This is a genomic window from Microbacterium sp. K35, from assembly GCF_004794375.1.
In the GTDB taxonomy this organism is placed as follows: domain Bacteria; phylum Actinomycetota; class Actinomycetes; order Actinomycetales; family Microbacteriaceae; genus Microbacterium; species Microbacterium sufflavum.
The window spans coordinates 1-42,731 of sequence record NZ_SSDM01000241.1 but is presented as its reverse complement, the minus strand read 5'-3'; the positions used below and the strand labels follow the sequence as shown (position 1 = coordinate 42,731).

Sequence of the window (42,731 nt, the reverse complement as noted above, 5' to 3'; positions counted from 1 at the left end):
GACGCTCTTCCGATCTCTGCTCCTGCGCTGCCCTTGACCGCCGCGCAGGAGCAGCGCCGCGCCGAGCTCGCGGCCGAGGACTACGACCGGGGATCGGTGCGGGCGGTGGCGCAGAGCGACGACGCGCTCGCGTGGTTCGCGACGCAGGACGACGCCCGGCGACTGTGCCTGGTGCTCGATGTGGGCGACCGCTCGCAGTCGACCTGCCTGCCCGCGGACGACGCCGCGGACGGCATGAACGTCACGGTCCCTGTCCCGATCGACCCGCCGGGCGACGAGGGCGGGGCCGCGGTCGAGAACGTCGTGGCGACGCTGCTGCTGTCGGTCGACGACGAGCCGATGGTGAGCATCCAGCGCTGGAGCATGAACTCGTCGGTGCTGTCGCAGTTCGAGGGCGAGCAGCGCACCAGGGCCGAGGAGCTCCTGGCGGACGGCTACGAGCTCGGGCTGTCGCTGGTGGGGTTCTTCCACGGGGAGCCGGTGTGGCTGGCCGACCGTCCGTCGGACACCGGTGTGTCCCTGCGGTGTCTGATCGTGGATGCCGACGCCTCGCGCCAGTGCGCCCCGATCAGCGAGGCCCTGGAGTCCGGGCTGGGGGTGCAGGTGGTCGACGTCGATCAGGAGTCGGGAGACGTGATCGCGGTCTCGGTGGTCCAGGTGGAGTTCACGCGCTGGCAGGCCCCGTACCTGTCGGTCACGACCGGGGCGGTGTTCTCCGAGGCGCCGTCCGGAGACTCGTATCTGGTGACGACGGGTCCGCCCGGCGATCCGATCCGGGTGGAGATCCCCGATCGCGACCCGGACGGCTGAGCGATCAGTCGGCCGCGGACACCCGGTCGGCGAGGATCGCGCGGCGCCGGTCGCCGATCCGCACGAGGATCAGGGTCGCCTCGGCGTCGCCCTTCAGCGTGAGCGTGCGCCGGAACGCCGCGGGATCCACGTCCACCCCGCGCTTCTTGATCTCCAGCCGCCCGATGCCGTTCGCCTTCAACGCCGCGTTGATGCCCTTGGTGTTCATCGGCAGCACGTCCCACACGCGGAAGCTCTGCACGAACGGGCTCGTCAGGGCGGTGTCCGACGTGAGGTAGGCGATGCGGGGGTCGAGCATGCCCGCGTCGAGGCTGCGCGCGACATCCCCGATCAGGCGGGCGCGGATCACGGCGCCGTCCGGCTCGTGGAGGAACGCGCCGAGGTCGCGCACCGGGGCGTCCTCCGCATCCGCCGCGGCGGTGAGCTCGTGGGACCGGTCGCCGCGGATGAGCAGCGCCGAGCGGCGCACACCGTCTCGCGCGAGCTCGCGCGTCCACACCACGAGCTCGACCACGCTCCCGTCGGCACTGATCCACTGCGTCTCGGCGTCGTCGGGCAGGGCGTCGCGGTCGTGCGCGGGGCCGAGCTTGATCCCTGTGGGCTGCCGCGCGGCGACCCCGAAGGCCCAGTCGAGCGAGGGGGAGTAGTCGTCCGCGGCGACGCGGCGGGTCTCGCTGTGCCCAGAGGTGCGACGGGCGGGGTCCATCCATACGGCGCGGCCGGGTCGTGGCTCCCCGAGTGCGTCCTCCGCGGTGTCGTGCCGCACGGTGACGCTGTCGCCGAAGGGCGCGAGGTTGTAGGCGGCGATCGCGGCGGTGACCTCGTCGGCGTCGACCGCCAGCACGTCGAGTCCGGCGCCCGCGAACGCGAGCGCATCACCGCCGATGCCGCAGCCGAGGTCGGCCACGGCCGTCATCCCCGCGCTGCGCAGGCGCTGCGCGTGCCGGGCTGCGACACCCAGGCGCGTGGCCTGTTCGAGGCCGGCCCTGGTGAACAGCATGCGGGCCGCGAAGGGGCCGAACTTCGCGGCGGCCTTCGCCCGCAGGTGCGCCTGGCCGACCACGGCGGAGACGAGGTCGGGGGAGTGCCCGGCCGCGCGCAGACGCGAGACCGCGGCGGCGGCCTCTGCGGTCGAGCCCACCTCGCCGGTGCCGTCGAGCAGTTCGAGGCCGGCGGGGGTCAGCAGGGCACGCAGCTCGGACATCTCCACGCCTTCAGCCTAGGCGCGCGGGGGCGGACGTTCCCGGGCTGGCACTCGCATTGCATGAGTGCCAGCCGACCGCCTACACTGGCATTAGCACTCTCGGGTTGAGAGTGCGAACGAGTCTTTCGTGTCAGCGTCAAGAAAGAAGAGGTAGACCGTGTCGGTTTCCATCAAGCCGCTCGAGGACCGCATCGTCATCAAGCAGGTCGAGGCCGAGCAGACCACCGCGAGTGGCCTGGTCATCCCCGACACCGCCAAGGAGAAGCCCCAGGAGGGCGAGGTCGTGGCGGTCGGCCCCGGCCGCATCGACGACAACGGCAACCGCGTTCCGCTCGACGTCGCCGTCGGCGACCGCGTGCTCTACAGCAAGTACGGCGGCACCGAGGTGAAGTTCGGCGCCGACGAGTTCCTCGTCCTGTCGGCTCGCGACGTCCTCGCAGTCGTCGTCCGCTGATCAGCTGAATCCCGTCCCGCCTCGCGCGGGGTCACGGATCCGAAGGGGTCCGGATGCCACGGCATCCGGACCCCTTCTGCATTTCCGCCAATCGTCGGTCTCTTCCCGCCGATCTTCCCGAGCGGCCCGGTGACCGGCGCGGTGGGGTCGCGCCGCGGGCATAGGGTTGTGCGGTGACCCCCGAGACCGCCCGCGCCACCCCGACCGCGGGCGTCGTCTACGCCGCGTCCGCCTACGTCTTGTGGGGGGTCCTGCCGCTGTACTTCCTGCTCCTGGCGCCGACGGGCCCGTGGGAGGTCGTCGCGTGGCGCGTGGTGCTGTCCTTCGTGTTCTGCCTGCTGCTGCTCACGGTCACGCGCGGGTGGGCGGCCATTCGCGTGATCCTCCGCACGCCCCGGCTGCTCGGGTGGACGGCACTGGCCGGTCTGCTCATCTACATCAACTGGCAGGTGTTCCTGCTGGGCACGCTCAGCGGCAACGTGGTCGAGACGGCGCTGGGCTACTTCATCAACCCGATCACGACCGTGCTGCTCGGGGTGTTCGTGCTCAAGGAGCGCATCCGCCGCCTGCAGTGGGTCTCGGTGGGCATCGCCGCGATCGCGGTGGTCGTGATCATCGTGGCGTACCGCTCCTTCCCGTGGATCGCGCTGTCGCTCACCGCCTCGTTCGGTGTGTACGGGCTCATCAAGAAGAAGATCGGTCCGGCGGTCGACGCGGTCAGCGGGCTCACGCTGGAGTCGTTCTGGCTGCTGCCGATCGCGGTGGTGCAGCTGGTGGTGGTGGCGCAGACCTCCGGCCTCACGATGGGCGCGAACGGTGTGGTGCACGCGCTGCTGCTGGGTTTCGCGGGCGTCGCGACGGCGGTGCCGCTGCTGTTGTTCGCGGCGGGGACGCGCCGCGTGAACCTGGCCGTGATCGGCATGATCCAGTTCCTCACGCCGATCATGCAGTTCCTGATCGGCGTGGTGGTGCTGCACGAGCCGATGCCGCCGGAGCGATGGATCGGGTTCGTGCTCGTGTGGATCGCGATCGCGGTGTTCGTCGCCGACCTGCTGCTGGCCGGGCGGCGGGGACGCCGGATCGCGCGCGCCGCCCTGCTCTGATCCCCGGGCTCGACCGCGGCGACACCGGGTGTCGGATCGTTAACGCACCGAGATACTTGCACCCCCTGCGCGCTGACCTCACGCCCTAGTGTTAGAGCACCCGCCTGTGGTCACAATCCACGTTCAGTCACGCAAGGGAGCATCCATGAACGCACTGAAGGGCTCGCGCACCGCGAAGGTCTTCGCCGGGATCGCGCTGGTCAGCGCATCCGCCATCGTCATCGCCGGCTGCAGCAGCACGCCGAACGCCGAGCCGTCGGAGGGTGGCGGCGACAAGCCGGCCGCCGACCTGACGCTCAAGCTCGGCTCGCTGCTGCCCGCCACCGGATCGCTCGCCTTCCTCGGCGCTCCCATGGAAGCCGGCGTGCAGCTCGCCGTGCAGCAGATCAACGAGGCCGACGCCGGTGTCACGATCGACCTGACCACCGCCGACGAGGGCGACCTCGACAACAAGGCCTACGAGACGTCGATCACCAACCTGCAGAACGCGGGCATCACCGCGATGATCGGTGCCGCGTCGTCGAGCGTCACCAAGCTGATCCTCGACAGCAACGCCGGTGCGGGCATCCTCACCGTCTCGCCGTCGAACACGTCGCCCGACTTCACGGGCATCAACCCGCTGTACTTCCGCACGGCGCCGAGCGACAACCTGCAGGGCGAGGTGCTGGGCAACCAGATCGCCGAGGACGGCCACAAGACGCTGGGCATCATCTACCAGAACGACCCGTACGGCACGGGCCTGTTCGAGGCCATCAAGGCCACGTTCGAGGGCACCGGCGGCGAGGTCGTCGCCGACGCGTCGTACAACCAGGGTGACGGCCAGTTCAACGCCCAGGTGTCGGAGATCGCGGCCGCCAAGCCCGACGCGGTCGCCGTGGTCTCGTACGACCAGTTCGCGACCATCGCGCCGCTGCTCGCCAACGCGGGCATCGACACCGGCTCGCTCTACCTGGTCGACGGAAACCTGAAGGACTGGGGCTCCGACATCCCGGTGAGCCTCGAGGGTTCGAAGGGCACGCGCGCGGGCGCCGAGCTGCCGCAGGACTTCCTCGACCAGCTCAACGAGGTCTGGACGGCCGACGGCAACGACCCGATCGACGCCGTGACCTACTCGGCCGAGGCCTACGACGCCGTGATCCTGATCGCCCTGGCGGCCCTGAAGGCCGGCTCGGTCGAGGGTGCCGACATCGCCGAGCAGATGATCACCGTCTCGGGTGGCGAGGGCGACGGCGAGAAGTGCAAGGACTTCGCCGAGTGCGCCGCGATCATCAACGACGGAGGCACGCCGGATTACGACGGCCTCTCCGGTGAGATCACGTTCGACGAGAACAACGACCCGAAGGGCGCCGCGATCGGCGTCTACGAGTTCGGCGCAGACAACACCACCACGCGGATCAAGTAAGCCGCATCGCGAAGGCCCCGGGCTCCGGCTCGGGGCCTTCGTCGTGTCCCACGGCGGGCACGGCGCGACGCGTTCCGCACGCAGAAGGGCCCGGCATCCAGCGGATGCCGGGCCCTTCGCGGCGCGTGTCAGGCGGCGTCGGTGCCGAGCGTGCCCAGGTAGAGGCCGATGACCTTCGGGTCGTTCAGCAGCTCGCGGCCGGTGCCCTCGTAGGCGTCGCGGCCCTGATCGAGCACGTAGCCGCGGTCGCAGATCTGCAGGCAGCGGCGCGCGTTCTGCTCGACCATGATCGTGGTCACGCCCGCCTTGTTGATGTCGGAGACGCGGATGAACGCGTCGTCCTGCCGCACGGGGGAGAGGCCGGCCGACGGCTCGTCGAGCAGCAGCACCGACGGGTCCATCATGAGCGCGCGCGACATGGCCACCATCTGGCGCTCGCCGCCGGACAGCGATCCGGCACGCTGCTTGAGGCGCTTGCCGAGTTCGCCGAAGATGCTGGAGACGAACTCCAGCCGCTCCGCGAAGATCTTCGGGTTCTGGTAGAGCCCCATCTCGAGGTTCTCCTGGATCGTGAGCGACGGGAACACGTTGTTCGTCTGCGGGACGAACGCGACACCGCGCGCCACGAGCTTGTCCGCCTTGAGGCCGACGATGCTCTCGCCCTTGACCGTGATGTCGCCGTCGCGCACGTTCACCATGCCGAAGATGGCCTTCAGCAGCGTCGACTTGCCGGCGCCGTTGGGGCCGATGATGCCGATCAGCTCGCCCTTGTGGGCCACGAGGTTCGCGCCGTTGAGGATGTTCACCCCGGGGAGGTACCCGGCGTGCACGTTGGTGAGCTCGACGACCACGTCGTCGTTCTTGATCTCGTTCCGCTCGACGGGCGCGTCGGTCATGGCTTCTCCTCCTCGGCCTCGTCGGCCTCGACCTCGGCTTCGACCTCGGTCTCGATCTGCTCGCGGATGCGCTCCGCGTCGGCGTCCGAGATCACGGGCAGACGTCCGGTCACGGCACCCAGGTCCACGTCCTGATGCGCGCCCAGGTAGGCGTCGACGACCGCGGGGTCCTCCATCACGGTGTCCGGCGGCCCCTCGGCCACGACCCGTCCCTCGGCCATCACGACCACCCAGTCGGCGATGTGACGCACCATGTGCATGTCGTGCTCCACGAACAGCACCGTCATGCCCAGGTCCTTGAGGTCGAGGATGTGGTCGAGCAGCGACTGCGTCAGCGCCGGGTTCACGCCGGCCATGGGCTCGTCGAGCATCACCAGTGTCGGGTTGCTCATCAGTGCGCGCGCCATCTCCAGCAGCTTGCGCTGGCCTCCGGAGAGCGACGCCGCGAAGTCCTGCTCCTTGGCGTCGAGCTTGAACCGCGTCAGCAGCTCGTGGGCGCGCTGTTCGATCTCCTGGTCCTGCTTGCGCCAGAGGAAGGGGAAGAGCCCGGCCCAGAAGCCCTCGCCGCGCTGGTCCTTCGCGCCGAGCTTCATGTTCTCCAGCACGGTCAGCAGCGACAGCGACTTGGTGAGCTGGAACGTGCGCACCTGCCCCATGCGGGCGACTTTGAAGGAGGGGATGCCGGAGAGGTTGGTGCCGTCGAACGACCAGGTGCCGCTGTTGGGCTTGTCGAAGCCGCACAGCAGGTTGAACAGCGTCGTCTTGCCGGCGCCGTTCGGGCCGATCAGGGCCGTGATGGCGCCGCGCGGGATCTCCAGGTGGTCGACGTCGACGGCCGTGAGGCCGCCGAAGCGCCGCTGCACGGCGTCCACGACGAGGATCGGGTCGACCTTCTTGACGCCGGGCACCGCGGGGCCGGCGGTGAGGCCGGTCGTCTTGGCGCGCGGGGTGCTCTTCGCGGGCGTGACCGCCGCGTCGTTCTCACTTGACAAAGGTCATCTCCCTCTTGTTTCCGAGGATGCCCTGCGGGCGGAAGATCACGATCAGCATCAGCACGATGCCGATGAGGATGTACCGCACGACATCGGCCTGCGCGCCCGACATGGGCAGGTAACCGGCGTTCGCCATGGCGGGCAGCAGCGCGCCGAGGAACGCGAACACGATCCAGAACAGCACGGCGCCCAGCGTGGGCCCGAGCACCGTCGCGGCGCCGCCGAGCAGCAGGATCGTCCACAGGAAGAACGTCAGCGACGTGGAGTAGCTGCCGGGGATCACGGCCGACGGCAGGATGAACACGATACCGCCGAGCGCGCCGATGATGCCACCGACCACGAGCGCCTGCATCTTGTACGCGAAGACGTTCTTACCGAGCGAGCGCACCGCGTCCTCGTCCTCGCGGATGCCCTTGAGCACGCGACCCCACGGGCTGCGCATGAGCGCCCACACCACCAGCACCGCGAGGGCCAGGGCGATCAGGCCGACCACGCGCACCCACAGGTCGGTCGCGTTGTAGGTCCAGGGACCGAAGCCGTACGTGCCGGTGGGGAAGGGGTTCGCGTCGCGGAAGCTCTGGTGGTAGCCGGAGAGTCCGCCCGCGGAGTTGGTCCAGTCCTTGAACAGCTCCGTCACGAACATGAGCCGCACGACCTCCGCGGCCGCGATGGTCGCGATGGCGAGGTAGTCGGCGCGCAGCCGCAGCGTGGGGATGCCGAGCAGCAGGGCGAACAGGGCCCCGCCCAGCACGCCGACCAGCACGCCGGCCCACCACGGGAAGCCGAAGGTGAGGATCGAGATCGCGTAGCCGTAGCCGCCGATCGCCATGAACGCGGCCATGCCGAAGTTGAGCAGTCCGGTGTAGCCGAAGTGCACCGCGAGGCCGGTCGCCGCGAGCGCGTACGCGATCGTCGTCGGGCTGAACAGATAGGAGGCGGTGTTGCCGAAGATGCTTCCGAAGTCCATGTGTCAGCCCAACCTTTCCTTGCGTCCGAGGATGCCCTGCGGTCGCACGAGCAGGATGATGATCAGCGCGACCAGGGCGCTGGCGTACTTGAGGTCGGAGGGGACGCCCAGCAGCGTGGACACCTCCACCGCGAGCCCGACGATGATCGAGCCGATCAGGGCGCCGATCGCCGAACCCAGGCCGCCGAGGGTGATGGCGCAGAACATCAGCAGCAGCATCTGCATGCCCATGTCCCACTTCACTCCCGGGCGGAAGTACGCCCAGAGGATGCCCGAGATGGCGGCGAGCGTGCCGGCCAGGATCCACACGATGCGGATGACCTTGTCGACGTCGATGCCGGAGGCGGCCGCGAGCTGCGGGTTGTCCGAGATCGCCCTCGTCGCCTTGCCCGTCCGGGTGCGGGTGAGGAAGAACGCGACGCCGAGGATGACGATGATGCTGGTGGCCATGCCGATCATGTCGATGTACGACAGCGAGATCGGCCCGAGGCGGATCGGCTCGGGGCTCGCGCCGGGGAGCTGGTAGGTGTTGCCGCCGATGATGTACTGCAGCGTGTACCGCAGCGCGAGCGAGAGGCCGATGCTCACGATCATGAGCTGCACGACCCCGAGGCCCTTGCGGCGCAGCGGCTTCCAGATGCCGGCGTCGAGCGCCCAGCCCAGGGCCGCGCCGCCGATCACCGCCGCGATGATGCCCGCCCACAGCGGCAGCTGCCAGAAGGTCGTGAACACGAGGGTGATCACGGCGCCCCAGGTCACCATCTCGCCGTGCGCGAAGTTCGACAGCCGTGTGGTGCCGTAGATGAGTGCCGCCCCCATGGAGGCGAGGCCGAGCAGGAGCCCGAAGTTCAGGCCGCCGACGATGCGCGACAGCAGCTGATCGAGGAACGACACCGTGACCCGCTCGCCCGCGCCGAGGAAGAGGTTGACGATCTTGGTGCCGGTGAGCCCGAACTCCAGTTCGAACGAGGCCGTCGTGCCCGACACGGGCTGGATGCCCTCGGGCAGCTGCGACGCGTCGACGATCACACCGTCGGGGAGCGTGGACTCGTCCACCGTCAGGGTGTACGTCTCCTTCTCCGGCACGTACAGGCGCCACTTGCCCTCGGCGTCGGTCTCGGTCTCGGCCTCGAAGCCGTTGCCCTCGATCGACATGACCACGCCCTCGACGGGCTCATCAGCGTTGGTGACCACACCCGCGAAGTAGAAGTCGGTGACCTCTTGCCCGTCGTCGGTGGTGTCGGCGGAGGCCGCTGAGGGAGGGAGCAGCAGTGAGGCCGCGAGCGCCATGAGGATTCCCAAGAAGACGAAAGCCCAGGGGCGCTTCCGCGGTCCGGCGAGTGCTGTGGGTCCCACGCAACCTCCACTGTGAGTGCTGTCTCCGCGGACTCGGGTCGAACCGCGGGGATGGACGACGCACTTGAGCGTAATGGGCGATCCGCGAATCACCTACCTCTCGGGCCAACGGTCCGGTAACGACGGGGGACTGGGAATGTTCTCGGGCGTGTCTCGCTTAGAATCTGCATACGGGCACAGCCCCGCCCCGGCCGATGTCGACCACCCACTCGCACCCGGACCCGCGCCACGCGCGCAGGAGGAGATTCCATGGACCAGCACGATCCCTTCGGCTTCGTCGGACTGACCTACGATGACGTTCTGCTCCTGCCGGGGCATACCGACGTCATCCCCAGTGAGGCTGACACGTCGTCGCGGATCACGCGTCGCATCTCCGTCGCGACGCCCCTGCTGTCCAGCGCCATGGACACCGTCACCGAGTCGCGCATGGCCATCGCGATGGCGCGCGAGGGCGGCATCGGCATCCTGCACCGCAACCTGTCGATCGCCGACCAGGCCGCTCACGTCGACCGCGTCAAGCGCAGCGAGTCGGGCATGATCACCGACCCCATCACCACGACCGCCGACGCGACGGTGGAGGAGGTCGACGCGCTGTGCGCCAAGTACCGCATCTCCGGCCTTCCCGTGGTCGACGCCGAGGGCCGCCTGGTGGGCATCATCACGAACCGCGACATGCGGTTCGTCTCGGGTTTCGAGCGTCAGACCACGTTCGTGAAAGACGTCATGACGAGCGAGAACCTCGTCACCGCACCGGTGGGCGTCGCGGCGGGCGAGGTCATCGCCCTGTTCGCGAAGCACCGCGTGGAGAAGCTGCCGCTGATCGACGAGGACGGCAAGCTCGCCGGGCTCATCACCATCAAGGACTTCGACAAGAGCGAGAAGTACCCGCTCGCGACCAAGGACGACCAGGGCCGCCTGCGCGTCGGTGCGGCGATCGGCTTCTTCGGCGACGCGTGGGAGCGGGCCGAGGCGCTGCGTGACGCGGGCGTCGACGTGCTCGTGGTCGACACGGCCAACGGCCAGTCGCAGGGCGTGATCGACCTGGTCAAGCGCCTCAAGGCCGACGAGTCCTTCGCCCACATCGACGTGATCGGCGGCAACGTCGCGACGCGTGAGGGCGCACAGGCGCTGGTCGACGCGGGCGTCGACGCGGTCAAGGTCGGCGTCGGCCCCGGCTCCATCTGCACCACGCGCGTGGTCGCGGGCGTCGGAGTGCCGCAGGTGACCGCCGTGTACGAGGCGTCGCTCGCCGCCCGTCCGGCCGGCATCCCCGTGATCGCCGACGGTGGCCTGCAGTACTCGGGCGACATCGCAAAGGCCCTCGTCGCGGGCGCCGACGCGGTCATGCTCGGTTCGCTGCTCGCCGGTACCGACGAGTCGCCGGGCGAGATCGTGTTCCAGTCGGGCAAGCAGTTCAAGCAGTACCGCGGCATGGGCTCGCTCGGGGCGATGCAGACCCGCGGCAAGCAGACCTCCTACTCCAAGGACCGCTACTTCCAGGCCGATGTGCCCAGCGACGACAAGCTGATCCCCGAGGGCATCGAGGGGCAGGTGCCGTACCGCGGCCCGCTCTCCGCCGTCGCCTACCAGCTCGTCGGCGGGCTGCGGCAGTCGATGTTCTACGTCGGCGCCCGCACGATCGAGGAGCTCAAGGCCCGCGGCAAGTTCGTGCGCATCACCTCGGCCGGGCTCAAGGAGTCGCACCCGCACGACGTGCAGATCGTGGTCGAGGCGCCCAACTACAAGAAGTGAACAGCGCCCCGCACCGGGGCGACGACGAGGGGCCGGATGCGCGCAGCATCCGGCCCCTCGTGTGTGTTGCGGGTTCAGCCGCAGCGGTAGGTGACGCCGCCGACCTCCCACACGCCGGGGCCGAGCTCGGCGCACATCCCGAAGATGCCCGCGAACACGGTCACCAGCAGGATGATGCCGATGATCTCCAGGATGGTCAGCACCGCGCCGACGATGATGCCGGCGATCGCGAGGCCCTTCGGCGCGTGCGCCTTCCCCAGCTGCACCGCGGCGATGATGCTGAGGATGAGGCCGATCGGCGGCAGCAGGAACGCCAGCACGAGTCCGACGATCGACAGCACGCGTCCGGGAGGCGAGGCCGGCGCGGTCTGGCCGTAGGCGCCGGGAGCCGCGGGACCGGGCGGCGGCGGGTACGCGGCGGCCGGGTCGTTCGCGGGGGTGCTGTTCCAGGCGGGGGAAGGGGTGTCGGGCTGCGACGCCTCGGGGGGCGGGGGGTTCGTCATGGTCTCTCCTCGGTTGAGCGTGCGTAGCCCAGAGCGTAGCGACGGCGCCGTCGGCGTGCCATCCCCTGGGCGTCAGCGCGGTCGTGCGAGGTTCGCCGCGTTCACGAGGTACGAGCACCGGATGGCGACGACATACTTCTCGTCACTCGACAGCGGGCGGTCACCGGCGAGCACGGTCTGGACGACGTCCGTGGAGAGACCGGTCAATCGCGCGATGTTCCCCGGGGTGAGGTGCAGTGCTCCGGTGAGGGACTCGAGGGTCGCGCGGAGCCGATCGTCGTCGCCGATCCCGCTGGCCTCCGTGAGTTGGGCCACGAGCGCGGAGAGACGAGCCGCTTCGTGCCCGGTGAGCACAGCCGGTGACGAGTCCATTCCGACGGCCGCCGGTGCTACGACGAGGACCTTCCGCAGCCTCACGTGATCGATACCCGTCATCGCCTCGAGCGCCCTCATCGTGATGGCACCTTCTTCGAGGAGGCGAGCCAGTTCACGGGAAACGTCGAAGCTGGTCGATGACATGCTCACTCCGGGTCAGGGGTAGGTGTACAAGGTGTTGTTCGGTACGACATGAGCCACGATAACCCCGGCGAAATCCGCGGTTCCGGTGAGCGTGCCCGAGTATCTGTGGTTGTGGCGGGTGCTCGTCTGTGCTTCCGCGGGGGAGGGGCGGGGCGTAGCGTGCGGGTATGTGCCGGAACATCGTGCCCCTGAACAACCTGGCCCCCGCGGCGACCGATGAGGAGTGCCACGACGCGGCGCTCCAGTTCGTCCGCAAGATCTCCGGGGCGACGGCGCCCTCGCGCGTCAACAGGGACGTGTTCGATCGCGCCGTCGAGGAGATCGCTGCGGCCACGCGACGGCTGCTGGACGACCTCGTGACGACCGCGCCGCCCAAGAACCGGGAGGCGGAGGCGGCCAAGCGCCAGGCCCGCTCGGCCGAGCGATACGAGGCCATCCGGGTGTACCAGCAGGAGAAGCGGGCGGCGCGGGCGGCGACCTGACGCCGCTGCGCGGCCGGGTCTGCCCGCCTGTGCCAGAATCGACGTACCCCGCTCGACTTTCCCCGCGGATCCGGTGATGAAGGCACCGGGATCGCGACGCCGGCCCCCACCGGCAGGGAAGCTCCCCAAGGAGAGCCGTACATGTCTGAGGACGCCCCCCGCATTCTCGTCGTCGACGACGACCACGATGTCGCCCTGCTGGTGAAGACCGTGCTGGAGCGCCGTGCCGGCTGCATCGTCGACCTCGCGGAAGACGGGCGCTCCGCGATCGACCGTGTCGCCGCAGTGCGGCCCGACGTGGTGGTCACCGACATCGAGATGCCGGGTCTCAGCGGCCTCGAGCTGCTCGCCGAGCTGCGCCGCACGATCCCCACCGTGCCGGTGATCGTGATGACCGCGCACGTCTCGGTCGAATACGCCGTGTCCGCCTTGCGCGCGCAGGCCGACGAGTTCCTCACCAAGCCGCTCGACAACGCCCGGCTCGTGGAAGCCGTGACCCGCCTGGTGGAGGAGGGCCGACGGCGACGCGAGGAGGCGAGGACGACCGAGGTGGTGCTCGCGATCGGCGCCCACCCCGACGACGTCGAGATCGGGGTCGGCGGCATCCTCGCGGCCCACGCCGCCGCCGGCGACGCGATCACGATCCTCACCCTGTCCCGCGGAGCCAGGGGCGGAGACGCCGACAGCCGCCAGAACGAGTCGCTCGCCGCGGCCGAGCGGATCGGCGCCCGCCTGTTCCTGAAAGACCTCGTCGACACGGAGATCTCCGGCGGCGGCTCCACCGTGCGACTGATCGAAGAGGTCGTGCGCGAGATCCAGCCGACCATCGTCTACACGCACTCCCCGCACGATCGGCACCAGGACCATCGCGCCGTGAGCGAGGCCACGATCGTCGCGACCCGTCGTGTCGGCACCGTCGCGTGCTACCAGAGCCCCTCCTCGACGATCGACTACCGACCGACGCGCTTCGTGCGCATCGACCGCTTCCTCGACGAGAAGCTGCGTCTGCTGGAGTGCTTCCAGTCGCAGGCCGCCGCGAGCCGTGACTACCTCGCCCCCGAGTTCGTCACCGCGACCGCGCGGTACTGGTCGCGATTCGGCGGGGGCGACGCGGTGGAGCCGCTGGAAGTGGTGCGCGAGACGGCGGAGTTCGTCGGCGCACACGAACTCACACGACGGGAGAGCTGAATGACGCAGCGCGTGCTGGTGACCGGGGCGGGCGGACCGGCCGGGGTGGCGGTGATCCGCTCCCTGCTCCGTCGCTCCGACCTGACGGTGTTCGCCGCCGACATGGACGGCTGGGCGAGCGGGATCTACCTGGTGCCGCCGGAGCAGCGTCGCCTGGTGCCGCCCGGACGCGACGACGACTTCGTGCCCGCGATCGCGCGACTCGTAGCCCAGGACGACCTCGACCTCGTGATCTCCACCGTCGACGTGGAGCTCATCGCGCTCGCGGACCGCCGAGACGAGCTGGCTCCCGCGGTGCTGGCCGCGCCCTCGTCGGACACGCTGCACACGGCCCTCGACAAGCTCGCCCTCGCGGAGCGCTGCGCCCCGACCGGACGCACCCCGCGCACCGTGCTGGCCGGTCCCGACGCCGCCGCGGTCGACTGGGAGTTCCCGGTGTTCGCCAAGCCGCGCCAGGGAGCGGGCAGCCGGGGCATCCGCCTCGTGCCCGACCGCGCCGCGCTCGACGCCCTGCCGACCGACGAGGGCCTCATCGTGCAGGACTTCCTGCCCGGCGAGGAGTACTCGGTCGACGTGATCTCCGACGCCTCCGGTGCAGTGGTCGCCGCGGTGCCGCGCACCAGGGCGAGGGTCGACTCGGGCGTCGCGATCGCCGGACGCACCCTGCGCGACCCCGAGCTGGAGGAGACCGCGTCCGCGATCGCCCGGGCGATCGGCCTGGTGGGCGTCGCCAACGTGCAGCTGCGCCGCGACCGCGACGGCCGTGCCGTGCTGCTCGAGGTCAACCCGCGCTTCCCCGGCGCGCTCCCGCTGACGATCGCCGCCGGCGTGGACATCCCGTCGCTGGTCGCCGACCTGTTCCTGGGCCGCGAGCTGCCCGTGCAGGTGCCGTTCCGCGAGGTCGCGTCGGTGCGGTTCCTGGAAGACGTGATCGTCGAGGTCGACGACGTGCTCGTCTCGGAGCACGCCGGTCATCAGGAGGACGTATGAGTCACGCGGTGCTCCGGGGGGACCATCACGTGCACTCCACCTTCTCCGACGACGCGGTCTCCACACTCGAGGAGAACGTGGCGGCCGCGGTCGCCGCGGGGCTCGACACCGTGCGCCTGGTGGATCACGTGCGCCAGAGCACGACCTGGGTGCCGGAGTACCTCGCCGCCGTCCGCGCCCTGCGAATGCCGGACGGGCTCACGGTGCTGACGGGCGTGGAGGCCAAGATCCTCGACGCGTCCGGAGCGCTCGACATCCCCGCGCTCCCCGCCGGCATCGACCGCATCCTGATCGCCGACCACCAGTTCCCGGGCGAGGACGGGCCGCTCGGCCCCACCGCCGTCCGCGAACGCATCGCCGCGGGCTGGGCGGCCGACGACGTGCTCGACCAGTTCGTGGGGGCCGTCGTGGCGACCATGCACCGCCACCCCGGCAACCAGCTCGCGCACTGCTTCTCGATCCTGCCCAAGATCGGCCTGTCCGAGGAGCAGCTGGGCGCCGAACGGCTGCGCGAGTGGGCACGCGCCGCCGCGGCCACCGGCACGCTCGTCGAGGTGAACGAGAAGTGGGCGTGCCCCGGGCCCGACGCACTGGCCGCCCTGCGTGACGCGGGCGCCGAGGTCGTGGCGTCGACCGACAGTCACGTGGCCACCGACGTCGGCCGCTACTCCCGCATCCTTCCGCTGCTCGACGGCGTGGAGGTGAGCGGCTGATGCCCGACCTCGCCTGGTACGAGACCGTGATCGTGGTCGTCCTGCTGCTGTGCGTGCTCGTGGGCACGCTGCCCGTCATCAACACGGGCCTGCAGTTCTTGGCGCTCCCGCTGCACGCGTTCCGGAACCACTACCCGAAGGCCGCCCCGTACCACCCGAACGTCGCGGTGGTGATCCCGGCGTGGAACGAGGGCATGGTGATCGGCCCCGCGATCGAGAGGCTGCTGCAGCTGGAGTACCCGGCGGAGCGGCTGCGCGTGTTCGTGGTCGACGACGCCTCCACCGACGACACCCCCGAGATCGTGGCGCAGAAGGCCGCGGCATACCCCGGACGGGTCGTGCATCTGCGGCGCGAGCAGGGCGGCCAGGGCAAGGCGCACACGCTCAACCACGGGCTCGACGTGGTGCTCGCGGACGACTGGACCGAGGCCGTGCTCATCATGGACGCCGACGTGATCTTCGCGCGCGACTCGCTGCGCAAGCTCACGCGTCACCTCGCCGACGAGAAGGTCGGCGCGGTCACGGCGTACATCGCGGAGGGCAGCCGCGACCGCAACTACCTGACGCGCTTCATCGCGATCGAGTACGTGATCGGACAGCTCTCGGCCCGCCGCGTGCAGAACGTCGGCGGCGCCATCGCGTGCCTCGCGGGCGGCGCCCAGCTGCACTCCCGCGCGAACCTGGAGGCCATCGGCGGTCGCATCCCGACCGGGACCCTCGCCGAGGACACGATGACCACGTTCGAGAGCCAGCTCCACGGACGCCGGATGGTGTTCGAGCCGCACGCCGTGGTGCTCGCGGAGGAGCCGCGCACGATCGACAGCCTGTGGAAGCAGCGGCTGCGGTGGGCTCGCGGCAACGTGCAGCTGACGTCCATCTACAAGAAGCTGTGGTTCCGCCCGAGCCGCGATCACAACCTCGGCAGCGTCGGCTTCGGCCTGGCGTGGTTCACGATCCTGCTGCTGCCGGCGTTCATGCTGCTCGCCGCCGCCGGCCTGATCGCGCTCCTGCTGCTGCACAGCGACATCGCCGAGTTCGTGTTCCGCTTCATGTGGATCGCCGCCGCATGCATCTACATCTTCTCGATGCTGTACTCCGTGCAGCTCGACCCGCGGATCGGCCGGCAGTCGTGGCGCGAGGCGATCATGTTCCCCGGCCTCGGCGCGCTGATCCTGATGTTCATCGCGCTGTTCCCGTGGACGCTCGACGGTCTGCTGAACCTCTTCGGCGAAGAGGCGACGGATCAGGCGCGATTCGGGTGGCTGCTGTTCTTCTACCTGTGGGGCCCCGTGTCGATGCTCGGCATCTGGCTGGCGCGCGCCGTCGAGCCCCTGCCCGGAGGGCGTTTCTTCGCCGGGCTGCTCCTCTACGTGTGCGGCTATGGCTCCCTGCTGTGCGCGATCACGGTGGACTCGTACCTCAAGGAGTGGCGCCGCGCCGACGCCTCGTGGATCAAGACCGAGAAGGTCGGACGGGTGGACTCATGACGGACGCACCTTCGCATGACGCCGAGGTCGAGGAGATCGCCGAGGACGCCCGGCGCGAGAAGCGGCTCATCCCGCAGGCCCTGATTTCCCTCGGCATCGTGGTCGTGATCGTGGTCGTGCGAGAGCTGCTCCTCCGATGACCGGGAGGCCGCTGGCGCTCGTGGTCGAGGACGCGGCCGATCAGGCGACACTCCTGGGGCGGTACCTCGACCGGGAGGGCTTCGACGTCTTCATCGCGCCCGATGCCGAGTCCGCGATCGCCGCCTTCCCCGACATCCATCCGGTCGTCGCCGTGCTCGATCTGCTGCTCCCCGGCATCTCCGGTCACGCCTGCTCGCGTCTCATCCACGAGCGCTTCCCCGACTGCTACCTCGTGGTCAGCTCCGTGCTCGATGTCGCGGACTACCCGCCGGCCGACGCGGCGCTGCCGAAACCCGTCACGGGGGCCGACCTGCACCGCGTGGTCGAGGGGGTGCCGCGATGAGGGCCACGCCGCTCGAGCGCGCCGAGAGCCGCTGGTACCGGGTGTTCGACAACCCGAGTCCGATCGTGAAGCAGGCGCCCACCCTGGTCGCGACGGTGATCGCGGGCAGCATGACGTGGGCCATCCCCGGGCTGCCGTTCACGCACCTCGGCGCGGCGCTGATCGGCATCGGCATCGTGCTGCTGGCCACGCTGCAGGCCGGGGTGCTCAGCGCCCTGCACGTGCGCGAGGGCTGGATCGTGCTGGCGGTCCCCATGCTCGACATCGTGGGGCTCGGCCTCTTCCGTGCGGGGACGGGCGGGGCAGCGTCGCTGTTCAGCTCGCTCGTGCTGCTGCCGATCATCTGGATCGCGGCCGCCCCCGGCATCCGGTGGGTGTTCGTGGTCGGCGCGCTGTCGTCGCTCGCTCTGCTCATGCCGTACATCACCGACCCGCCGTCGAACGCCGTCGTGTGGCTGCGCGGCGTGGTGGGGCCGCTCGTGTTCGCGGCGGTCGCCGCCGTGGTGAACGAGCTGTCGCGGCAGCAGCGGATGCGGGTGGAGCAGGCCGAGGATCTGGTGACCGAGCGCACCAGGGCGCTGTCCGAGAACGTGGCGATGATCGTGCAGCTGCGGCAGAAGGAGCACGAGTACCGGGTGCTGCTGGACTCGTTCGAGAGCCTGTGGTCGTCGATCACCGCGCAGGCCGTGATCGCCACCGACCGCGCGGGGCGCATCACGGCGTGGAACCCCGGTGCCGTGCGGCTGCTCGGACTCACGGCCGACGAGGCGCTCGACGACGTTCGCATCGACCGGTTCTTCTCCCGAACGGTGCTGTCGATGCTCGCCGAGGACACGGCAGCGCGACGGGAGGCGTCGGGAGAGGCGTCCGTCGCGGGGGCGAGTGCGGGGCCGGCGCCCGAGGGCATCCGGGCGCTGTTCGCGCAGGCCGACGAGGGGGTCACGGTCGACGGCGACGTGGAGGTCACCACGGCGGGCGGCACGACCGTTCCCGCGCGGGTGACGGTGAGTCCGCATAAGGACGGCTCCGGTGCCCAGCAGGGCTACCTGTTCGTGCTGACCGATGAGACGCGGGCGGTGGAGGTGGCCCGCATGAAGGACGAGTTCGTGGGCATGATCTCGCACGAGCTGCGCACGCCGCTCAGCGCGATCATCGGCTTCCTCGACCTGCTGCAGAACGATCCGGGCCAGCCGCTGACCGAGGATCAGCAGGAGTTCGTTGGGATCATCGAGCGCAACGCGAAGCGCCTGCTCAACCTGGTGGGCGACCTGCTGTTCACCGCCCAGGTGGAGTCGGGGCGCTTCCCGTTGGAGCGCGTGGAGGCCGACGTTGCCGAGCTCGTGCGGTCGGCGGTCGCATCCGCGGGCCCGCACGCGCAGCGGGAGGGCATCGAGCTGGTGGCGGACGCGGGCGACGAGCCGATCCGGCTGCTCGTGGATCCGGGGCGGATCGGGCAGGCCGTCGACAATCTCCTGTCGAACGCGATCAAGTTCACGCCGAGCGGCGGCCGGGTCACGGCGGCCGTGCGGCGCGTGGACGGCGGCGTGCAGATCTCGGTCGCGGACACCGGCGTCGGGATCCCGGAGGACGAGCAGGGCATGCTCTTCACGCGGTTCTTCCGGGCCTCGACGGCCACGCGGAATGCCGTGCCCGGCGTGGGGCTCGGCCTCACGATCACCCGCGCGATCGTGCTGGCGCACGGCGGTTCGATGGACGTGACGAGTCAGGAGGGCGTGGGGACCGAGTTCCGCTTCGTCCTGCCGGCGGCGCCGAAAACCGAGGTGCTGCAGACTCTGAGCCGCGCGGACTGACCCGGACCTCCTCGGTCGCAGCATCCTGATAGTCTGGTCGGCTCGCTGTGCGCGGGCGGAAGGACGGCCACGCACTGTGGGGTACATCGACGCATCAGGCATCTCGCTGACGCTTCCCGACGGAAGACCGCTGCTCGACGAGGTCTCGTTCCGGGTCGGCGCCGGCTCGACGAGCGCGCTCATCGGGCCGAACGGCGCGGGCAAGACCACGCTCCTGCGGATCATCCGCGGCGACCAGGCGGCCGACGACGGCGTCGTCACCATCGACGGCGGACTCGGCGTGATGGATCAGTTCGTCGGGCACGGCGAGCCGGGGCAGACCGTGCATGAGCTCCTCGTGCGCGTCGCCCCCGCCCGCATCCGCGCCGCCGCCGAAGCCCTCGACGCGGCGGAGAACGCCCTGATCGACCGTGATGAGCACGACACGCAGATGGCGTACGCCGCAGCCATCGCGGAGTACGCCGACGCCGGCGGCTACGAGCACGAGACCGTATGGGACCAGTGCACGATGGCGGCGCTCGGCGTGCCGTTCGAGCGGGCGCGGTACCGCGAGCTCACGTCGCTGTCCGGCGGCGAGCAGAAGCGCCTGGCGCTCGAGGCTCTGCTGCGCGGACCCGACGCGGTGCTCCTGCTCGACGAGCCGGACAACTACCTCGACGTCCCGACCAAGCGGTGGCTGGAGGAACAGCTGCGGCAGACCGCGAAGACCGTGCTGCTCGTGTCGCACGACCGCGAGCTGCTCGCTCGCGCGGCCGACCGGCTCATCACGCTCGAACCAGGGGCAGCCGGTTCGACGGCGTGGGTGCACGGCGGCGGCTTCGCGAGCTACCCGCAGGCGCGCATCGACCGCATGGAGCGGCTCGACGAGCTGCGCCGTCGGTGGGACGAGCAGCACGAGAAGCTGCGCGTGCTGGTCGCGAACCTCAAGGTGAAGGCCTCGGCGAACGACGGCTTCGCCTCCCGCTACCAGGCGGCGCAGACGCGACTGCGCAAGTTCGAGGAGGCGGGGCCGCCCGAGGAGCGTCCGCCCGCGCAGGAGTTCGACATGCGCCTGCGGGGCTCGCGCACGGGCAAGCGCGCCGTGGTGGCCGAGCGGCTCGAGCTGACCGGGCTCATGCGTCCCTTCGACGCGGAGGTGTGGTTCGGCGACCGCGTGGCCGTGCTGGGCTCGAACGGCTCGGGCAAGTCGCACTTCCTGCGACTGCTCGCGCGCGGCGGCAGCGACCCCGACCCGACCCTGGGTCACGTCTCCTCCGCCGCGGAAGACCTGAGTCCCGTCGCGCACACCGGTCGCGCGGTGCTGGGGGCGCGCGTGGTGCCGGGGCTGTTCGCGCAGACCCACACGCACCCGGAGTTCGTCGGACGCACGCTGCTGGAGATCCTGCACCGCGGCGACGACCGCCGGTCGGGGATGCCCCGGGACGCCGCGAGCTCGGCGCTCGACCGCTACGGGCTGGTGCGGCAGGCGCTGCAGACGTTCGAGTCGCTGTCCGGTGGGCAGCAGGCGCGGTTCCAGGTGCTGCTGCTGGAGTTGTCCGGCGCGACCCTGCTGCTGCTCGACGAGCCGACCGACAACCTCGACCTGGAGTCGGCGGAGGCGTTGGAGCAGGCGCTGGCGCGGTTCGAGGGGACGGTGCTCGCGGTCACGCACGACCGCTGGTTCGCGCGGTCGTTCGACCGGTTCCTCGTGTTCGGCTCCGACGGCGAGGTGTACGAGTCGGACGAGCCGGTGTGGGACGAGCGCCGCGTGGCACGGGCCCGGTGACCGCGGGCACGCGCCCCCTCGGGGTGCCCGGTAGGCTGGACGGGTGACCATGGAGATCGAGCTCGGCCGAGGAAAGCGCGCCCGTCGCGCGTACACGTTCGACGACATCGCGGTGGTGCCCTCGCGGCGCACGCGCAACCCGGAGGACGTGTCGACCGCCTGGACGATCGACGCCTTCGGCTTCGAGATCCCGGTGCTCGGCGCGCCGATGGACTCCGTCGTGAGCCCGCGCACGGCCATCATGCTCGGCCAGCTGGGCGGCTTGGGCGTGCTCGACCTCGAGGGTCTGTGGACCCGGTACGAGGACCCGGAGCCGCTGCTCGCGGAGATCGCGGGTCTCGCCGACGACCGGGCGACCGTGCGCATGCAGGAGCTGTACGCCGAGCCGATCAAGCCCGAGCTCATCACGCGGCGCCTGGCCGAGATCCGCGAGGCCGGTGTCACCGTCGCCGGTTCCCTCACGCCGCAGCGCACCCAGGAGTTCTACGACACCGTGGCCGCGGCGGGTGTCGACCTGTTCGTCATCCGCGGCACCACCGTCTCGGCGGAGCACGTGTCGAGCGTGGCAGAGCCGCTCAACCTCAAGAAGTTCATCTATGACCTCGACGTCCCGGTCATCGTGGGCGGCGCCGCCACCTACACCGCGGCGCTGCACCTGATGCGCACCGGCGCGGCCGGCGTGCTGGTCGGCTTCGGCGGGGGAGCGGCGTCCACCACGCGCGCCACCCTCGGCATCCACGCCCCGATGGCCACCGCGGTCTCCGACGTCGCCGCTGCGCGCCGCGACTACCTCGACGAGTCGGGCGGGCGCTACGTGCACGTGATCGCCGACGGCGGCGTCGGCACCTCGGGCGACATCGTGAAGGCTCTCGCGATGGGCGCCGACGCGGTCATGCTCGGCGTGGCCCTCGCCCGCGCGACCGACGCGCCGGGGCAGGGTTTCCACTGGGGCCCCGAGGCGCACCACCCCAAGCTCCCGCGCGGCCGCCGGGTCGAGGTGGGCGGCATCGGCACGCTCGAGGAGATCCTGTACGGCCCTGCGCCCGTGGCCGACGGCACCGCGAACCTCATCGGCGCGCTGCGCAAGTCGATGGCGACCACCGGATACTCCGACCTCAAGGAGTTCCAGCGGGTCGAGGTCGTGCTCGCCCCGTACGAGGCCTGAGCCGCCACCGCTGCACCGTGACCGCCCCCGCCCCGTTCCCGCCGACCCTCCGTGAGGTCATGCTGCGCGGACGCTGGATCGGCATGCTGCTGCTGTGCCTCGTGGTCGCCGGGGTGTTCGCGTGGCTCGGGCAGTGGCAGCTGGAGCGCGCGATCGAGACCGACCCGCCGCCGCCCGGCGTGACCGAGCAGGTGCGGCCGCTGTCCGACGTGGTCGAGCCGGGGCAGTACCTCGCCGAACCCCTCGTGGGGCAGCGGGTCGAGACGAGCGGGACGTGGATCCCGGACGACTTCCTGGTGGTGTCGAGCCGCTTCAACGACGGCGTCGAGGGGTTCTGGGTCACCGGACAGCTGCGGGTGGACGAGCGTGTGTCGATCGCCGTGGCGATCGGCTGGGCTCCCGACCGCGCGGCCGCCGATGCCGCGGTGGAGCGCCTGGCCGCGGAGGCCGACGGTCGCCCGGTCGAGGTCGCGGGGCGCATCATCTCGGACGAGGGGCCGTCGGTGCCGCCGCGCAGCGACCCGGAGCGTCTCGACCGCATGTCGCCCGCCGCGCTGCTCAGCCGCTGGCACGACACGGAGCAGCTCGACGTGTACCGCCCGTATCTCGCCTCGACCACCGCGACGGCGGGCCTCGAGGACATCTCCTCGCCGGCGCCCGATGAGCAGTCGCCGGTGAACTGGCTCAACGTGTTCTACGCGGTGGAGTGGGCGATCTTCGCGGGCTTCGCGTTCTATCTCTGGTACCGCCTGGCGAAGGACGCGTGGGAGCGCGAGGTCGAGGAGTTCGAGGACGCGGCGGCGGCCGAGAGCGTCTGAACGGCGTGCGCATCCGCGCGACCTCCGGTGCGCTTCTGCGCGCGGCCGTGCCCCGATGTGAACCTTCGTCAGGGGTGCGCGCGGCCCTTCGGTGAGCAGTCGGTGACCATCGTGAAAACTCCGTTGAGGATGTCCGACCCGCTTCGTATGCTCGCTCCATGTGCGCACGCTGGGAGTTCCCGATGCGTGCGGTGACAGCGTCCTGAGCAGGGTCGATACACGATCGAGGAGACAGCACCGATGATGTCCGCTTCAGAGCACGGGGAGCCCATGACCCCCGTCTCGCACCGCAGAACCAGGGGGCGCATCGGCGCTCTCGCCGTGACCTGCGTCGCCACCCTGGGCCTCGGCTCGCTGGTCGCGACGCCCGCCGTCGCCGATCCGACCGGGACCGGGGTGGTGATCAATGAGGCGTACCTCTCCGGAGGCAGTGCCGGTGCGGCGTACACGAACAAGTTCGTGGAGCTGTACAACCCCACGTCCGAGGCGGTGTCGCTCGACGGCATGTCCCTGCAGTACCGCTCGGCGACCGGCTCCGCGGCGTTCACCGGGATCGCGCCGCTCACCGGCAGCATCCCCGCCGGCGGCTACTTCCTGGTGCAGGGCAACAGCAACGGCACGAACGGCGCCGCGCTGCCCACGCCCGACGCGGTCACCGGCCTCACCCCGAGCGGGACGAACGGCACCATCGCCCTGGTCGAGGGCACCACGGCGATCACGCTCGCCCCCGGGTCCGCTGCGGGAGCCGACGGCGTCGTCGACCTGCTCGGCTACGGCACCTCCAACACGTTCGAGACGAAGGCGGCCACGGCGCCGTCGGGCAACACCGACGTGCGGTCGCTGAACCGCACGAACGGCGCGGACACCGACGACAACGGCGTCGACTTCTCGCTGTCCGCCACCATCACCCCGCAGAACTCCGGTGGCACCGACCCCGGCACCGACCCGGGCACCGACCCGGGCACCGACCCCGGCACGGAGCCGCAGAAGGCGACCATCGCCGAGGTGCAGGGCACCACCGACGTCTCGCCACTGAACGGCACGCGCGTGCAGGTCGAGGGCGTCGTCACCGCCGACTACCGCACGGGCGGCTACAAGGGCATCGTCATCCAGACCCAGGGCTCGGGCGGCGCGACCGACGCGACCCCCGGCGCCTCCGACGGCGTCTTCGTCTTCCTGAACGCGCTGGCCCCCACGCTCGCGATCGGCGACCTGGTCTCGGTCACCGGCACCGTGAGCGAGTACTACGGCCAGACGCAGGTGAACCCGGCCGCCGCGGCGGACGTGACGGTGGTCACGCCGGGCGTCGGCGTGCCCGCGGTCACTCCGCTGCCCGCCACGGTGCAGGGCGCCGACCGGGAGCAGTACGAGAACATGCTCGTCGCGCCCGAGGGCACCTACCGCCTGGCGTCGAGCCACCAGCTGTACAACTACGGCACGCTGTGGCTGAACGCAGGAGATGCCCTGGCCGTGAAGAGCACCGAGACCACGCGTCCCGGTGCCGACGCCGCCGCGATCGCCGCGGCCAACCGCGCCAACCGCATCCTGCTCGACGACGGCTGGTCGATCCAGGTGACCAACAGCGGCCACCCGGGTCAGCAGCCCTACTTCACGAAGGACCAGGTCGTCCGCAACGGCGACACGGTCGACTTCGGCGACAACGGCTACGTGCTGCAGTGGGGCTTCGACGACTGGCGTCTGCAGCCGGTCGTGCCGATCGACGACTCCTCGCCCGCCGAGCTGAAGGTCGGCTTCGCGGCGACGAACCCGCGTCCGACGGAGGCGCCCGAGGTGGGCGGCGACGTGCAGGTGGCGTCGTTCAACGTCTACAACTACTTCACGACGCTGAAGAGCGAGAACTCCAACGCGCGGGGCGCCGCGAACGCCGCGCAGTTCGCGATCCAGAAGTCCAAGATCGTCGCGGCGATCAACGGCCTCGACGCCGAGATCGTCTCGCTCATGGAGATCGAGAACTCGGTCAAGCTCGGCAAGCCGGTCGACACGGCGCTGAAGGATCTGGTCGCCGGCCTGAACGCCGACGCCGGCAGCGACGTGTGGGGCTACGTGCCCACGCCCGAGGCGCTGAACGATGCGGCGACGACCGACTACATCACCAACGCGATCATCTACAAGAAGGACGCCGTGAAGCGGGTCGGTGACAGTCTCACGACGACCGACGAGTCGGTGTGGGGTAACGCGCGCGAGCCGATCGCGCAGGCGTTCGACATCGACGGCCGCGTGGTCACCGTGGTCGCGAACCACCTGAAGTCGAAGTCGCCGCCCGAGGGTGCGGGGGCGGAGCCGGCCGACGGCCAGGGCTTCTTCAACGCCGACCGCGTGGCGCAGGCGAACGCGATCCTCGCCTTCACGGCGGAGCTGGAAGAGACGACCGGCAGCAGCGACATACTCCTGATCGGCGACTTCAACGCCTATGGCAAGGAAGACCCGATCGACGTCTTCACCTCGCAGGGGTGGAGCGACCTGGTCGCCGACGAGACCGACGGTCAGTACACGTACACGTTCGACGGCGAGCTCGGCTCGCTCGACCACATGATCGCGTCGCCGTCGCTCGTCTCGTCGATCACCGGCGCGGGCGTCTGGGGCATCAACTCGCCGGAGTGGAGCGACCGCGGCTACGCGTTCGGCGCCACCGAGGAGGGCACCCCGTACCGCTCCAGCGACCACGACCCGATCATCGTCGGCGTCTCCGCGGAGATCCCGCCGGTGAGCATCGACGTGGTCACGGTGAACGACTTCCACGGCCGCATCGAGGCCGACGGGGCCGCGGCCGGTGCCGCGGTGCTCGCCGGTGCGGTGCAGCAGTTCCGTGACGCGAACCCGAACCTGATCTTCGCGGGAGCCGGCGACCTGATCGGCGCGTCGACGTTCACCTCCTTCATCAACGACGACAACCCCACGATCGACGCGCTCAACGCGGCGGGCCTCGATGTGAGCGCCGCGGGCAACCACGAGTTCGACCAGGGCTGGGAGGACCTGCGCGATCGCGTGCAGGACCGTGCGGACTGGGAGTACATCTCGTCGAACGTGTTCGTCACCGAGACCGGTGAGCCCGCGCTCGCCCCGGCCTGGGTGAAGGAGGTCGACGGCGTGCGCGTCGGGTTCGTCGGCGCCGTCACGGAAGACCTCGACTCGCTGGTGTCCCCGGAGGGCATCGCCGATCTCGAGGTGCGCAGCATCGTCGACTCCGTCAACGCGGTGGCCGACGACCTGCGCGACGGTGACGCGTCCAACGGCGAGGCGGATGTCGTGATCCTGCTCGTGCACGAGGGGGCCGAGAGCACCGCGCTGTCGGCCATCACGGAGGACTCCCCGCTGGGTGAGATCGTCTACGGGGTGGACGACGACGTGGACGCGATCGTGTCGGCGCACACGCACCTCGCGTACAACCACGTGATCGACGGTCGCCCCGTGGTCTCCGCCGGGCAGTACGGCGAGAACCTCGGGCTGATGAACCTGCAGGTCGACCCGACCACGAAGGAGCTGCTCTCGATCACCAACGAGATCAAGCCGCTCACGGCCGCCGGCAAGCCGCTGTACCCGGCGGTGCCGGAGGTGCAGGCGATCGTCGACGCCGCCAAGGCCGAGGCCGACGTGCTGGGCGCCGTGAAGGTGGGCGACATCACCGCCGACTTCAACCGGGCGCGGCAGACGAACGGCTCGGAGAACCGCGGCGGCGAGTCCACGATCGGCAACTTCGTGGCCGACGTGCAGCAGTGGTCCACGGGCGCCGACCTGGCGCTCATGAACCCGGGAGGCATCCGCGCGAACCTCACGTACGCGTCGTCGTCCGCGAGCGATCCGAACGGCAACGTCACCTACCGCGAGGCGGCCACGGTCCAGCCCTTCGCCAACACGCTGGTCACCCTGACCCTCACCGGCACGCAGCTCAAGGGCGTGCTCGAGGAGCAGTGGCAGCCGGCGGGGTCGGCACGTCCGTTCCTCAAGCTCGGCGTCTCGAAGGGTCTCGTCTACACCTACGACCCGACCGCGGCGCAGGGCTCGCGCATCACGTCGATCACGCTGAACGGCGCCCCGGTCGACCCGGACGCGCAGTACACGGTGGCGGCGAACTCGTTCCTCGCGGCGGGTGGCGACAACTTCGCCACCTTCAAGGAGGGCGCGGGCAAGCGCGACACCGGCAAGATCGACCTGCAGTCGATGGTGGACTGGTTCGACGCGAACAAGACCGCGACGCCCGATCTCGCCCAGCGCGCGGTCGGCGTGACGCTCAGCCCGGCCGATGCCGACGGGTACAGCGCCGGCGACCAGGTGACGGTGTCGCTCTCGTCGCTCGCGTTCAGCGGCGGAGAGGCCGCACCGGGCGAGGTGACGCTGTCGCTCGGCGACACGGCGCTCGCCTCGGGCACGGTCGACCCGGCCGTGGTCGACACCACGGACGAGGGCGGCCGTGCGGCGCTCACGTTCGCGGTGCCGTCCGGGGTGTTCGGCGACCAGGTGCTGACGGTGAACGTCCCCGCGACGGGCACCACGGTGCAGGTGCCCCTCACGATCGCCGGCCAGGAGGAGTTCGCCGGCACGATCGAGCTCGGCTCCTTCAAGGTGGCTGCGGGCAAGAAGCTCACGGTCACGGGCGAGGGGTATGTGCCGGGCGAGACCGTGACGATCGCGCTGCAGCCCAAGAAGGGCGCGGCGGTGCAGGTCGGCACGGTGCAGGTCGGCGCCGACGGGACGTTCACCACGCAGGTGACCGTGCCGAAGAGCGCACAGCCGGGCAAGTACACGGTCTCGGCGGCTCAGGCCGACGGTGACGCGGCGACCGCGACCGTCACGGTGAACCGTGCGGGCGGCATCGTCGGCGCGATCATCGACTGGCTGTGGGACCTCATCTCCGGCTGGTTCTGAGTCCGGAGCGGATGATCGCAGCGGAGGCCGTCGGGAGCGATCCCGGCGGCCTCCGTCGTGCCGCGGGCGACGGAGCCGCCGGCCGGATTCGGCATCGGGCGACCCCGACTAGACTGGACCCATGCCCGAACCGAAAGTCGCCAGCTTTCCGGCGATCCGCGGTGCGCTGAAGTTCTACCAGATCGCGTCGATCATCACGGGAGTCATGCTGCTCCTGCTGTTGACCGAGATGGTGCTCAAGTACACGCCGATCCACCTCGAGCTCTTCGCAGGAGGCTCCGGCGGACCGCTCTGGTTCGCGGGCGTGATCGCGGGCCCCGACTGCCAGTGGTGGTCGCTGTTCGCCCCGATGACGAACTCCTGCGAGATGACGTCGCTGGGCGACGGCTTCAACCTGTCGCTGTTCATCCTGGTGGCCCACGGCTGGTTCTACGTGGTCTACCTGTTCGCATGCTTCCGCATGTGGAGCCTGATGCGCTGGCCGTTCCCGCGGTTCATCCTGCTCGCCCTCGGCGGTGTCGTGCCGCTGCTGTCGTTCTTCATGGAGGCCATCGTCGCCCGTGAAGTGAAGTCCTATCTCGCCACCCGGGAGGCCGAGGAGGCCTCCGCGACCGCCCCGGAAGGTGTCCGTTGACCGAACAGTCCGAGACCCAGCAGCGCCCCGCGCTCGTCGTCGACTTCGGCGCGCAGTACGCGCAGCTGATCGCCCGTCGTGTGCGCGAGGCCGGCGTCTACAGCGAGATCGTGCCGCACACGGCCACGGCCGCGGAGATCGCCGCCAAGAACCCGGTGGCGATCATCCTGTCCGGCGGCCCGTCGTCGGTGTACGAGGAGGGGGCGCCGAAGCTCGACCCCGCCGTGTTCGACCTCGACGTGCCCACGCTGGGCATCTGCTACGGCTTCCAGTACATGGCGCAGACCCTCGGCGGCGAGGTCGCGAACACCGGGCTGCGCGAGTATGGCGCCACCGATGCCGTGATCTCCGGCGACGGCGGCGTCCTGCTGGGCGGGCAGCCCCCGGAGCAGAACGTGTGGATGAGTCACGGCGACCAGGTCGCGAAGGCGCCGGAGGGCTTCGAGGTCCTCGCCACGACCGAGGCGACCAAGGTCGCGGCGTTCGCGAACGAGGAGCGCCGTTTCTACGGCGTGCAGTGGCACCCCGAGGTCAAGCACTCCGACCACGGCCAGCGCGTGCTGGAGAACTTCCTCCACAAGGGCGCGGGGCTCGCGTCCGACTGGAACCCCGACAACGTGATCGCCGAGCAGGTCGAGCGCATCCGCGAGCAGGTCGGCGACGCCCGCGTCATCTCGGCGCTGTCCGGCGGCGTCGACTCCGCGGTCTCGACCGCTCTCGTCCACAAGGCCATCGGCGACCAGCTCACGGCGGTGTTCGTCGACCACGGGCTGCTCCGCAAGGGCGAGCGCGAGCAGGTCGAGAAGGACTACGTCGAGTCGACCGGCGTGCGGCTCATCACGGTCGACGCGGCCGAGACCTTCCTCGGACACCTGAAGGGTGTGACCGACCCGGAGGAGAAGCGCAAGATCATCGGCCGCGAGTTCATCCGCGCGTTCGAGAAGGTGCAGCTCGACCTCGTGGAAGAGGCGAAGGCCGACGGCGGCGCCCCGGTGAAGTTCCTCGTGCAGGGCACGCTCTACCCCGACGTGGTGGAGTCCGGCGGAGGCGCGGGCACCGCGAACATCAAGTCGCATCACAACGTGGGCGGCCTGCCCGACGACCTCGACTTCGAGCTGATCGAGCCGCTGCGGGCCCTGTTCAAAGACGAGGTGCGTGCGATCGGCCGTGAACTCGGCATCCCCGAGGCGATCGTCGGACGGCAGCCGTTTCCGGGGCCCGGTCTCGGCATCCGGATCATCGGTGAGGTCACCGCTGACCGTCTCGAGATTCTGCGTGAGGCCGACGCCATCGCCCGCGAAGAGCTGACGAAGGCGGGACTCGACCAGGAGATCTGGCAGTGCCCCGTGGTGCTGCTGGCCGACGTGCGCTCGGTGGGCGTGCAGGGCGACGGCCGCACGTACGGCCACCCGATCGTGCTGCGTCCGGTGTCGAGCGAAGACGCCATGACCGCCGACTGGACGCGCCTGCCGTACGACGTGCTGTCGAAGATCTCGAACCGCATCACGAACGGGGTGCGCGACGTGAACCGGGTCGTGCTCGACGTCACGTCGAAGCCCCCGGGGACGATCGAGTGGGAGTGACGGGGGCCGAGTGATCGGCTCCCGCGTCCGCCGAGGAGGTGCGAGACGATGACCGAGGAGTCCCCACCCGTGCTTCCGGACGCGGACTACCTGGTGCTGTCCAGCCGCCTCATCCCGGGGCTCGACGGCGGATACACGATCGCGACCCTCGCCCGCGCCCGGATGCTGGCCGCGGCGGGCGTCGGCGACGGCGCCGGACCGGAACTGCTGACGTTCGATCCGGGCACCGCCGCCGACCACGCGGAGCATCGACGGGTGTTCACGGAGCGCGGCGCGCTGTCCGACCCGGGGCGGATGCGCAACCTCTTCGATGAGGCCGTCGCACCGGAGGGCGGGGCGGCCGCGTGGCTGCGGGAGGCCGCCGATGCCGCCGTCGTCGCCGACCCCGACGTCGAGTACCGGGTGCTGCGCGACGTCGAGGGCCGCCCGTTCGCCGCGCTCCCGGTGATCCCGGGCAACCCGGACTGGCACCTGACCGACGAGCCGGTGCTGGTGTACGACGCCGCGGGAGCAGTGGCCGGCGCCCTGCACGGCTTCCGCGGCCTGTACCGGGCGTGGCTCGACCACGTCGTGGCCGCCTCGGGCGACCGTCGCGTCGTCGTGATCTGCGAGTCGCGGCAGCTGGGCGAGCTCATCGCCGACTGGGACGACCCGCGCGTGCGCATCGTCCACACGATCCACACGATGCACGTGGAGGCGCCGTACACGCCGGACGCGACCATGAACACGCTGTGGACGCGGTGGTTCCGCCTGGCCGACCGCTTCGACGCGGTGGTCTGGCCGACCGCGACGCAGCGTGACGACGTGGTCGCGCGTTTCGGGGCGTCCGCGAATCACGTCGTGGTGCCCAACCCGATCGCGCCGGTCACGGCCCGCGCCGACCTGCGCGAAGACGGTCTCGTGGTGGTGCTGGGACGTCTCGCGCCCGGCAAGCGCATCGACCACGCGATCCGCGCGTTCCTCGCCGCCGACGTCGCCGGCACGCGGCTGGAGATCTGGGGCACGGGGCCGGAGCAGGAGCAGCTGGCGGCGCTGATCGCCCAGCTCGACGCGGGCGACCGCGTGGTGCTCGGCGGGTATGCCGACGACCCGGCCACGGTGCTCGACCGGGCGTCGCTGCTGCTCACGTCGACCGCGTTCGAGGGGCAGCCGCTCGGGGTCGTGGAGGCGCTGCTGCACGGCACACCGGTCGTGTCCTACGACGTCCGCTACGGCATCCGCGATGTGCTCGGGGCGGGTGGCGGCGTGCTGGTGCCCGCGGGCGACGAGGGCGCACTGGCGACCGCGCTCCGCGATCTGCTGACCGATGCCGATCGTCTGGCCGTGCTGCGCGCCGAGGCGCCGTCGGTCGCGGCGGCCTGGAGCCCCGAGCGCTCCCTCGCCGCCCTCACGGGCGTGATCGCCGAGGTCTCCGCCCGCCCCTCTCGACGCGCCTGATCCGCGGCGGCGCGGACGTCGCAGGAAAACTTCTCCGTCGATGTCGATCCGGGCCGTTCCCGTTCGACGTCTTCAGTGAGAGGGTCGAGAGACGGCCCCATCCGACAAGGAGAACATCATGAAGTTCATGCTCATCATGCGCGCGACCGACGACGCGGTGGCGGCGTACCAGGAGATGCCCTTCGAGCAGGTCATCGAGGCCATGGGGCGGTACAACGAGTCGATGATGAAGGCGGGCGTGCTGGTCGCCGGCGAGGGCCTGACGGACGCCGCGGAGGGCTTCGTGGTGGACTTCAGCGCCGACAAGCCGCTGATCACCGATGGCCCCTACGGGGAGACGAAGGAGCTGTTCAACGGCTTCTGGATCGTGGAGGTGTCGTCGCGCGAGGAGGCTGCGGAGTGGGCGAGCCGTGCGCCGCTCGGACCCGGGTCGTACCTCGAGGTGCGCCGCGTGACCGGCCCGGAGGACTTCCCCGCCGACAACGAGTGGATCGAGAAGGAGGCGGGCTGGCGCGAGGAGCAGGCCCGCCGCGCCGAGCAGCAGTGACCGCCGGCCGATGGACGCGCACGACGTGACGGCACGCTCCGCCCCCGCAGAGGGGTCGGCGGAGCGGGCCGTCGCCGCGGTGTGGCGCATCGAGTCCGCACGCATCGTGGGCACGCTCACCCGCATGGTCGGCGACTTCGGGCTCGCCGAGGATCTGGCGCAGGAGGCGCTGGTCGACGCACTGCGCCAGTGGCCCGTCGACGGGGTGCCGCGCAATGCGGCCGCGTGGCTCACCGCGGTCGCCAAGCGCAAGGCGGTGGACGCGTGGCGGCGTCGGGAGCGGCTGGACGACCGTCTGGCCCTGATCGCGCACGACCTGGAGCGCGAGCAGGCCGAGGTGCGGGATCCGTGGGACCCCGATGAGGTCGACGACGACGTGCTGCGGCTCATCTTCATCGCGTGCCACCCCGTGCTGTCGAGGGAGGCGCAGGTCGCGCTGACCCTCCGCGTGGTCGGCGGGTTGTCGAGCGAGGAGATCGCCCGGGCGTTCCTGGTGCCGACCGCGACCGTGCAGCAGCGCATCGTGCGGGCCAAGAAGACGCTCGCGGCGGCCCATGCGCCGTTCGAGGTGCCGCCGCGCGACCAGCATGCGCAACGGCTCGGGGCGGTCCTGGGCGTGCTGTATCTGGTGTTCAACGAGGCGCACGCGGCGAGCAGCGGCCCGGAGTTGATGCGTCCGGAGCTGAGCGAGGAGGCGATCCGTCTCGCGCGCGTGCTGGCGGCGCTGATGCCGCGTGAGCCGGAGGTGCACGGTCTGCTCGCGCTGATGGAGCTCACCGCCGCCCGGTTCCCGGCCCGCCGCGACGCGAACGGCGACCCGGTGCTGCTCGCGGATCAGGATCGTGGCCGCTGGGATCGCAGTCGCATCGTCCGGGGTCGCGCCGCGCTGGCGACGGCGGACGGGCTGGGACGCGGTCGCGGGGTGTACGGCCTGCAGGCAGCGATCGCGGAGTGCCATGCCATCGCGGCCTCGGTCGACGACACCGACTGGGATCGGATCGTGCTGCTGTACGAGGCGCTCGGTCGCCTGGCCCCGTCCCCGGTCGTGGAGCTGAACCGCGCCGCGGCGGTGGCGATGGCCACGGGCCCCGCGTCGGCGCTGCGCATCGTCGACCAGCTCGCGGCGTCGGGCGCGCTGCGCGGCTATCACCTGCTCCCGGCGACGCGTGGCGAGCTGCTGCGGCGTCTCGGGCGGGAAGACGAGGCCCGCAGCGAGTTCGCGGTCGCCGCGGGCATCGCGGGCAACGACCGCGAGCGTGCGCTGCTGGAGCGCAAGGCCCGCGGGGCGGTGAGCTGAGCCCCGCCGTAGGGCCGGGCCATCCCCGCGAGGACGGGTCCGGGGGAAACGAAAAGACCCGCCCCTCACGGATGCTGTCGCAGCCGTGAGGGACGGGCGTGATGACGCGGGGGCGCGTCGAGTGGGGTCGCGCGTCAGTCGTTGACCTTCTGGCCACGGCCGACGATGAGGCCGTAGATCAGCAGCACGATGATCGAGCCGCCGATGGCGAGGAGCCAGGTTCCGAGGTCCCAGAACTCCGTGAGAGGACGGTTGAGGATCAGGCTGCCGAGCCATCCTCCGAGCAGGGCGCCGACGACGCCGAGCAGCAGCGTAACGAACCACCCGCCTCCCTGCTTACCGGGCAGGATCAGCTTGGCGATGGCTCCGGCGATGAGGCCGAGGAGAAGAAAGCCGAGAAAGCTCATGGTCAGCTCCTTGATGTCGGGAGCCCCGGGGTGCCGGGGCTTCGTGATATCCACAGTGCCGCGATCGGCAGTCGCGTGCCAACCCCTTGCGCCGCACTCCCCGGATATGGCAAGAGGCCCGCCTCCCCGAGGGGAGACGGGCCTCTGTCGCGACGGGCGTCAGTTGTTGCCGCGGGCGATCGCGATGATCCGCAGGATCTCCACGTACAGCCAGACGACGGTGACCATGATGCCGAAGGCGCCGAGCCAGCCGTACTTGCGGGGAGCGCCGTTGCGCACACCCTGCTGGATCTGGTCGAAGTCGAGCACCAGCGAATACGCGGCCATGATGACCACGAGCACGCCGATGATCAGACCGAGCGGGATACCCATGATCTTCGCGCTGTACAGACCGAAGGCTTGCTCAGCGGGCAGGACGTTCGTCCACATCAGCACGAGGTTCAGCAGCGAGAAGACCAGATAGCCGATCATGGCTACGAGGAAGATCTTGGTGGCCTTCTTGGAGGCACGGATCTTGCCGCTCGCGAACAGTGCCAGGGTGACGCCGACCACAGCGATCGTGGCGAGCGTCGCCTGCAACACGATGCCCGGCCAGCGGACCTCGAAGAACGCGGAGATGCCGCCGATGAACAGGCCCTCGAACGCCGCGTAGGCGAAGATCAGCGCGGGGCGGACCGTCTTGCGCGAGGTGAAGGTGATGACCATCGCGAGCACGAAGCCGCCGAGCGCGCCGATGATCCACGGCAGCATGTTGACGGTGTTGCCGCCGTACGGGTCGAAGCGCGGGGCCGAGATGCCGCCGAGGGTCCACGCCCAGCCGACCGCGGCGGTGACGAGGAGGATCGCGAACAGTCCAGCGGTCTTCCACACCGTGTCCTCGACCGACATGCGGTCGGTCTCGATGGCGCCGGCGGGCGGCGCCGCGTACATGCCCTCGAGCTGCGCGTTGGTGGCGGCGTCGACGGAGGCGTGCGTGAACGAGGCGTTCTGCGCACCCTGAGCAGCCTGCGGAGCGCCGGGATACGTCGCGACGTTGCGCGGGTCCTGCTGCTGGAACGCAGGATTGTTGAAAGCGAAGTTGCTCATTGGTGGGCCTCACTCCAAAGGGGGGTAGTAGGTCGCTTTCCTCCACGATACCCGGGCGGCGACACGCGCGGGGTGTTCTACGCTGTGAGCGTGCCCAGGAAAAACCCGCTCGTGATCGGGCATCGCGGAGCCCCCGGCTATCGCCCGGAGCACAGCCGCTCCTCCTATGAGCTCGCGCTGGCGATGGGCGTGGACGCGGTCGAGCCCGACGTGGTGGCGACGAAGGACGGGGTGCTGATCGTGCGCCACGAGAACGAGATCTCGGGCACGACCGACGTCGCGGAACACCCCGAGTTCGCCGATCGCCGGACGACCAAGCGCGTGGACGGCGCGACGCTGACCGGCTGGTTCACCGAGGACTTCACGTGGGACGAGCTCGCCACGCTGCGCACCCGCGAGCGGCTGCCCGAGGTGCGGGTGTCGAGCGCGAGCTTCGACGGGGGCCAGGCGATCCTGCGGCTGCGTGAGGTGCTCGACCTCGTGCGCGAGGGGTCGGTGGAGCACGGCAGGGAGATCGGCGTGGTGCTGGAGGTGAAGCACGCCACCTACTTCGCGAGTGCCGGTCTCGACCTGGCGCCGCTCATCGCCGCGGAGCTGCGCGAGGCCGGATGGGCGGACGGCGCGCTGCCGCTGGTGATCGAGAGCTTCGAGTCGACCGTGCTGCGGCAGCTGCGCGCCCTCGGGGTGCCGGCGTCGTACGTGTATCTGATCGAGGCGAAGGGGCGTCCGTACGACCTGGCCGTCGCGCAGGGGAAGCGGGCGCGCACGTACCCCGAGACGGTGACGCCCGCGGGGCTCGACGCGCTGGTGGGTGAGGTGGACGGCATCAGCGTCGACAAGAAGATGCTGCTGGCCGAGGGGAACACGATCGTCGCGGATGCCCACGCCCGCGGCCTGTCGGTGTTCACGTGGACCTGCCGCCCCGAGAACGCGTTCCTCGCCCCGCGGTTCCGCGGCGACGGCGGGCGCGGGGCGTTCGGCGACTACGAGGCCGAGTGGGACGCGATCGCGCGGCAGGGCGTGGACGGCGTGTTCGTCGACCACCCCGACCTGGGTGTCGCGTTCTTCCGGGGCTGACGTCCGCGGGTCAGAGCGTGCGGTCGAAGGCGCCGCGGCGGGTGGAGACGATCTCCTTGCCGAGGGGCATGAGCGAGACCGAGATCATCTTGAAGTCGGCGATGCCCATCGGGATGCCGATGATGGTGACGCACAGGGCGAGGCCGGAGACGATGTGTCCGATCGCGAGCCACCAGCCCGCGAGGATGACCCAGAGCACGTTGCCCAGGAACGAGCCGACGCCGGCGGTCGGCTTGCTGACGACCTCGCGGCCGAAGGGCCAGATGGCGTAGCGGGCGATGCGGAACGAGGCGATCGCCCAGGGGATGGTGACGATCGGGATGCACAGCAGCACTCCGGCGAGCAGATAGCCGAGGAAGAGGGCCCAGCCGGCGAGGATGACCCAGATGATGTTGAGGATCGTGCGCATTCTGCGATTGTGTCATCCGGTCGCGGGCGCGGCTGGGGATCCGCCCGGAGGTCCCGGGTGGGCGCGCGAACCGATGCCAGACTGACCGCATGACCGGAATATTGGTGCAGGACGTCAGCAGGGCCTTCGGGACGGTGCAGGCCGTACGCTCGGCCACCCTCCGCGCGGAACCGGGCAAGGTGACCGGACTGGTCGGGCCCAACGGTGCGGGCAAGACCACGCTGCTGCTCATGCTCGCGTCGCTCCTGGCACCCGACACCGGCACGATCCGCATCGGCGGCGTCGACCCGGCCGAAGATCCGCTCGCGGCCCGGCGACTGCTCGGCTGGATGCCCGACGCCCTCGGCGCCTGGCCCTCGCTCACCGCCCGCGAGACCATCGTCACGACCGCCCGGCTCTACGGCATCACCGCCGCGGATGCCGCCGTCCGCGCCCAGCAGCTGCTCGCCCTCGTCGGCCTGGGCGAGCTCGCCGACTCGCCGGCCAAGGTGCTGTCGCGCGGACAGAAGCAGAAGCTCGGCCTCGCCCGCGCCCTCGTGCACGACCCCCAGGTGCTGCTCCTCGACGAGCCGGCCTCCGGGCTCGACCCCGAAGCGCGCGTGCAGCTGCGGGTGCTGCTGCGCCGGTTCGCGGCCGAGGGTCGCACGATCCTCATCTCCAGCCACATCCTGTCGGAGCTCGAAGAGGTCGTCGACGACGCCGTGTTCCTCGTCGCCGGATCGGTGGTCGACGCCGCCCCCGCGCAGAGCAGCGTGCGCGCGTGGCGCATCCGCCTGGCGGGCGTCACCCCGGAGCGTCTGAGCGCCGACACCTGGCAGGTGGCATCGCAGCTCGGCCTCGCGCCCGAGTCGCTCGCCGTCGACCGCGGCGCCGTGCTCGTGGGGTTCGCCGGGGAGGACGCGGCCGCCCAGTCGCTGCGGCGGCTCGTGGAGGCGGGACTGCCCGTGGCGGAGTTCGCACCGGCGCAGAGCGACCTCGAGCACACGTTCCTGCACCTGCAGCACCCCGCGCCCGCACAGCCGGCGACCGCGCCGACCCCGCCACCGCCCGCCCCGCCCGCGGCCACATCGCCCGCGACCACCGAAGGAACGGAGGCCGGCGCATGAGTCTCGCGAACATCGGCATCATCGCCCGGCTCGAACTCACGCAGCGGCTGCGGAGCGTCGGCTGGTACGTGCTCCTCGGCGTCTTCGCCCTCGTGCTGCTGGGCATCACCGGGCTCGCGTTCGCCGTGTACTCCTGGGGCGACGCGGTCGGCGCCGGGGTGTACTCCATCGTCGTCAACATCGTGCTGCTGCTCGTGGTGCTCGTCTCGCCGACGCTCAGCGGCAACGCGATCAACGGCGACCGCGATGCCGCCACCCTCGGTGCGATCCAGGTCACGGCCGCGTCGACCGGCGACATCATGCTGGGCAAGCTCCTCGCCGCCATCGCGACCGGCGGGGCGTTCCTGCTCGTCGCCGTGCCGTTCCTGGCGCTGTCGTTGCTCGGTGGCGGCGCCGATCCGCTCGTGCTCCTGGTGTCGCTGCTCGTGCTCGCGGCCGAGATCGTGGTGGTGGCCGCGATCGGGGTCGGGCTCAGCGGGCTCATCGCGCGCCCCCTGTTCTCCGTCGCGGCCACCTACCTCGTCGTCTCGGGGCTCGTGGTCGGCACGCTGATCGTCTTCGCGCTGGGCGGCATGGCGATCCGCAGCGAGGCCACCAGCTACAGCCGTCCGTACGACGCGAACGGCAACGTCGAGTGCGACCGGTGGGAGGTGTCGACGACCTACGAGGCGCCGCGCTTCGACCTGGTGTGGTGGGCGCTCGCCGCGAACCCGTTCGTGGTGCTCGCGGACGCCACGCCCACCGAGTTCTCCAGGGACGGGTACCCCGTCGACCTGTTCGGCCAGATCAAGTACGGCCTGCGCAGCGCCCAGCAGTCACCGCTGGAGCAGCGGTGGGACGAGTGCGACACGGACGGGAACTACCGCACACCGCAGGAGGTCATCGAGTCGTCGGTGCCCAGCTGGTTCGTGGGGCTCGGGGTGCAGGTCGTGATCGCCGGATCGCTGTTCGCCGGGGCCTGGGCGCGCACCCGCACGCCCGCGCGACGCCTGCCACCCGGCACGCGGATCGCCTGACGGTACGGGAGGTCACGCCCTGTGCTCGGATTCTCTGACCCAGCTCGAGTACTCGACGAGTGCTCTGACGTCCGACGCCGCCAACACGCGAAGGTCGTCGTCGGGGAACAGGGTCTGAACGGTGAGCACAGGATGGCCCTCCGCATCGAGACGACTTCCCACGGCTTCGAGGTTGAGCGGATCGGCGCGGACGATTCGAGCGTGTGCATCGCGCACCTGCGCGAGCGTGTGGGCGGAGGCTACGACGCGGAGATCGTCGCCGAAGAACGGGCGTAGTCGATCCCGCACCGTGTCGACGTCGTACGCCACCACGTAGTGAAGGTAGTGGCGTGACCCGTGACGCTCCTGGCACAACGGAACCCACTCGGCCGCGAGGGGCGGATCGTCGGAGAACAGCAGGTTCGCTACGTCCTCGGCGAACGGCGCGTCGAACGGCGCGGGAACATGCTCCTCGATCCCGCGGAATCTCGCCGGCGGTTCGCGCGTTAACGCTGGACGCGCCGAGATCACCCGGAGCGCACGCTCCGTCACCGTTGCCTGGATCTGCACGAGGCCGCCGTCCTGAGCGGCCAGAAGTTCGGCGCTCGGATCGGTGAGACGCAGTCGCGCTCCTGGAAGCGGTGGTTCGGAGGGGCGCTCGATCTCAAGCTGGGAATCGCCCTCTCGTCGAAGAGCGCCCGTGCATGTCACCGTCGAGCCCACGCCGAGGAATGCTGTAAGGGGTTCGATAGGGGGCATCAGCATCCGCAGGGGTCGTAGGGGTTGTCTTCCAGGACCCAGAGCGCGTATTTATAAGGCGGCCATGGGTAACCGGGTGCCTTCGTGTCGCGACGGCACTGGTGATCATAGAGGCCGTACTTGGCCGCGAGGCCAGACGACTTCAGATGCTTCCAGCGAGCTTCGCAGGTGCTGATCGATTTGAAACCGCTTTGCCATGGACGCCAATGCATCGCCGCGCTAGCCTGCTCTGCTGTCCCGATGGTCAGCATGAAGGCCAACAGGGCCGTCAAAATGGCGGCGGAGAATCGGGATCCCCGCCCGGAATTGACTGTCGTTTGCACGTTGCTACTCCCTCGAAACTGGTGGACCCGGGCATCAGGACCGGTCGGAATCCGGGCCTCGTGCGGGCCACGGTAAGTCGAAGTCGCGGGTACGCGGACGCAGGGGTTTTGGGATATCGGGATGAAACAGCGACGGAGGCCGCGGGATCGCCACCCGCCGTTCACCCTCCGTGCACCGGGCGGACCGACGGCGTCCACCGGGGGTCGGTGGTCTGGGCTCATACCCGTCTGAGCCCGTCCGGGCGATCCCTCCAGGAGACTCCATGCCCCGCTTGCAGTCCGCAGCGGCGGTCGCGGCGGTGTGCGCACTGAGCGCCGCCGCCCTGCTCGCCGCCCCCGCCGCGGTCGCCGCCACCGGCGTCCGTCCGACCGAAGAGACCGCGCCGGTCGCCGACCCGTCGGGGCTCGTACTGAACGAGATCGTCTACGACGACGCGCCCACCGGGCTCGCCGACCAGGTCGAGCTGTACAACGCGGGCGACACCCCCGTGGACCTCGCGGGCTGGACCATCGCGGACGAGAAGCGCGACAGCGTCGGTCGAGCACCGGAGGGCACGGTGCTGGCGCCCGGCGAGTTCCTCGTGCTCGTGAAGGACGTGGACTTCCCGTTCGGGCTCGGCAAGGGCGACGAGGTCGTGCTCGTCGACCCCAGCGGCGTCGAGGTCGACTCCTACGCGTACGACAACACGGCCCCGCTGTCGGTATGGGCGCGTTGCCCCGACGGCACGGGGGCCTGGGCGCCGGCGACCGCGGTGACGCCGGGAGCGCCCAACGACTGCAGCGTTGCGCCCGTCGACGGCTCGATCCGCATCAACGAGGTCGACTCGCAGCCCGCCGACTGGGTGGAGTTCCACAACCCGGGCACCGAGGCGCTCGACCTCTCCGGATACGAGATCCGCGACAACTCCGACGACCACCGCTGGACGTTCCTGCCGGGCACGCAGATCGCGGCGGGACAGTTCCTCGTGGTGGAGGAGGGCACGATCGGCCTGGTCGACGGCGTCGAGACCGCGTTCCGCGACCCGATCGGCATCGGCAGCGCCGACCGCATCCGTCTCTTCGACGCGTCGGGAGCGATGATCGACGACACGCTGCCCTGGCAGGGTCATGCCGCGATCGACGGGGACGCCGCCGCTGCCACCCTGGCCCGCTGCCCCGACGGGGTCGGCGCGTTCGTGCTCGCCTACGCGACCCCGGGAGCGGCGAACTCCTGCGTCCTGCCGTCGGTCGCGATCAACGAGATCGAGTCGAACGGCGACGCCACCGACTGGGTCGAGGTCATCAACACCGGCAGCACGCCGGTCGACCTGTCGGGGTGGACCGTGATGGACAACGACCCGGTCGGGCACGCCGCCGAGACCACGCCGCTTCCCGCCGGCACCGTGCTGGCGCCCGGCGGTTACCTGGTGTTCGACCAGCCCGAGGATTTCGTCTTCGGGCTCGGCAACGGCGACACCGTGACGATCCGCGACGCGAACGGCACCGCGGTCGATCAGCACGTGTACCCCGCACACGCCGAGGGTGTGTGGGCGCGCTGCGCCGACGGCTCGGGCGAGTTCATAGATGCACCAGCCGCCACCAAGGGAGCGCGCAACGCCTGCGGCAACCCGGTGCGCATCAACGAGGTGGAGTCTGACGGCGGCTCGCCCGACGACTGGGTCGAGCTCGTGAACCCGACGACGGTGGCCCTCGACGTGTCGGGCATCGTCGTGAAGGACGACGACGACGCGCACGCCTACGCGATCCCCGCCGGCACCTCGATCGCCGCGGGCGGCTACCTCGTGATCGAGCGCGCGCAGCTCGGGTTCGGCCTCGGCGGAGGCGACGCGGTGCGGGTGTTCGACGGCGATCTGCTCGTCGACGAGACCAGCTGGGGTGAGGGGCACGCGGCCGTCACCTGGGGCCGCTGCCCCGATCTGACGGGCGCCTTCGCGGTCACTGCGGAGTCGACCAAGGGTGCAGCGAACGTGTGCGCCGGCGAGGTGCCGGTGGGCGTGTGGCCCGGCTCCGCGGAGGTGCGCGTGGTCGACGAGACCCCGACGTTCCTGGAGGACAGCTCCGGCCTCGACGTGCAGGAGACGGCCGACGGTGCGGTGCTGTGGGCCGTGGACAACGGCGAGGGGCGCATCTGGAAGCTCGATGCGCACGCCGACGGCTCGGTCGAGAAGGCCGACGGCTGGGACGAGGGCAAGCGCGTCCGCTTCCAGAAGGATGCGCAGGACCCCGGCGCCGCCGGCCCCGACACCGAGGGCATCACGGTCGACGGCGACGGCTTCGTCTACGTCGCCTCCGAGCGCGACAACAGCGCGAAGGGCGTGAACCGGAACGTCGTGCTGAAGGTCGACCCCGAGGCGAACGCCGGAGACCTGGTCGCCCTGCAGGAGTGGGACCTGACGGCACTGCTTCCCGCGGTCGGCGCGAACCTCGGCGTGGAGGCCGTGCAGTGGGTGCCGGACGCGGCGCTCGCCGGGAAGCTCTTCGACGACACCACGGGCGCCGCCTACGACCCCGCCGACCACGCCGGTCACGGCAGCGGCCTGTTCCTGGTCGCGGTGGAGGACAACGGGCACGTCTACGCTTTCGCGCTCGCCGCGGACGGCACCGCGACCCTGGTGTCGGAGCTCGCGCCGGGTCTCGCCGGCGTCATGGCCCTCGACTGGGACACGGTGCGGAACACGCTGTGGGCGGTCTGCGACGACGGCTGCCAGGGTCGTTCGGCCGAGGTCACCCTCAACGGCACCGCACAGCCGGGCATCGCCCACTATGCGCGACCGGCGGGCATGCCCGACATCAACAACGAGGGCTTCGCGACCGCGCCGGCCTCGCTGTCTGTCGACGGACAGCGCCCGGTGTGGTGGTTCGCCGACGGCTTCGCCGCGCAGGCGCTGCGCATGGGCACGCTGCCAGGCGGCGTGGACGGCGAGAACCCGGGCGGCGAGAACCCGGGCACCGGCACTCCGCCGCTGCCGGGGACCGACCTCGTCGACGGCAACCGTCACGGCGTGACGGTCGACCCGGCGGTCGCGAGCCGGGGTCAGCGGGTCACGGTCTCGGTCGGCTCCGCCGCCGCCGGCACCGCCGCCGAGGTGTGGCTGTACTCCGACCCGGTGCGCCTCGCCACGGGGACCCTCTCGGCGACGGGTGCCCTCACGGTCACGGTCCCGGCGGACGCGGCCCTCGGCGCGCACCGCATCGCGGTCTACGCGGCGGACGGAGCCCTGCTGGGCTGGGCTGATCTGCGCATCGCGGAGGGCACGGGCGCCGCGGGCGGCCTCGCTGCCACGGGCGCAGAGCTTCCGGTCGCGGCGGCGGTGCTGGCGCTCGTG

General features: G+C 70.6%; 38 protein-coding genes. 26 read left to right on the top strand and 12 right to left on the bottom strand.

Going from position 1 to position 42,731, the window contains the following annotated elements:
• The coding region (locus DW299_RS09305; protein WP_205814360.1) for a hypothetical protein at positions 1-810 on the top strand (810 nt) is incomplete at its 5' end.
• 4 nt (positions 811-814) lie between these two features.
• Here the strand turns inward: DW299_RS09305 and DW299_RS09300 are convergent.
• Positions 815-2,020, bottom strand: coding sequence for a class I SAM-dependent methyltransferase (locus tag DW299_RS09300; RefSeq protein WP_136036413.1), 1,206 nt, complete (start codon positions 2,018-2,020; stop codon positions 815-817).
• Positions 2,021-2,171: 151 nt separating this feature from the next.
• Here DW299_RS09300 and groES point away from each other — a divergent pair, with 151 nt between their 5' ends.
• From groES to DW299_RS09285, 3 genes are all read left to right on the top strand, one after another.
• Positions 2,172-2,468, top strand: coding sequence for a co-chaperone GroES (gene groES / locus DW299_RS09295; RefSeq protein ID WP_017203655.1), 297 nt, complete (start codon positions 2,172-2,174; stop codon positions 2,466-2,468).
• Positions 2,469-2,641: 173 nt separating this feature from the next.
• Positions 2,642-3,571, top strand: a complete 930-nt coding sequence (gene rarD / locus DW299_RS09290) for an EamA family transporter RarD (protein WP_136036412.1) — start codon at positions 2,642-2,644, stop codon at positions 3,569-3,571.
• A gap of 145 nt (positions 3,572-3,716) precedes the next feature.
• Positions 3,717-4,973, top strand: a complete 1,257-nt coding sequence (locus DW299_RS09285) for an ABC transporter substrate-binding protein (RefSeq protein WP_136035191.1) — start codon at positions 3,717-3,719, stop codon at positions 4,971-4,973.
• A gap of 128 nt (positions 4,974-5,101) precedes the next feature.
• Here the strand turns inward: DW299_RS09285 and DW299_RS09280 are convergent, their stop codons facing one another.
• From DW299_RS09280 to DW299_RS09265, 4 genes are read right to left on the bottom strand one after another with little or no spacing between them, the layout of a single operon-like run.
• Positions 5,102-5,869, bottom strand: coding sequence for an ABC transporter ATP-binding protein (locus DW299_RS09280; protein WP_136035190.1), 768 nt, complete (start codon positions 5,867-5,869; stop codon positions 5,102-5,104).
• Positions 5,866-6,861: an ABC transporter ATP-binding protein gene (locus DW299_RS09275; RefSeq protein WP_168443105.1), complete on the bottom strand. Its 996-nt coding sequence runs from the start codon at positions 6,859-6,861 to the stop codon at positions 5,866-5,868. Before DW299_RS09275 ends, DW299_RS09280 begins: the two co-directional genes overlap by 4 nt.
• Complete coding sequence (locus tag DW299_RS09270; protein WP_136035189.1) at positions 6,851-7,828, bottom strand: branched-chain amino acid ABC transporter permease; 978 nt, start codon at positions 7,826-7,828, stop codon at positions 6,851-6,853. The genes DW299_RS09275 and DW299_RS09270 overlap by 11 nt, the downstream gene beginning before the upstream one ends.
• Positions 7,829-7,831: 3 nt before the next feature.
• The gene (locus DW299_RS09265; RefSeq protein WP_136035188.1) at positions 7,832-9,118 is read right to left on the bottom strand and encodes a branched-chain amino acid ABC transporter permease; all 1,287 of its coding nucleotides are present in this window, start codon (positions 9,116-9,118) and stop codon (positions 7,832-7,834) included.
• Between the two features lie 315 nt (positions 9,119-9,433).
• On the opposite strand from DW299_RS09265, the gene guaB reads away from it, so the two are divergent.
• Positions 9,434-10,936 (top strand): IMP dehydrogenase, encoded by a 1,503-nt coding sequence (gene guaB, locus DW299_RS09260; RefSeq protein ID WP_136035187.1) that lies wholly within the window; start codon positions 9,434-9,436, stop codon positions 10,934-10,936.
• A gap of 74 nt (positions 10,937-11,010) precedes the next feature.
• Here the strand turns inward: guaB and DW299_RS09255 are convergent, their stop codons facing one another.
• The gene (locus DW299_RS09255) at positions 11,011-11,439 is read right to left on the bottom strand and encodes a DUF4190 domain-containing protein (RefSeq protein ID WP_136036411.1); all 429 of its coding nucleotides are present in this window, start codon (positions 11,437-11,439) and stop codon (positions 11,011-11,013) included.
• Positions 11,440-11,511: 72 nt separating this feature from the next.
• Entirely contained in the window at positions 11,512-11,958 is a 447-nt protein-coding gene (locus tag DW299_RS19665; RefSeq protein WP_342589052.1) for an HTH domain-containing protein, read from the bottom strand.
• Positions 11,959-12,125: 167 nt separating this feature from the next.
• Here DW299_RS19665 and DW299_RS09245 point away from each other — a divergent pair, with 167 nt between their 5' ends.
• From DW299_RS09245 to DW299_RS09170, 17 genes are all read left to right on the top strand, one after another.
• The gene (locus DW299_RS09245) at positions 12,126-12,440 is read left to right on the top strand and encodes a DUF2277 domain-containing protein (protein ID WP_136035184.1); all 315 of its coding nucleotides are present in this window, start codon (positions 12,126-12,128) and stop codon (positions 12,438-12,440) included.
• Between the two features lie 141 nt (positions 12,441-12,581).
• On the top strand, positions 12,582-13,628 hold the full coding sequence (locus tag DW299_RS09240; protein WP_136036409.1) for a response regulator: 1,047 nt from the start codon (positions 12,582-12,584) through the stop codon (positions 13,626-13,628).
• The gene (locus DW299_RS09235; RefSeq protein WP_136036408.1) at positions 13,629-14,618 is read left to right on the top strand and encodes an ATP-grasp domain-containing protein; all 990 of its coding nucleotides are present in this window, start codon (positions 13,629-13,631) and stop codon (positions 14,616-14,618) included.
• Complete coding sequence (locus DW299_RS09230) at positions 14,615-15,331, top strand: PHP domain-containing protein (RefSeq protein WP_136036407.1); 717 nt, start codon at positions 14,615-14,617, stop codon at positions 15,329-15,331. Before DW299_RS09235 ends, DW299_RS09230 begins: the two co-directional genes overlap by 4 nt.
• The gene (locus DW299_RS09225) at positions 15,331-16,818 is read left to right on the top strand and encodes a glycosyltransferase family 2 protein (protein WP_136036406.1); all 1,488 of its coding nucleotides are present in this window, start codon (positions 15,331-15,333) and stop codon (positions 16,816-16,818) included. The genes DW299_RS09230 and DW299_RS09225 overlap by 1 nt, the downstream gene beginning before the upstream one ends.
• Positions 16,815-16,958, top strand: coding sequence for a hypothetical protein (locus tag DW299_RS19015; protein ID WP_168387313.1), 144 nt, complete (start codon positions 16,815-16,817; stop codon positions 16,956-16,958). The genes DW299_RS09225 and DW299_RS19015 overlap by 4 nt, the downstream gene beginning before the upstream one ends.
• Complete coding sequence (locus tag DW299_RS09220) at positions 16,955-17,302, top strand: response regulator (RefSeq protein WP_136033572.1); 348 nt, start codon at positions 16,955-16,957, stop codon at positions 17,300-17,302. Before DW299_RS19015 ends, DW299_RS09220 begins: the two co-directional genes overlap by 4 nt.
• Entirely contained in the window at positions 17,299-19,113 is a 1,815-nt protein-coding gene (locus tag DW299_RS09215; protein ID WP_136036405.1) for a sensor histidine kinase, read from the top strand. The genes DW299_RS09220 and DW299_RS09215 overlap by 4 nt, the downstream gene beginning before the upstream one ends.
• A 76-nt stretch (positions 19,114-19,189) precedes the next feature.
• The gene (locus DW299_RS09210; protein WP_136036404.1) at positions 19,190-20,878 is read left to right on the top strand and encodes an ABC-F family ATP-binding cassette domain-containing protein; all 1,689 of its coding nucleotides are present in this window, start codon (positions 19,190-19,192) and stop codon (positions 20,876-20,878) included.
• 49 nt (positions 20,879-20,927) lie between these two features.
• A complete protein-coding gene (locus DW299_RS09205) occupies positions 20,928-22,043 on the top strand; it encodes a GuaB3 family IMP dehydrogenase-related protein (protein WP_136033579.1) in 1,116 nt (371 codons plus the stop codon).
• 59 nt (positions 22,044-22,102) lie between these two features.
• Complete coding sequence (locus DW299_RS09200; protein WP_136036415.1) at positions 22,103-22,861, top strand: SURF1 family protein; 759 nt, start codon at positions 22,103-22,105, stop codon at positions 22,859-22,861.
• 240 nt (positions 22,862-23,101) lie between these two features.
• Complete coding sequence (locus tag DW299_RS09195; protein ID WP_136036403.1) at positions 23,102-27,745, top strand: ExeM/NucH family extracellular endonuclease; 4,644 nt, start codon at positions 23,102-23,104, stop codon at positions 27,743-27,745.
• A 121-nt stretch (positions 27,746-27,866) separates the two neighbouring features.
• Complete coding sequence (locus tag DW299_RS09190) at positions 27,867-28,379, top strand: DUF3817 domain-containing protein (protein ID WP_136033563.1); 513 nt, start codon at positions 27,867-27,869, stop codon at positions 28,377-28,379.
• The gene (gene guaA, locus DW299_RS09185; protein ID WP_136036402.1) at positions 28,376-29,962 is read left to right on the top strand and encodes a glutamine-hydrolyzing GMP synthase; all 1,587 of its coding nucleotides are present in this window, start codon (positions 28,376-28,378) and stop codon (positions 29,960-29,962) included. Before DW299_RS09190 ends, guaA begins: the two co-directional genes overlap by 4 nt.
• 48 nt (positions 29,963-30,010) lie before the next feature.
• The gene (locus tag DW299_RS09180) at positions 30,011-31,399 is read left to right on the top strand and encodes a glycosyltransferase (protein ID WP_136036401.1); all 1,389 of its coding nucleotides are present in this window, start codon (positions 30,011-30,013) and stop codon (positions 31,397-31,399) included.
• 118 nt (positions 31,400-31,517) lie between these two features.
• Positions 31,518-31,946 carry a YciI family protein gene (locus DW299_RS09175; RefSeq protein WP_136033557.1) on the top strand — a complete coding sequence of 143 codons (429 nt, stop codon included), beginning with the start codon at positions 31,518-31,520 and terminating at the stop codon, positions 31,944-31,946.
• Positions 31,947-31,956: 10 nt separating this feature from the next.
• Complete coding sequence (locus DW299_RS09170) at positions 31,957-33,243, top strand: RNA polymerase sigma factor (RefSeq protein ID WP_136036400.1); 1,287 nt, start codon at positions 31,957-31,959, stop codon at positions 33,241-33,243.
• A gap of 134 nt (positions 33,244-33,377) precedes the next feature.
• On the opposite strand, the gene DW299_RS09165 is transcribed toward DW299_RS09170, so the two are convergent.
• Together DW299_RS09165 and DW299_RS09160 are read right to left on the bottom strand one after the other, a co-directional pair.
• Positions 33,378-33,650, bottom strand: coding sequence for a GlsB/YeaQ/YmgE family stress response membrane protein (locus DW299_RS09165; RefSeq protein ID WP_136033553.1), 273 nt, complete (start codon positions 33,648-33,650; stop codon positions 33,378-33,380).
• Positions 33,651-33,809: 159 nt separating this feature from the next.
• The gene (locus DW299_RS09160; RefSeq protein ID WP_136036399.1) at positions 33,810-34,736 is read right to left on the bottom strand and encodes a Bax inhibitor-1/YccA family protein; all 927 of its coding nucleotides are present in this window, start codon (positions 34,734-34,736) and stop codon (positions 33,810-33,812) included.
• A gap of 90 nt (positions 34,737-34,826) precedes the next feature.
• Between DW299_RS09160 and DW299_RS09155 the strand changes: the two genes are divergently transcribed.
• Positions 34,827-35,813: a glycerophosphodiester phosphodiesterase family protein gene (locus tag DW299_RS09155; protein ID WP_136036398.1), complete on the top strand. Its 987-nt coding sequence runs from the start codon at positions 34,827-34,829 to the stop codon at positions 35,811-35,813.
• 10 nt (positions 35,814-35,823) lie between these two features.
• Here DW299_RS09155 and DW299_RS09150 read toward each other — a convergent pair whose 3' ends face one another.
• A complete protein-coding gene (locus DW299_RS09150; RefSeq protein WP_136036397.1) occupies positions 35,824-36,222 on the bottom strand; it encodes a YccF domain-containing protein in 399 nt (132 codons plus the stop codon).
• Between the two features lie 89 nt (positions 36,223-36,311).
• On the opposite strand from DW299_RS09150, the gene DW299_RS09145 reads away from it, so the two are divergent.
• Together DW299_RS09145 and DW299_RS09140 are read left to right on the top strand one after the other, a co-directional pair.
• On the top strand, positions 36,312-37,328 hold the full coding sequence (locus DW299_RS09145) for an ABC transporter ATP-binding protein (RefSeq protein ID WP_136033545.1): 1,017 nt from the start codon (positions 36,312-36,314) through the stop codon (positions 37,326-37,328).
• Complete coding sequence (locus tag DW299_RS09140; RefSeq protein WP_136036396.1) at positions 37,325-38,344, top strand: ABC transporter permease; 1,020 nt, start codon at positions 37,325-37,327, stop codon at positions 38,342-38,344. The genes DW299_RS09145 and DW299_RS09140 overlap by 4 nt, the downstream gene beginning before the upstream one ends.
• Before the next feature lie 12 nt (positions 38,345-38,356).
• On the opposite strand, the gene DW299_RS09135 is transcribed toward DW299_RS09140, so the two are convergent.
• Together DW299_RS09135 and DW299_RS19010 are read right to left on the bottom strand one after the other, a co-directional pair.
• Complete coding sequence (locus tag DW299_RS09135) at positions 38,357-39,088, bottom strand: hypothetical protein (protein WP_168443104.1); 732 nt, start codon at positions 39,086-39,088, stop codon at positions 38,357-38,359.
• Positions 39,082-39,405 (bottom strand): hypothetical protein, encoded by a 324-nt coding sequence (locus DW299_RS19010; protein ID WP_168443103.1) that lies wholly within the window; start codon positions 39,403-39,405, stop codon positions 39,082-39,084. Before DW299_RS19010 ends, DW299_RS09135 begins: the two co-directional genes overlap by 7 nt.
• A gap of 263 nt (positions 39,406-39,668) precedes the next feature.
• Here DW299_RS19010 and DW299_RS09130 point away from each other — a divergent pair.
• Positions 39,669-42,731 (top strand): lamin tail domain-containing protein (locus DW299_RS09130; protein ID WP_136036394.1); only part of this gene is annotated, 3,063 nt, incomplete at its 3' end.

What these genes read in the sequence shown, in the direction of transcription:
- DW299_RS09145 (WP_136033545.1), top strand. Translation starts at nt 36,312, where the DNA reads ATGACCGGAATATTGGTGCAGGACGTCAGCAGGGCCTTCGGGACGGTG.
- DW299_RS09280 (WP_136035190.1), bottom strand. Translation starts at nt 5,869, where the DNA reads ATGACCGACGCGCCCGTCGAGCGGAACGAGATCAAGAACGACGACGTG.
- DW299_RS09175 (WP_136033557.1), top strand. Translation starts at nt 31,518, where the DNA reads ATGAAGTTCATGCTCATCATGCGCGCGACCGACGACGCGGTGGCGGCG.
- DW299_RS09150 (WP_136036397.1), bottom strand. Translation starts at nt 36,222, where the DNA reads ATGCGCACGATCCTCAACATCATCTGGGTCATCCTCGCCGGCTGGGCC.
- DW299_RS09195 (WP_136036403.1), top strand. Translation starts at nt 23,102, where the DNA reads ATGATGTCCGCTTCAGAGCACGGGGAGCCCATGACCCCCGTCTCGCAC.
- DW299_RS09285 (WP_136035191.1), top strand. Translation starts at nt 3,717, where the DNA reads ATGAACGCACTGAAGGGCTCGCGCACCGCGAAGGTCTTCGCCGGGATC.
- DW299_RS09205 (WP_136033579.1), top strand. Translation starts at nt 20,928, where the DNA reads ATGGAGATCGAGCTCGGCCGAGGAAAGCGCGCCCGTCGCGCGTACACG.
- DW299_RS09135 (WP_168443104.1), bottom strand. Translation starts at nt 39,088, where the DNA reads ATGCTGATGCCCCCTATCGAACCCCTTACAGCATTCCTCGGCGTGGGC.
- DW299_RS19665 (WP_342589052.1), bottom strand. Translation starts at nt 11,958, where the DNA reads ATGTCATCGACCAGCTTCGACGTTTCCCGTGAACTGGCTCGCCTCCTC.
- DW299_RS19015 (WP_168387313.1), top strand. Translation starts at nt 16,815, where the DNA reads ATGACGGACGCACCTTCGCATGACGCCGAGGTCGAGGAGATCGCCGAG.
- DW299_RS09140 (WP_136036396.1), top strand. Translation starts at nt 37,325, where the DNA reads ATGAGTCTCGCGAACATCGGCATCATCGCCCGGCTCGAACTCACGCAG.
- DW299_RS09220 (WP_136033572.1), top strand. Translation starts at nt 16,955, where the DNA reads ATGACCGGGAGGCCGCTGGCGCTCGTGGTCGAGGACGCGGCCGATCAG.
- DW299_RS09270 (WP_136035189.1), bottom strand. Translation starts at nt 7,828, where the DNA reads ATGGACTTCGGAAGCATCTTCGGCAACACCGCCTCCTATCTGTTCAGC.
- DW299_RS09215 (WP_136036405.1), top strand. Translation starts at nt 17,299, where the DNA reads ATGAGGGCCACGCCGCTCGAGCGCGCCGAGAGCCGCTGGTACCGGGTG.
- DW299_RS09255 (WP_136036411.1), bottom strand. Translation starts at nt 11,439, where the DNA reads ATGACGAACCCCCCGCCCCCCGAGGCGTCGCAGCCCGACACCCCTTCC.
- DW299_RS09165 (WP_136033553.1), bottom strand. Translation starts at nt 33,650, where the DNA reads ATGAGCTTTCTCGGCTTTCTTCTCCTCGGCCTCATCGCCGGAGCCATC.
- DW299_RS09170 (WP_136036400.1), top strand. Translation starts at nt 31,957, where the DNA reads ATGGACGCGCACGACGTGACGGCACGCTCCGCCCCCGCAGAGGGGTCG.
- DW299_RS09230 (WP_136036407.1), top strand. Translation starts at nt 14,615, where the DNA reads ATGAGTCACGCGGTGCTCCGGGGGGACCATCACGTGCACTCCACCTTC.
- DW299_RS09190 (WP_136033563.1), top strand. Translation starts at nt 27,867, where the DNA reads ATGCCCGAACCGAAAGTCGCCAGCTTTCCGGCGATCCGCGGTGCGCTG.
- DW299_RS09200 (WP_136036415.1), top strand. Translation starts at nt 22,103, where the DNA reads ATGCTGCGCGGACGCTGGATCGGCATGCTGCTGCTGTGCCTCGTGGTC.
- DW299_RS09240 (WP_136036409.1), top strand. Translation starts at nt 12,582, where the DNA reads ATGTCTGAGGACGCCCCCCGCATTCTCGTCGTCGACGACGACCACGAT.
- DW299_RS09265 (WP_136035188.1), bottom strand. Translation starts at nt 9,118, where the DNA reads ATGGCGCTCGCGGCCTCACTGCTGCTCCCTCCCTCAGCGGCCTCCGCC.
- DW299_RS09180 (WP_136036401.1), top strand. Translation starts at nt 30,011, where the DNA reads ATGACCGAGGAGTCCCCACCCGTGCTTCCGGACGCGGACTACCTGGTG.
- DW299_RS09245 (WP_136035184.1), top strand. Translation starts at nt 12,126, where the DNA reads ATGTGCCGGAACATCGTGCCCCTGAACAACCTGGCCCCCGCGGCGACC.
- guaB (WP_136035187.1), top strand. Translation starts at nt 9,434, where the DNA reads ATGGACCAGCACGATCCCTTCGGCTTCGTCGGACTGACCTACGATGAC.
- DW299_RS09235 (WP_136036408.1), top strand. Translation starts at nt 13,629, where the DNA reads ATGACGCAGCGCGTGCTGGTGACCGGGGCGGGCGGACCGGCCGGGGTG.
- DW299_RS09160 (WP_136036399.1), bottom strand. Translation starts at nt 34,736, where the DNA reads ATGAGCAACTTCGCTTTCAACAATCCTGCGTTCCAGCAGCAGGACCCG.
- DW299_RS09225 (WP_136036406.1), top strand. Translation starts at nt 15,331, where the DNA reads ATGCCCGACCTCGCCTGGTACGAGACCGTGATCGTGGTCGTCCTGCTG.